Source organism: Pseudomonas sp. G5(2012), from assembly GCF_000408945.1.
GTDB classification, from domain to species: domain Bacteria; phylum Pseudomonadota; class Gammaproteobacteria; order Pseudomonadales; family Pseudomonadaceae; genus Aquipseudomonas; species Aquipseudomonas umsongensis.
Map to the genome: position 1 here is coordinate 171,281 of NZ_APIO01000044.1, position 55,346 is coordinate 226,626.

Genomic DNA, 55,346 nt, shown 5'->3' on the forward strand with positions numbered 1-55,346 from the left:
TATTCACGGTGGACGCAAGGAAGGCTACCGGGCCTGGACTCACAAGCAGAATTTTCCTGGCAATCCGGCAGGCAAATGGCAGGTGCGGGTGTTGACCGAAGACGGCCAATTGATCGGTGTGCTGCGCTTCAAGGTATTGGACAGCACACCGGTCAAAGAAAAGTGAGTGAGTTCGTGTTATTACATAGCTCTGCGTAATAGCCGAAAAAGCACGGAGCTTATGACAAGCAGCACAGTGGCCGGCAATGCCCAATTGGACACCTCGCACTCCCCGCCTCAGATTCGGGTGACGGGAGACTGGACGCTTGCCCATTACGCCGACCTCAAGCACCTGAGTGAAAAGCTCGAAGGCCAGTACGACGACAGCACCCATATCGACCTCAATGGCCTCGGGGCCCTTGATACGGCCGGCGCCTCGCTGCTGGTGGAACTGTTGGGTTCCGAGCGCCTGGGTCGATCCGCCGAACATCCCGATTGCACCCTCTCCACTGCCGACCGCGCGTTGTTGCAAACCGTCTATCAGTCGATGACGGATTTCTGCGTGCCGCTCAAGGAGCCGGAAATCAGCGTCGGCATTCAATTGCTGACCCGCATCGGCCGCGCGGTGGACGCGGTCTGGCAGGACACCCTGCAATTGTTGGGGTTCGTCGGCCTGATTCTGGAAACCATCGTGCGTGGTCTGTTTCGCCCCAGCCGCTGGCGCATCACGCCGATGGTGGCGCACATCGAACAGACCGGTCTCGACGCCGCGCCCATCGTTGCACTGCTGACTTTTCTGGTGGGCGCCGTGGTGGCCTTTCTCGGGGCGACGGTGCTGACCACGTTCGGCGCCAGTGTGTTCACGGTGGACCTGGTGGCGTTTGCCTTCTTGCGCGAATTCGGCGTGCTGCTGACCGCAATCCTGATGGCCGGGCGCACCGCCAGTGCGTTCACCGCGCAGATCGGCTCGATGAAGGCCAACGAGGAAATCGACGCCATTCGCACCCTGGGTCTCGACCCGATCGAGTTGCTGGTGGTGCCGAGGGTCCTGGCGTTGCTGGTCGCCTTGCCAATGCTGACCTTTCTGGCGATGGTCTCGGGGATTATCGGTGGCGGTGTCGTCTGCGCGGTAGCGCTGGATATTTCGCCGGCGATGTTTCTGTCGTTGCTGCAGTCGGACATCGGCGTCCAGCACTTTCTGGTGGGGATCGTCAAAGCGCCGATCTTCGCGTTTCTCATTGCAGCGATCGGTTGCCTGGAAGGCTTTAAAGTCAGCGGCAGTGCGGAGTCCGTCGGCGCTCACACCACGTCCAGCGTGGTGCAGTCGATTTTCGTGGTGATCGTGCTCGATGCCGTGGCCGCACTGTTTTTCATGGAGATGAGTTGGTGAGTCGTTTACCCCGAGCGCCCGCCGAGGCGGTGATCGAAGTCCGTGGGCTGTGCAATCGTTTCGGTAGCCAGAGCGTGCACGAAAACCTCGATCTGGATCTGTACAAGGGCGAGATCCTGGCCGTGGTCGGTGGTTCCGGCAGCGGTAAGTCCGTGCTGCTGCGCAGCATCGTCGGTTTGCGCCAGCCCAGCGAGGGCGTGGTGAAAGTCTTCGGTAAAAACCTGCCGACCCTGCCTGAGCACGAGCGCTCCCTGATCGAACGGCGCTTTGGAGTGCTGTTCCAGAAAGGCGCCCTGTTCTCTTCGTTGACGGTGACCGAGAACGTCGCCCTGCCCCTGATCGAACACGCGGGATTGAGCCGTGACGATGCCGAGCACTTGGCGGCGGTAAAACTGGCCCTGGCTGGCTTGCCGCTGTCGGCGGCGGACAAGTACCCCGCGTCCCTGTCCGGCGGCATGATCAAGCGTGCGGCACTGGCACGGGCCTTGGCGCTGGACCCGGACATCCTGTTTCTCGACGAGCCCACCGCCGGTCTCGATCCGATTGGTGCCGCCGCCTTCGATCAACTGATCCTGACCCTGCGCGATGCCTTGGGCCTTAGCGTGTTCCTGGTGACCCACGACCTCGACACGCTCTACACCATCACCGACCGCGTGGCGGTGCTGGCGCAGAAGAAAGTGCTGGTGGCCGATGCCATTGATGTCGTCTCGGAAACCGACGATGCATGGATTCACGAATACTTCCATGGCCCTCGCGGCCGCGCGGCGCTGACGGCCGCTCAACAGCTCAACGAGGTCTGACATGGAAACCCGAGCCCATCATGTATTGATCGGCCTGTTCACCGTGATTGTGGTGACAGGCGCCCTGCTCTTTGGCCTTTGGCTGGCCAAGTCCAGTGTCGACACCGAGTTCAAGGACTACGAGGTTGTGTTCAACGAGGCGGTCAGTGGTCTATCCAAGGGCAGCCCGGTGCAGTACAGCGGGATCAAGGTCGGCGATGTCGTGCTGCTGCGGCTGGACCCGAAAGACCCGCGTCGGGTGCTGGCCAGGATTCGTCTGGGTGGCGACACACCGATCAAGGAAGATACCCAGGCCAAGCTGGCGCTGACCGGGGTCACCGGAACATCGATCATCCAGCTCAGCGGCGGTACGCCCCAGAGCCCGCCACTCAAGGGCAAGGACGGCAAACTGCCGACCATTGTCGCTTCGCCCTCGCCCATCGCCCGATTGCTCAATGACAGCAACGACCTCATGGCCGGGGTGAACATGCTGATGCACAACGCCAACCTGATGTTTTCCACGGAAAACATCGAGCGTATCAGTAAGACCCTGGAACATCTTGAAGTCACCACCGGCACCATCGCCGACCAGCGTGGCGATATCCGCCAGGCCATGCAGCAACTGGCGGCGGTCGGCAAACAGGCCAGCACCATGATGGAACAGACGTCGACGCTGATGCGCAGCGCCAACGGCTTGCTCAATGATCAGGGCAAGCAGATGTTCGGCAGCGCCGAACAAGCCATGAAATCCCTGGAACAGAGCAGCGCGACGATCAACAAGCTGCTCAGCACCAATCAGGACTCGTTGAACAGCGGCATGCAGGGCCTCAATGGCCTGGCGCCGGCAATACGCGAGCTGCGGGAAACCCTGACCTCGTTGCGCTCCATCTCCCAGCGCCTTGAGGCCAACCCCAGCGGTTACCTGCTGGGCAGTGACAAGAACAAGGAGTTCACCCCATGAAGCTGTCTACCCTCGCCCTCCTCACCAGCTTCACGTTGATCAGCGCCTGCTCGATCCTGCCCAAGCCCGAACCCTTCGATCTCTATCGATTGCCTTCGGCGCAAAGCAGTGTGGCGCCTGCTCACGCCACGCCGCAGCGCTGGTCGTTGCGCCTGAACAAACCCCAGGCCAGTGAAGCGTTGAACAGCCCCAACATCGCCGTCATCCCCCAAGGCGACGTGATCAGCAGCTATAAGGGCGCACGTTGGAGCGACCCAGCGCCGGTGCTGATGCGCAATCGCCTGCTCGATGGTTTCCAGCGTGATGGCCGGGTGACGCTGCTGAGCACCGATGACAGCAACTTCCAGGCGGACCTGGAACTGGGTGGCAGCTTGCAGGCGTTTCAGACCGAATATCAGGGTACAAACGCCGGCGTGATCGTGCGCCTGGACGCCTTGCTGGTGCGTGGTTATGACCAGCGCATCCTCGCCAGCAAGCGTTTTGAAGTTCGCCAGCCTTTGAGTGATGTGAAGGTGCCGGCGGTGGTGGCCGGATTTGGCCAGGCCAGCGATCAACTGACGACGCAGGTGGTGGCGTGGGCGGTTGAGCAAGGGCAAAAAGTCGCACCGCCCCCAAGGCCATGAACCTGGCGCAAAACCCCTGTAGGAGCGAGCATGCTCGCGATGGACGCCAAAGCAACGCTGGTTAGCAGACACCCCGCGTTATCGTTGACGTTTTTCGCGAGCATGCTCGCTCCTACAGGGGATTGTGGTTAGCCGAAGAACCAGTAGCAGACCCCGATGGCGCCCAGTACACCGGCCAATTCCGCCAGTAACGCACACCCCACCGCATGCCGCGCTCGCTGGATGCCCACTGCGCCGAAGTACACCGCCAGCACATAGAACGTGGTTTCTGTACTGCCCTGAACCGTCGCCGCCACCAGTGCCGGGAAGCTGTCCACACCCGATGTTTTCATCGTTTCGATCAGCATCGCCCGGGCGGCGCTGCCGGAGAAGGGTTTGACCATCGCCGTTGGCAGCGCATCGACGAAGCGCGTGTCCCAGCCGGCCCATTCCACCAGGTGACGAATCCCGTCCAGGCCGAAATCCAGGGCGCCGGACGCCCGTAACACGCCTACGGCGCACAGCATCGCCACCAGATATGGCAGTAGGTTCTTCGCCACGTCAAAGCCTTCCTTGGCGCCTTCGACGAACGCTTCGTAGACCTTGACCTTGCGCAACGCGCCAATCACCAGAAACAGCATGATCAAGCCAAATAGCGTCAAGTTGCCGAGGATCGAAGACAAACCCGCCAGTGCGGTCGCTGACATCGTTCCCAGAAGCGCCATGAAACCGCCGAGGGCGAGGGCGCCGGGAATCAGGTACGCCAACACCACCGGGTCCCAGACGCGCAGGCGTTGCATGAAGGCTACGGCCAGGAAACCGACAATGGTCGAGCAACTGGTGGCGAGCAGGATCGGCAGGAACACCAGTGTCGGGTCGGGCGCACCTTGCTGCGCGCGGTACATGAAGATCGTCACCGGCAGCAGGGTCAGGGAGGAGGCGTTGAGCACCAGGAACAGGATCTGCGCGTTACTGGCAATCGTATCGCTGGGATTGAGCTCCTGCAGCGCCTTCATGGCCTTGAGGCCGATGGGCGTGGCGGCGTTGTCCAGGCCCAGGCCGTTGGCGGCGAAGTTCAGGGTGATGAGACCGATGGCGGGGTGGCCAGGCGGGACTTCCGGCATCAGGCGCAAGAACAGCGGCCCGAGGGCCTTGGCCAGCCATTCGACGATCCCGGCCTTCTCGGCGATCCGCAGAAAGCCCAACCACAGGGTGAGGGTACCGAACAGCAGGACCATGACTTCGACGGACAACTTGGCCATGGCGAAGATGCTTTCCACCATCGCCGCGAAGATCCCGGCGTTGCCGCCGATCAACCATTGCGCCAGCGCCGACACGGCAGCCACGATGAAGAAGCCAAGCCACAGGCCATTAAGCATCAGTCAAATCCCCCAAAAGATGCGCGAATGATAGCGGGGTGGCCAGAAACGACAAACCCCGGATTTCTCCGGGGTTTGTCTGGTATTACATTAGTTGCTGGAGGTTTCACCCGCTGGCAGCTTTTCCTTGCTGCGCCAGTGCGGCAGGGAGTTCCAGTAGCGCTGGCCCTTGGCGTCGTCGTACATGCCTTCCCAACGAGCGATGACCAGCACGGCCAGGGCATTGCCGATCACGTTCAGAGCGGTACGTGCCATGTCCATGACACGGTCGACACCGGCGATGAATGCCAGGCCTTCGAGCGGGATGCCGACGCTGCCCAGGGTAGCGAGCAGGACTACGAAGGACACGCCAGGTACACCGGCGATGCCCTTGGAGGTGACCATCAGGGTCAGCACCAGCAGCAATTGCTGGCTGATCGACAGATCGATGCCATAGAGCTGGGCAATGAAGATGGCCGCAATGCTCTGGTACAGGGTCGAACCGTCCAGGTTGAACGAGTAACCGGTTGGCACGACGAAGCTGCAAACGGCTTTGGGCGCGCCATAGGCTTCCATTTTTTCGATCACACGCGGCAGCACGGTTTCGGAGCTGGCGGTGGAGTAGGCCAGTACCAGCTCATCCTTGAAGATGCGCATCAGCTTGAGCACCGAGAAGCCGAACAGTCGAGCGATCAGGCCCAGCACCACGAAGGCGAAGAAGGCGATGGCGAAGTAAACCAGGATGACCAGTTTTGCCAGTGGCAGCAGGGAAGCGAAGCCGAAGTTGGCCACGGTCACCGCGATCAGTGCGAATACGCCGATCGGTGCGTAGTTCATGATCATGTGGGTGACCTTGAACATGCTTTCCGAAACGCCCTGGAACATCTTCACCAGCGGTTCGCGCAGGTCCGCCTGCAAGCTCGACAAACCGAGGCCGAACAGCACAGAGAAGAAAATGATCGGCAGCATTTCGCCGCGAGCCATGGCCGCGAAGATATTCGACGGGATCAGGTTGAGGATGGTTTCGATGAACGCATGTTCATGCTGAACCTCAGCAGCTGTTGCCTGGTACTTGGAAATGTCCACAGTGCCCAGGGTGCTCATGTCGATACCGGCACCTGGATGGAACAGGTTGGCCAGCAGCAGACCCACCACAATGGCGATGGTGGTGACGATCTCGAAGTAGATGATGGTCTTGAGGCCGATGCGCCCAAGTTTCTTGGCGTCACCGACGCCAGCAATGCCGACGATCAGGGAAGATATGACGATCGGAATTACGATCATCTTGATCAGACGGATAAAGATATCGCCTGCCGGTTGCAGGACGTTGCTGATCCACCAGGCTTTTTCGGCACTGAAATGGTTGAGCAGCGCACCGATTGCAATCCCCAATACCAGACCGATGAGGATCTGCCAGGCGAGGCTAAGCTTTGCCTTCTTCATATCTTTACCCTTACTTCAGTTTGACTCGGGCAGATGCATGAACGGCCTCGCTTGTGGCGAAAACGTCAGAGCACTTGCCCCCGTATAAGGAGCCCCGGAGCGCTTGTTAATGGCTCTCTGGCAGGCGAAAAAAGGCGCAACTATTCCGATGCAAGGAAGCGACGTCTAATGCCGTAAACGCCTACCCTATGCCGAATCGGCATGAGGTTTTTTGAGTGAAACGCGCGTCCCAACCGGTTCGAATACGACATATTGGCAGGCATAAGTGCCGTGAACCGGCCATCACAGAGCAGATTGTATGTTTTTTGAACAGCGGGGAAGGGTGTCAAAATGATTGGAATTCAGCAGATCTGCGCAGAGATATGAGCGCAAAAGAAAGGCGATTTTTCTCGATGTACGGTCGCTCATGACGCCCTTGGGGACTTTTCCCGCAGGTGCTGCAACCTTCAAGCACTACGCAAGCTCGTCGAACCCAACTCGGCCGGCGAACTTGCGTGGCAGCTTTACCTGACCCGGCCCTTGCGCAGGCACTCCCTGTACCCGTAGGTCACTCCGCCCCTGAAGCAGGCAGAACGTCCCGACCCCTTGGTCATGCGCCTTTCCTTCCTCAGGTGGCGCAGTGGGAAAGAAGCGATGTGCTTCTTTCGCGTCTTGAACTTTGTTCAGCCACGACCGCGACGGCTAAAGAAGAAAGATGCAATGAACATCACCAGGAACACGACAAAGAGAATCTTGGCGATACCCGTGGCGGTGCCCGCGATACCACCGAAGCCCAGGACGGCGGCGACAATGGCAATGATCAGGAACGTGATTGCCCAGCTCAACATGATGATTCTCCTTACGCTTCTATTAAGAGGTGTTGCTATCCCGGCGCGTCGAGCGCACCAAGTTGATGTGCTCAGAACACCCAGCGTTCCTGACGGGGCATCTCATTGGCCGGTTGCGCCTGGTCGACGTCCATCATTCTCATCGGGGTGTTATCTACCAAACCGCTGCCTGCCGCGCTGAAATGGGTTTGGGTCGGATGCTCAAACGAAATGCGCGGGGCTTCTGGCTGCTGACTCTGTTCCCATAGAAGAAACTGTTGACCGGCGATCAAGGTGATCACCAGTGCAAGTACCGCAAACAGGCCTTGCTGAACATGCAGTGGCGAGAAATGCAATTGGGCGGCAAGTTGGCAATTCATCCTGAAGCTCCTCCCACGCTGGGGAAATCAGACTGAGGGCATTTGTTTCTTGCCCTGCGTTAATCAGGTTATTGCAGCCTGCATGCCAGCTTTTTTTATTAAAAAAAACCTTTAAAAACAACAAGTTATGTTTGTCGTGTGAATGTGAGTCGACGCATCCTGCACGATGAGCCCTCGTCCGGTCGTGCGTAATGCACGACTCTTGGCAAACACATCGCAATCTTTTTGAATTGAGAGGAGGGCGCGGCTGTCAGAAATGGACGCAAGGCATCTCTGATAAAGGGGTTTTGCGTTCCAGTAAGCTAATTTCGGGCGTTGCAGCGAGGGGACAGGAGTTAGCTACCCTGCTAAGGCAGGAATGGATCAGAATAAACCATGCAACTTGCCCGATTTTTCCGGGACTAACCAAGATCATTCTTTAAGGAGCGTAGGAAAATGGAATCCGCCACTGAGCATCAAGGCCGCATTCTTCTGGTAGATGATGAGTCTGCCATCCTGCGAACCTTCCGCTATTGCCTTGAAGATGAAGGCTACAGCGTTGCGACCGCTAACAGCGCTGCGCAAGCTGAAGCCTTGCTGCAACGTCAAGTTTTCGACCTGTGCTTCCTCGATTTGCGCCTGGGGGAGGACAACGGTCTGGACGTTCTGGCACAGATGCGCATCCAGGCCCCATGGATGCGCGTGGTGATCGTCACCGCGCATTCGGCCGTAGACACCGCCGTTGATGCGATTCAGGCGGGTGCCGCGGATTATCTGGTCAAGCCGTGCAGCCCCGATCAATTGCGCTTGGCCACGGCCAAACAGCTGGAAGTGCGGCAATTGTCGGCTCGTCTGGAGGCTCTGGAAGGTGAGATGCGTAAACCCAAGGAAGGTCTGGACTCTCACAGCCCGGCCATGAAGGTCGTGCTCGAGACCGCCCGCCAGGTGGCCAATACCGATGCCAACATCCTGATCCTTGGGGAGTCCGGCACCGGTAAAGGCGAGTTGTCCCAGGCGATTCACGGCTGGAGCAAGCGCTCGAAAAAATCCTGTATCACCATCAACTGTCCGTCGCTGACGGCCGAGCTCATGGAAAGCGAGTTATTCGGCCACAGCCGGGGTGCATTTACCGGTGCCAGTGAAAGCACCTTGGGGCGCGTTAACCAAGCTGATGGCGGAACCTTGTTTCTCGACGAAATCGGTGATTTTCCCTTGGTTTTGCAACCAAAGTTGCTGCGCTTCATTCAAGACAAGGAATACGAGCGGGTGGGTGACCCCGTCACGCGCCGGGCCGATGTGCGCATTCTTGCGGCCACCAACCAGAACCTGGAAGACATGGTCCGCGACGGGCGCTTCCGCGAGGACCTGTTGTATCGGCTCAATGTCATTACGTTGCACCTGCCACCTCTGCGCGAACGCCGGGAAGACATTCTCAACCTCGCAGACCGGTTTCTGGCCCGTTTCGTCAAGGAATATGCACGTCCGGCACGGGGTTTCAGCGACGAAGCCCGTGAAGCGCTCCTGGGTTACCGCTGGCCGGGGAACATTCGCGAGCTGCGTAACGTAGTGGAGCGTGCGAGCATTATTTGCCCGCAGGAGCGGGTCGAGATCAGCCACTTGGGCATGGCCGAAGCGCCGATCAACAACGCACCGCGTATTGGTGCGCCGTTAAGCCTGGATGAGCTGGAAAAGGCCCATATCGGTGCCGTCCTTGCCACCGCAGGCACGCTGGATCAAGCCGCCAAGACCTTGGGAATCGATGCGTCGACGCTGTACCGCAAGCGCAAGCAGTACAACCTGTGAGTTCGCGGCGATGAAACCGGCGATGAAGTTGCAGACCCGGCTTTTCCTCAGCATTTCTGCACTGATCACTGTCGCACTGCTTGGGCTACTGCTCGGTCTTGTCAGTGTGCTGCAGATGGCTGGGAGCCAGGAAGCGTTGGTGCGCAACAACTTCGTCACTCTGGACCTGGGGCTCAAATTGCGACAGACGCTGGGTGATCAACTGCTCATCATGCTCAGTGAAAAAAGCGATCCCGCCGCCCTCGAGGCGTCCAAGCAGCGTTACCTTGAGTTGCTGGAGGAAGGCATTGCCCAGGAACCCTCAGATGAAACCCACGGCTTCAAAAAGGCCAAGGCCGATTATTTGAGCTTTATGGGTGCGTATGAAGTGTCCGCTGACCCGACGCGCGTACTCAGTGGCAACGATGAGCTGACCGAAAAATTCAATCTATTGCGCAATGGCTTGATCACGGAGCACAAGCGGGCGCTGGATGACATCAGCACTGTCGAACGCAAAGCCCGTGAGCGTGCACTGCTGATCGCCGGGCTGCTTGGCCTGGTTGGGCTGGCGGTGTTGATCATCGGCTTCATTACCGCACACGCCATCGCCCGGCGATTCGGTGAGCCCATCGAGGCTCTGGCGCAGGCAGCGGATCGTATTGGCCAGGGTGATTTCGACGTCACGCTGCCGGTGTCTTCGGCCGTGGAGCTGAATCAGCTGACCCGGCGCTTCGGGATCATGGCGGAGGCGTTGCGTGAACATCAGGCCACTAACGTCGATGAGTTGCTGGCGGGACAGCAGCGTTTGCAAGCGGTGCTCGACGGTATCGACGATGGCTTGCTGATGATTGATCGCCAGGGGCATCTGGAGCACCTTAACCCTGTAGCGCAGCGCCAGTTAGGCTGGGACTCCGATCGGCTCGGGCGAGGCTTGGGTGAGGCGCTTGAGCATCCCGAACTCGATGAGCAACTGCAGCTGGTACTGCGTGGCGGTACGCTGGAACGTATGCCGGATGACCTGAGCATCGAGGTCGATGGCGAGACGCGGTTGCTGACGTATAGCCTGACGCCAGTCATCCACACCCAAGGGCATATTCTCGGTGCAGTGATGGTGCTGCACGATGTGACTGAACAGCGTGCTTTCGAACGAGTGCGTAGCGAGTTCGTCTTGCGCGCCTCCCATGAACTGCGCACGCCCGTGACTGGCATGCACATGGCATTTGGGCTGTTTCGCGAGCGCTCGCATTTTCCACCGGAGTCCCGGGAGGCGGACCTGCTGGACACGGTAAACGAAGAAATGCAGCGGCTGATGCAACTGATCAATGACTTGCTGAATTTCTCCCGTTACCAGAACGGCTTGCAGAAACTCACCCTGGCGCCATGCTCCATCGAGGATTTGCTGGAGCAAGCGCAGATTCGCTTTACCGACGGGGCGCGAGAGAAGGGTGTCGAGCTGTTGGTAGAAGTCCAGGGGCCCTTGCCACGGTTGCAAGCCGATCAGGCGCAACTCGACCGGGTGCTCGACAATCTGATCGATAATGCACTGCGTCATACCGCCACCGGCGGGCGGATACGACTGCAAGCCAGGCGTCATGGGGAGCGGGTCATCATCAGCGTCGAAGATAACGGTGAAGGCATCGCCTATGGCCAACAGGGCCGGATCTTCGAGCCGTTTGTCCAGGTCGGCCGCAAGAAAGGCGGGGCCGGCCTCGGTTTGGCGTTGTGCAAGGAAATTGTGCAGCTGCATGGAGGACGAATGGGTGTTTACTCGAGACCGGGGCAGGGGACTCAGTTTTATATGACGTTGACGGTGTAAGCGCTTTTTACGCTTCGTCATCCAGGCGTCGACCGGCCAGTCGGCGGCCTCGGGTTATCAGCTCAATGAACTGCACCGCACTTAATGCATGGGCAAACAGCCAACCCTGGCCGAATCTCACCCCCTCACTGCTGAGGAGCGCCGCCTGGGCTTCATGTTCGATGCCTTCGGCAATCACCTTCAAATGCAGAGACTGGGCCATGTGAATAATATGCGGCGCAACACCGCTGCTCGCTGCGTCATGGCCCAGCGCATCGATGAACGCTTTGTCGATTTTCAGGCAATCCACCGGCAGGGTCTGCAGATACGCGAGACTGCAGTAGCCGGTGCCAAAGTCATCGATCAGTACCTGGTGCCCGACATCCCGCAAGGCTTGCAGGTTTTCCCGGGCCACCACCACATCGATCAATCCGCGTTCGGTGACTTCAAAGGCAATCTGCTTGGCCGCGACCCGGTGCAGGGTCAGCAAGCGAGCCATCACTTGGCCGATCCGCGGGATCATGACATCGCAGGCCGCCAGGTTGACCGAGATGTACAACTGCGGGTTGGCCCGCAGCAGTTGCCCCAGTTGCTCAAGCAGGCGTTGCAGGACAAAGTCGGTCATCTGGCGGATTTGCCCGGTGTTCTCTGCCATCGGGATAAACAGGTCGGGACTGGTCAGGGTGCCGTCCGGCCTTCGCCAGCGCAGCAAGGCTTCGGCCCCGACGCAGTTGCGGCTGTCGAGGTCAAAGATCGGCTGATAGAGCACCTGCAACTCACCTCGGCGGATGGCTCCCGTCAGCTCTGCGTCAAGTGACTGGCGCTGGCGCACCAGCAAAAACACCAGGAAACCTACGCAAAGAGCCAATAGCAGACAGGCAGGCAGCAACCACCACCACACGGGCGGTATATGGGTGCCACTGCGCGGGCTGATCAGCACCAGTTGGTATTCCGGGTTGTCGGTGGGCATGCGGTAAATCAAGCGTGTCTGGGTGACTTGCAGCGCATCGCGGGTTTTTGGCGGCCATTGGCTCGGTGGCCAGGCTTGCGAGACGCCCAGTACCGGAATTGCCCGGGTGCCATGGTCAAGTACCACCAGCAGGCTGCTTCCCGGCGAAAGGTCGACCATGTCGGTCAAATGGCCGCGAGATGTCGCAACCCGGAAATTGCCGCGTCCGAGCATCAGCGCGGCACGGTTTTCATCGGGTTCGGTGGTGGTATTCAACCAGTAACTGTAGGTGGGGCCCTTGATGTCCGGTGGGCGTATCAATGACAAACCTTCCTGGCGCGGACGGTTGGAACAGATTCGCGAGGCGTCCATGTAGGCTGCCTCATAGACGAAGCGATAGTTGAAGGTGACCTGCTGCAAAGTCGCGATCATGTCGTCATCGCAGCTACGCAACGGCTGGGCTTCCAGGTCGTCAAGGCTTTCACGCAACTGCCCGAACAGTTGCTCCAGACGAGCGAGAAAACGTTCACCCTGGGCGTTCATTTCCCAGCTTTCGTTTTGCTCAACCTGGTGAATGGCAACGAAGTAACTGCCGGCCATCATCAACGTAGCGCTCAAGACAGCAGCCAGCATCGCCAGAAACCAAGGGCGATAGAACCAGCTGCGAAGTGTCTCTCGAGCAACAGTCATTATGTAATATCCGACGAATTACCAATGAGTTATAGCTGCTATTTGAGAAACGCGCTGACCGTCGGGCGATCGTCATTATTTTGTCTGATTTAAAACCTGAAGCAGCGCGGCCGTTTGTGCATCCGGCGTACCGTCGAAGCGCGACGGTCGGAAATGCATCTGGAAGGCCGCCAGCACGTGGCGGGTGGCGACGTCCAGTTCGCCCGTTTGCGGTGTGTCATAACCGACGCGTGCCAGTTGTGCCTGGTACCAGCTGATGCTCGGCAGCTGTGTTTCGAACCGGGTCTGCTGACGGGCTACGGCTTGTTCGTTCGGCCAAATGCCCAACCCTTGCTCAGCCAGGCGCTTCCAGGGAAACAGGGGCCCCGGATCCAGCTTGCGCAAGGGGGCGATGTCGCTATGGCCGACAATGCTGCGAGGACTGATTGCGTAGCGCTGGCTGATATCCTTGAGCAAGACGATCAGGGACTGGACCTGCGCTTCGGAGTAGGGATACCACAGGCGCCCGGTTGGGGTGTCCTTGAAGCCGGGGTTGACGATTTCGATGCCGATGGAACTGGAGTTCATCCAGGTGCGGCCTTGCCATTGGCTTTCCCCGGCGTGCCAGGCCCGCACGCTTTCATCCATCAGCTTGTAGATGGTTGCCTTCTTGTCGTCGCCGATCAGGTAGTGACTGCTGACTTCGCCATGGGTCAGCAGTTGCAGCGAGCGCTCCTGTGATGCATTGGTGTAGTGGAGCACGACGAACTGAATACGGCTGTCGTGATTGGCCGAAGCATGGCTGGTGTCGTAGCGGGGACCGCTGGCGCAGCCGGCCAGCAGGATCAGCGACACGATGAGAGCAAGATATTTCATGGGGAAGCCAACACGCTAAAGACAGTAATGCAACAGTGTAACGTACTGTCTTGTGCGTGTTGGGCCATCGCAACGATTTGAACAACATGGAGCGATAAGCGCTCAGCCCAGCTCCACCCGGTTGCGCCCGGCATTTTTTGCACGGTACAGCGCCTGATCAGCTCTTTTGAGCACCGCATCGCCATGCTCGCCGGCCCTGAAAGCCGCCAGGCCTATGGAGAGGGTGATGGTCACCGGTTCACCCTTGAAGTGAAAAGGGCAGGCTTCGATAGAGGCGCGCAGGGTTTCCAGGAGTTTCATGCCGTTCGCCGGGACGGTGGATGGCATCAGCAGGACAAATTCCTCGCCGCCAAATCGCGCAATGAAGTCTGTCGGGCGCAGGCGCTTACGCAACACGCTGGCAATGATTTTCAGCACTTTGTCGCCCGCCAGGTGCCCGTAATTATCATTGATGCGCTTGAAGTGATCGAGGTCGAGCATGGCCAGCATCAGGGTGTTGCCGTGTTGCTGCCATTGGCCGATCTCATACTCAAGGCGCTCGCTCCAGGCCGCGCGGTTTGGCAGTCCGGTCAGCGGATCGATCAAGGCTTTCTGGCGTTGCTCTTCGAGGTGCTCGCGAAATCCCTGGGCTTCCTGTTCCATATGGGCAACCCGCTCGGCCAGGCTCTGCAGGCGGGCCGCCACTTCCTGCTCGCGCTCATCGCGCTGCTGGCGGTGCTGGTCCATGGTGCCGAGCAAGACTTCCAGATGGTTTTCCAGCACGTGCTTGAGATCATCCAGATCGGCCGCTTCCTGCACGCTGTTCTGCAAGCCGTCGACCTGTTCGCGAATCTGCGTGTCCATCGCATGTGCGGCGGATCGGCTGTCGGCATGGCCGGCGCTGGCGGCCTGCAAGTTGCTCTGGAACGATTCCAGGCGTTCGTTGAGCCGCTGCAGATAAGCTTCGAATTCGTGTTGGCCACCGTCGGAGATTGCCAGCATCAAAGTCGCCAGATCGTCGAGAATCGGCAGCAACTCGTACCAGTTAAGGCCATTTTTCAGCCGTTCACGCATTGATTCGGCTTGGGGGCGATGACGCTCCGGTACTGTCAGATCCTCGAGCAAGCCCAGCAAGGTATCTTCGATGTGTTTGGCCACCGAGCTATAGGACGGCTCGGGCGAGTCGGGCAGGGCGTAGAGCATGTCTTGCTCGGGCTGCTGCGGATCGATCGCAGCCAGTGCCTGGGCGATGGGCGAGGGCAGCGGCAGGGTATCGAGCAGTACCGCCGGGCTCAATTCGTCGGGATTGACTGCCGTTTCAGCTGGGAGGGTGGGAGTGCCGACAGTTTCGGACAGTCTCACGGGTTGTAGCGATTCGGCTTCGGCCATGACTTGCGCAGGCCGGGCCGGCGCTTGCTGTGGCTCCAGGGCTGGCGCAACAGCAATGGGCTGGGTCGTATCTGGCGTTACTTGCAGCACCTGCGGCACGGTGTCTGCAATGACCGGTCGGGTTGCGACCACGGACGCCGGAACGGTTTCGGCCGTCTGCACGATAAGAGCGTGTTCTGCGGGGACGGTCGCCTCTTCGGTGTCACGCTGACCGAACAGCCGCTGCAGCAGTCCCGGTCGTTCCGGTTCCGCCGGACTTTCCAACTGGCTCAGGGCCTTGCCCTGCAGTCCGCTCAGCTCGCCGAGCAGTAGCGGGATCTCGCGTGCCTGGCTGACGCGACTGTCCAGTTGTTTGGCGAAGTGCTTGAGGGGGCGGCTCACTTCCCGGGGTAGCGGTAATGTTTGCAGCTGCGTGACCAGGGCGGTGAGTGCGGCGCTGGTCTGGTTAACCCGGGTTTCCCGACGCTGCTCGGAGTCGAGTACGGCTTTTTCCAGGCGAGGCAGCAGGGCGGCGAGTCCGGCGTCCATGTCGTCGGTGCGCACGACTTCGCGCATCTCCTTCATGCATTGGTCAACGGCGCGGTCGGTGCCTTCCGCTGCCAGCGTGCTGCGCACCAGTCCCCGGCGCAACAGGTCTAGCCTGGCATCCCAGCGACGTTCGAGCTTTTCCTGTTGTTCGATGCTTTGCAGGTACTTCTCTTTCCAGCGTTGTGCTTCGTCGCTCATTCATGGGATCCGCGGGGGGCAGGACTCAACGCGGGCAATGCATCGGCCGTGAGCGAACCCGGCAGACGAATCTCTACCGCGACCGGCAGGTGATCGGAAATGGGTTGTGCCAGCACCTCGACCTTTTCAAGGGTCAGGCTCGGGCTCAGTAGAATATGGTCCAGGCAGCGCTGCGGGCGCCAGCTGGGGAACGTCGCTTCCATTTGCGGGGCCAGCAGCCCGAGGTCGCGCAATGGAGAGTGTTGCAGCAGGTCACTGGCGTGGGTGTTCATGTCGCCCATCAGCACCTGGTGCTTGTAACCGCCAATGACTTCGCGAATGTAAGCCAATTGCATGCTGCGGGCTCGTGCGCCCAGTGCCAGGTGCATCATGACCACCACCAGCGCTTCCGGACCTTCGCCGAAGCGCACCAGAATCGCTCCGCGACCCTTCGGCCCTGGCAGTGGATGATCCTCGATCGCCCAAGGCCGCAGGCGACTGAGCACACCGTTGCTGTGCTGGCCGAGGCGTCCGAGATTGCGATTGAGTTGTTGATACCAGTAGGGAAAGGCGCCGAGCTGGGCCAGGTGTTCGACCTGGTTGACGTAGCCTGAACGCAGGCTGCCACCATCGGCTTCTTGAAGGGCGACCAGGTCGAAGTCACCCAGCAGATTGCCGATCTTTTGCAGATTGTCGGCACGCCCGGTGTGCGGCAACAGATGTTGCCAGCCCCGGGTCAGGTAATGCCGATACCGCTCGGTGCTGATACCCACCTGGATATTGAAGCTGAGCAAGCGCAGACGGCTGTCGGCGGGCAGGCCTGTCGATTCCAGGTGATGTTCGTTGACCCGCGGATCATGCAGGCCAACGATGCGTTCGGTTCCCCAGCGGCGCATGGCGGGCGCCTCGCTCAGTTGGCGGCAGCCTTGTTAGCCGCTCGCTCTTGATCGACCAGTTTATCGGCCAGTTGCAGGGCTTGTTCAGCGCCGCCGGCGGAACCTACGTCAAAACGATATTTGCCGTTGACGATCATGGTCGGAACCCCGGTGATTTCATATTTTTTCGCCAGCTCTCGCGCCTTGTTGATCTGGCCCTTGATGGCGAAGGAGTCAAACGTGGCGAGGAACTTGTCCTTGTCGACGCCCTGGGTGGCCAGGAAGTCCGCCATATCGTTCTTGTCGGTCAGCTTCTTGTGTTCTTTCTGGATGGCTTCGAACACTGCAGCATGGACCTTGTGCTCGACGCCCATGGCTTCGAGGGTCAGGAACATCTGGCCGTGTGCATCCCATGGGCCGCCGAACATGGCCGGAATACGTACGAAATTCACGTCCGAAGGCAGTTTTTCAACCCATGGGTTGATCACGGGTTCAAAGGCGTAGCAGTGCGGGCAACCGTACCAGAACAGCTCCACCACTTCGATCTTGCCGGGCACGGCGACCGGCACCGGGTTGCTCAGCTCGACATAAGGTGCAGCGGGGGCTTCAGCGGCTTGGGCAGTCATGCCGAACAGGCTGGCAGCGGCAAAAACGGCGCTGATGATCAGATTACGCATGCTTTACTCCTGGACAATTTTTTCGCCTCGCGAGACCTGATTTCAGACAGGTCATGGCGGGCTTGAGTTCTGTAGTGTAACGGCAGCGGCCACAAAAAAGGGCGGCCAAAGCCACCCTTTTTATACTTGCTGTGACGGATTAATCGAGCGTTAACGCTGCAAGGGTTCTATGCCTTGCGCAACGCCCGATCCATCGGTCTTAGTGCAGGCCCTGGATATAGCTGGACACTGCGGCGATGTCTTCGTCGCTCAGCTTTTTGGCAATGCTCTGCATCGGTTTGGTATCGCCATCGTTATTGCGACCGCCTTCTTCCTTGCGGAAGTCAGTCAGTTGCTTGGCGACATATTGAGCGTGCTGGCCACCCAGGTGCGGGAAGCCGGCGGCCGCGTTGCCCGCGCCATTTGGCGAGTGGCAGCCGGTGCACGATGGCAGGCCCTTGGCCAGGTCGCCGCCACGGAACAGTGCTTCACCGCGAGCCACGACTTTCGGGTCGGCGGCACCGACGCTGCCCTTCTGGCTGGCGAAGTAGGCGGCGATGTCCGCCAGATCCTGGTCGCTCAGGTTGGTCAGCAGGCCGGTCATTTCCAGGACGGTGCGCTTGCCCGACTTGATGTCGTGCAGCTGCTTGGTCAGGTAGCGTTCACCCTGGCCTGCCAGTTTTGGAAAGTTAGGCGCCATGCTGTTGCCATCCGGGCCATGACAGGCACCACATACGGCGGCTTTTGCCTGGCCTGCGGCGGCGTCACCAGGTTTGACTGGCTCACCTGCAGCATGGGCAATGCCGGAGATCCCCACGGTCAACAGCAGACTCACGATCAATTTGTTCATCAGCTAATCCAACTACGGCTAAGGGTTAAGTTATGGACCGGGTTTACTCGCTCATCCAGCGGATGATGGCTTGGTAATCCTCGGCACTGCAGTCCATGCACAAACCACGCGGCGGCATCGCCTTGAAACCCTGGGTCACGTGTTGCACCAGCGTCTCCATACCTTTCGCCAACCTCGGCTTCCAAGCTTCCTGATCGCCCTTGCGGGGCGCCATGGGTAGTTGGCCGGAATGACAGGCACCACAAACACGGTTGTACACAGTTTCCGGATCCTGTGTAGCCTGAGCGCTGTAAAGCGGCATCAAGACTCCGGTAACTAGCAGCCATTTCGTCATAAAACGACCTTTTCAGGGTTGAGAGCGATCTGCGTTCTAGTGCGCAATCAAGGTCTGTCGCTCTCGTGAACTTCATCCTGCATCGGGACAAAGCGCACACAAAATCTGCGGCATTATATACTGGCGTCACTGAAACGGAAGCGACACTGCTTGCCGCGCCCATTCCTGGCGCCGCCCACATCGGAAATCCCATGCAACTCAAGAATCCCATCCTCGGTCTGTGCCAACAGTCCACCTTCATGCTCAGCGCCGCCAAAGTCGACCAATGTCCGGATGACGAGGGCTTTGAAGTCGCCTTCGCCGGGCGTTCCAACGCCGGCAAGTCCAGTGCCCTGAACACCCTGACGCATGCCAGCCTGGCGCGCACCTCGAAAACACCGGGGCGCACGCAACTGTTGAACTTCTTCAAGCTAGACGATGAACGCCGTCTGGTCGACCTGCCGGGCTACGGTTATGCAAAAGTACCGATCCCGCTCAAGCAACACTGGCAGCGTCACCTGGAAGCTTACCTGGGCGGTCGTGAGAGCTTGAAAGGTCTGATCCTGATGATGGACATCCGCCACCCGATGACCGACTTCGACCTGTTGATGCTCGATTGGGCCGTCGCAGCCGGCATGCCGATGCACATTTTGCTGACCAAGGCGGACAAGCTGACCTACGGCGCGGCCAAGAACACATTGCTCAAGGTGCAATCGGAAATTCGCAAGGGTTGGGGCGATGCTGTGACGATCCAGTTGTTTTCGGCCCCTAAGCGCATGGGCCTGGAAGACGCCTACACTGTATTGGCGAACTGGATGGAACTGCCGGACAAAGGCGCTGACGAAGTAACTGGATAAGCGTGAAAAAACTGTCTCAGGAGCGGTCAGGCCAGCGTGGCGTGACCGCATCAGGCAGTTTTCAGGCAAAAAAAACCCCGGACTTCTATGGGGAGGGGGAAGTTCCGGGGTTCAAGTTCTAGACCGCTAGGGCGGGGTCCAGATATCTGCCAACACTTAACACAACATAGGAGCATCGAAGGGCTTCACCAGCCATTCAGTAAATCTGAGTGGCCTTGGCGAGATTAGTTCAGTTTATTTTCAGAAGCTTTGGAATAAACCCAATCACTTTTTGGACTAAGCAGCGCAGGTTGGGGTCTGCCGCGGCATCATGCCGCAGCAGCGTTTTGCACTCAGTGCGCCTCATCCCAGTTATTGCCTACCCCGACTTCCACCAGCAATGGCACATCCAGTTTCGCCGCACCGCTCATGTGCAGGCGAATCTCGTTGCTGACTTGATCGACAAGGTCCTCGCGCACTTCCAGTACCAATTCATCGTGGACCTGCAGAATGACCTTGGCGTCCAGGCCGGAGGAGGTCAGCCATCCATCCACGGCCACCATGGCTTTCTTGATGATGTCGGCTGCCGTGCCTTGCATCGGCGCGTTGATGGCCGTGCGTTCGGCTGCGGCACGCTCCTGCGGCTTGTTGGAATTGATCTCCGGCAGGTAGAGCCGTCGCCCGAAGAACGTTTCCACGTAGCCTTGATCCGCGGCCTGCACGCGGGTGCGATCCATGTATTCGCGCACACCGGGATAACGGGCGAAGTAGGTGTCGATGTACGCCTTGGCGGTCTTGGTATCAACGCCGATGTCCTTGCCGAGTTTCTGCGCACCCATGCCATAGATCAGGCCGAAGTTGATCGCCTTGGCGCTGCGACGCTGGTCGGAGGTGACCTGGTCCAGTTCGACCTTGAACACTTCGGCAGCGGTGGCGGTGTGCACGTCCAGGTTATTGCGGAAGGCATTCATCAGGCCTTCATCGCGAGACAGGTGCGCCATGATCCGCAGTTCAATCTGCGAATAGTCGGCAGCCAGCAGCTTGTAGCCGGTCGGGGCGACAAAGGCCTGGCGGATACGCCGGCCTTCCGCGGTGCGCACCGGGATGTTCTGCAGATTCGGGTCGCTGGATGAGAGACGCCCGGTGGACGCCACGGCCTGGTGATAGGAGGTGTGGATGCGCCCGGTGCGCGGATTGATCTGTTCCGGCAGACGGTCGGTGTAGGTGCTTTTGAGCTTGCTCATGGAGCGGTATTCCATCAGCACCTTGGGCAGTCGATAGTCGTCCTCGGCCAGCTTGGCCAGCACTTCTTCGGCGGTCGATGGTTGGCCCTTGGCGGTCTTTTTCAGCACCGGCAACCCGAGTTTCTCGTAAAGGATGACGCCGAGCTGCTTGGGTGAGCCCAGGTTGAATTCCTCTCCGGCAATCTCGAAGGCTTCACGCTCCAGCGCCACCATCTTATCGCCCAGTTCGATGCTCTGCACGCCCAGCAGGGCGGCATCTACGAATGCGCCTTGGCGTTCGATACGTGCGAGCACAGGCACCAGGGGCATTTCGATGTTCGTAAGCACGCTGGCCAGGGTCGGGATGGCGGACAGCTTGTCGAACAAGGCCTGGTGCAGGCGCAGGGTGATGTCCGCGTCCTCGGCGGCGTAAGGCCCGGCCTGCTCCAGCGCAATTTGATCGAACGTCAGTTGCTTGACGCCTTTGCCGGCAATGTCCTGGAAACTCACGGTGGTGTGATCCAGGTATTTCAGCGCCAGGCTGTCCATGTCATGGCGGGTGGCTGTGGAATTGAGCACATAGGATTCGAGCATGGTGTCGAAAGCGACGCCGCGCACGGTGATGCCGTTGGCCTGATCGCCACCGATGGCGCAGTTGGCGAGAATGTTCATGTCGAACTTGGCGTGCTGGCCGACCTTGAGTTTGTTCGGGTCTTCCAGGATCGGCTTGAGGGCGCGCAGGACGGTGTCGCGATCCAGTTGCTCGGGTACGCCGATGTACGAGTGGGTCAACGGGATGTAGGCCGCTTCGTTGGCTTGCACCGCAAAAGACAGGCCCACCAGTTGTGCCTGCTGTGCGTCGATGCCGGTGGTTTCGGTGTCGAAGGCGAACAGCTTGGCGTTTTTCAGTTTATCCAGCCAAGCGTCGAATCGCGCTTGATCGAGGACGGTTTCATAGCGGGTTTCTGACGTTGTCGCCGGCACTTCAGCTTCAGCTCCGGCTTCGGCGGCACTGAACAGGTCGACTATCGGAGCAGGCTCAGAGGCAGCACCGCTCAATTCAAGACGCTTGGCGTCCCGATCAAGATCGTTCAGCCAGCTTTTGAATTCCAGCAGGGTGTAGAGCTCGTAGAGCTTGGCCGGATCTTCCGGGCCCATCTGCAAGTCGTCGAGGCCAATGTCCAGCGGCACATCGACCTTGATGGTCGCTAATTGGTAGGAGAGGAACGCCATCTCCCTGTGCTCTTCGAGTTTGGCCGGCAGGGTCTTGGCGCCGCGGATCGGCAAGGTTGGGACGATGTCGAGCTGCGCGTAGAGCTCGGTCAAGCCACCATTCACACCCACCAGCAGGCCGGAAGCGGTCTTTGGACCGATGCCCGGAACGCCTGGGATGTTGTCGGACGAATCGCCCATGAGTGCCAGATAATCGATGATCTGCTCGGGAGCGACGCCGAATTTCTCCTTCACGCCCTCTACGTCCATGCTGCTACCGGTCATGGTATTGACCAAGGTAATGTGGCCGTCGACCAACTGCGCCATGTCCTTGTCCCCGGTGGAGATGATCACCGGGCGATCGGCCGCCGCGCTGCTGCGGGCCAGCGTGCCGATCACGTCATCGGCCTCGACGCCTTCTACGCACAGCAGCGGGAAGCCCAGGGCGATCACGCTTTGATGCAGGGGCTCGATCTGCACGCGCATGTCGTCGGGCATGCTCGGCCGGTTGGCCTTGTATTCGGCGTACATGTCATCGCGAAATGTCCCGCCCTTGGCATCGAATACCACGGCGAAGGGACTGTCCGGGTACTGCTTGCGCAGACTCTTGAGCATGTTCAGCACGCCCTTGACCGCGCCGGTGGGCAGGCCTTTGGACGTGGTCAGCGGTGGCAACGCGTGAAAGGCGCGGTACAGGTAAGAAGAACCGTCCACCAGGACGAGGGGGGCTTGGCTCATGAGCAGGATCAACCTTTTCGGCGGGTCTGGCGCTAGAATAGCGGGACCGTTGACGACAAAGGGACAAGGTTATCATGCGCACACTAAATCGCCTGTTGCTGGCTGGCTTGTTTGCAATTACACCGTTGGCCGTCATGGCGGCGGACGATGCGCCATCGCCAGATCCGGAAGTGACCATTCGCACGGAAGGCGACAAGGTCATTCAGGAGTACCGCCAAAACGGTTTCCTGTATGCGATCAAGGTCACGCCGAAGGGCGCACCGCCGTATTTTTTGGTGCGCGCGGATGGGACCGATGCAAACTTCATCCGCTCGGATCAACCGGATATGCTGATACCGTCGTGGAAGATCTTTGAGTGGAAGTAGTTTCTTAATTTCAATCGGCGTTGGCTCAAGGGCAGCGCCTCGTACTGGCAGTTTAACCATGTCTGTGTTTACCCCCCTGGCTCGGCCCGAGCTGGAAGCTTTTCTCGCCCCTTATGGCCTAGGCCGCCTGCTTGATTTCCAGGGGATTGCCGCCGGTAGCGAAAACACCAATTTCTTTATTAGCCTGGAGCAGGGCGAATTCGTCCTGACCCTGGTCGAGCGCGGCCCGGTCCAGGAGATGCCGTTCTTCATCGAATTGCTCGACGTGCTGCACGAAGCTGACCTGCCGGTACCTTACGCGCTGCGCACTACCGACGGCGTCGCGTTGCGCGAGCTGGCCGGCAAGCCTGCGCTGCTGCAACCGCGCCTGGCCGGCAAGCACATCAAGCAAGCCAACGCACAGCATTGCGCGCAAGTAGGCGAGTTGCTTGCTCACCTGCACCTGGCGACCCAGGCCAAGATGATCAAGCGCAAGACCGATCGTGGCCTGGACTGGATGCTGGAAGAGGGCGCGCAATTTCTCTCGCACCTCAATGCCGGGCAGAAAGCTTTGCTGGAGCGGGCGCTGGAAGAAATCACACAGCAGAAAGAGAAAATTCTGGCGTTGCCACGCGCCAATATCCACGCCGACCTGTTTCGCGATAACGCGATGTTCGAAGGCACGCACCTGACCGGTCTGATCGATTTCTACAACGCCTGCTCGGGGCCGATGCTCTACGACGTGGCGATCGCCTTGAACGACTGGTGTTCGGACGATGACGGCTTGATCGACGGCCCACGGGCGCGGGCGTTGCTGGGGGCTTATGCCGCGTTGCGTCCGTTCACCGCGGCCGAGGCCGAGCTGTGGCCGACCATGTTGCGGGTGGCGTGTGTGCGCTTCTGGTTGTCGCGCTTGATCGCGGCGGAGTCGTTTGCCGGGCAGGACGTGTTGATTCACGATCCGATGGAGTTTGAGCTGCGGCTAGCCCAGCGGCAGACGGTCAATACCCCGCTGCCTTTCGCCCTGTAGGAGCGAGCATGTCGAATCGTCGCACCGTCGCGATGGTGGTTAACGATGACGCGGGGTGCCTGACACCCCGCGGTGCTGGGGATTTCTTCGCGAGCATGCTCGCTCCTACAGAGAGCTGGGTTGTTACAACGACTCCAGGCACCCCGCCAAATCATTCCCCAACTTCTCCAAAATCTGCTCATACCCCTGGGCGGTCGCCGGCGTATACCCGCCCAGCGCATCCAGCTCCGCCAGTTTCACCGGGAGCCCGGCCACCAGGGTTTCCGCCAGGCGCGGGCGTAGCGGTGGTTCGCTGAATACACAGGTCTTGCCGACTTCCTGCAGCCGCGCACGCATCGCCGCCACATGCTGGGCACCGGGCTGCACTTCGGCGGCGACACTGAACACACCGGCGTGCTTCAGGCCGTAGGCGTCTTCGAAGTAGTCGAACGCTTCGTGGAACACGAAGTAAGGTTTGCCTTCAATACCCCTCAGGCGTTTCTTCAGGCGTGCATCCAGCGCATCGAGGCGCTCGTCAAATGCCTTCAGGTTGCTCTGGTAGCGTGCCGCGTTGACCGAGTCGGCTGCACTCAGATCCGCCGCCATCTTCGCTGCGATAACCCGGGCGTTGGCCGGCGATAGCCACAAATGCGCATCCAGGCTGCCCGGGCGATGGTCATGGTCATGTTCGTCCGCTTCTTCAGCGTGGGAATGGTTGTCTTGGGCGAAATGTCGCAGTTTCAGGCCAGGAAGGTCCTGCACGGCAACGCTCGGCAGCGTACGACCATTGAGCACTCGCGGCATGAAACCTTCCATGTCCGGCCCGATCCAGTACAGCAGATCCACCGATTGCACCTTCCGTACGTCGGATGGGCGCAAGGCATAGTTATGCGGCGAGGCGCCGGGTGGCAACAAGACTTCCGGGATCGCCACGCCGTCCTGTACGGCAGCGGCGATCAGCTGTAGCGGCTTGATGCTGGTGAGGACCTTGACTTCGGCTTGCGCTGAGCCGATCAGCAGAAAACTTGTGAAAATTGCGACAAAGATGGAAAAAAGTCGGGACACGATGACCACTCGAAGAGGCGAGAACGGGTAACATAATAACGTCTCTCACAATACTCGTCGCCGCTCATGCCTAAAACACCGATAGCCAGCCGTCCTCACGACCACTCTCATTGCGTTCACAGCGCACTGTCTGAGGCCGACGCCCTGTGCGCGCGCCAGGGTTTGCGCCTGACCGCGTTGCGTCGGCGGGTGCTGGAACTGGTGTGGCAAAGCCATAAGCCACTGGGGGCCTATGATATTCTTGCGGTCCTCAGTGAGCAGGACGGGCGCCGGGCCGCACCCCCAACGGTTTACCGCGCTCTGGATTTCCTGCTGGAAAACGGCCTGGTACACCGTATCTCCTCGCTCAACGCCTTCATCGGCTGTAATCACCCGACGCACGCCCACCAGGGTCAGTTCCTGATCTGCCGTGAATGCCACGCCGCCATCGAACTCGAACAGAAGGCCATCAGCGACGCGATCATCGCCAGTGCCAGGGACGTCGGGTTTGTCGTCGAAGGCCAGACCGTTGAAGTGATCGGTCTCTGTTCGGGCTGCCAGGGGGCTTGATGAGCAACGCGCTGATCCGCCTCGAGCAGGTTGCCGTCACGTTTGCCGGGCAACCGGTGCTGGATAACATCGAACTGAGCGTCGAGCCGGGGCAGATTGTGACCCTGATCGGCCCCAATGGCGCTGGCAAGACCACACTGGTGCGCGCCGTGCTCGGTCTGCTGAAGCCCGACAGTGGCAGCGTCTGGCGCAAGCCGAAACTGCGGGTCGGTTACATGCCGCAAAAGCTGCATGTCGACCCGACCCTGCCGCTCTCGGTGCTGCGCTTCTTGCGCCTGGTGCCGGGTGTGGATCGCGCGATGGCGTTGGCCGCGCTCAAGGAAGTCGGCGCCGAGCAGGTGATCGACAGCCCGGTGCAAAGTGTTTCCGGCGGTGAGATGCAACGTGTCCTGTTGGCCCGGGCCTTGTTGCGTGAGCCTGAGCTGCTGGTGCTCGACGAACCGGTACAAGGCGTCGACGTGGCCGGCCAAGCTGAACTCTATAGCCTGATCACCCGCCTGCGAGACCGTCACGGCTGCGGTGTGTTGATGGTTTCCCACGATTTGCACCTGGTGATGAGCACCACCGACCAGGTTGTTTGCCTGAATCGCCATGTCTGCTGCTCCGGCCACCCCGAGCAGGTCAGCGGCGATCCGGCATTTGTCGAGCTTTTCGGAAAAAACGCACAAAGCCTGGCGATTTATCACCACCACCACGACCACGCCCACGATCTGCACGGCTCGGTGGTCAAGGCGCCCACATCGGGTCATACCCATGTTCACGGAGATAGCTGCAAGCATGGCTGATTTTCTGCTCTACGCCCTGCTTGCAGGATTGGCTCTGGCAGTTGTGGCGGGCCCGTTGGGCTCCTTCGTGGTCTGGCGGCGCATGGCTTATTTCGGCGATACCCTGTCCCACGCGGCATTGCTGGGCGTGGCGCTGGGCTTTTTGCTGGATGTCAGCCCGACAGTGGCCGTCACCGTCGGCTGCTTGCTGTTGGCGGTATTGCTGGTGACCTTGCAACAGCGTCAGCCACTGGCCTCCGACACGCTTTTGGGAATTCTCGCACCCAGCACCCTCTCTTTGGGCCTGGTGGTACTAAGCTTCATGCACGAAGTGCGGATCGACCTGATGGCCTATCTGTTCGGTGACTTGCTGGCGATCAGCCCGACCGATCTGGCATGGATCCTCGGGGGTAGCGCTGCGGTGCTGGCGTTGTTGGTGACATTGTGGCGGCCATTGCTGGCAATCACGGTGCACGAAGAGTTGGCGAGGGTCGAAGGGCTGCCGGTGGCGGGATTGCGCCTGGCGCTGATGCTGTTGATCGCCGTAGTGATTGCCGTGGCGATGAAAATCGTCGGTGTGTTGCTGATCACATCGTTGTTGATCATTCCGGCCGCCGCGGCACAACGTCACGCCCGCTCACCGGAGCAGATGGCACTGGGCGCCAGCCTGCTGGGCGTGCTCGCCGTGTGTGGCGGGTTGGCGTTGTCCTGGTTCAAGGACACCCCGGCGGGCCCGTCGATTGTAGTGGCGGCCGCCGCGCTGTTTCTGCTGAGTTTTGTTCTGCCCCGTCGAGGGGTGTAGACTTGCTCGTTTTTTGCGCAAATAGAGAGTCGCAGGAATGAAGTCGTTCGCCTCCCGTTATCTGCTCCTTGTCGCATTTTCTTTGCTGCTGGGCGCTTGCCAAAGCACGCCACCGGCAGCCACCGAGGCCCCGGATGCGCGGGCCACGGCCATTGCACAGCTGGAACAAAGCCTGGCCAGCAGCGAGCTGGCCACAGCCGAGAATCAATTGGCAGCGTTGCAGGCCGAGTCCCCCAACGATCAGTCCCTAGAGCAATACCAGCGTCAACTGGCCGAAGCCTATCTGCTGCGTAGTCAGATCGTCCTGCAAAAGGGCGATGTAAACGCTGCTGCCACCGCATTGGCCCGGGCTCGGGTCTTGATGCCTAAAGCGCCTGCGCTGACCGGTGGTGTCAACGGTGCCATCGCACAAGCCCGCAAGGCTGAGCTGGAAAAGGCCGAAGCAGACCTCAAGTCCGCCGAAGCCAAGCGCAAGGCCAAGGTCATTGACCCTGAGGCTGAAAGCACGACGGTGAAGCTGAAAATCACCGATATGGGGAAAATGCGTCGTCAATTGGATGCTATTGCCGCCGATGTGGTGAATTTTCAGTGCGATGTGAGCCTTCAGGTTCCGCGTACCGATGATTACCCTTGGCTGGCCAATCTGTTGATCAAGCGCGTGCAGAAGCTCGATCCGCAGTTTGATCTGAAGCTGGAGCGGCAGATTCTGCGCAGCGTTCCGGCGCAGATGGTATTGAGTCCCCGCAAAGCCCCTTGAAAGCATCGCGGGCAAGCCCGCGATGGCATCCTATCCGACGATAAAGCTTTCTAGGCCGGAATCGCCTTGGCCTTGGGCTCCCTCTCCCAAACCCGATGCTGACCAATCGCCGTAAAGAACGGCTTGGCCAACTTCGCATCCGTACCCACAATCAACCCCGCATCAACCTCCAGTTTCAACACATCCAGCAACTGCTTCGCCTCGCCGTGCAACGCAATCGCTTTCAAATGCTTGTAAGCCTCCAGTACGTAATGCAACGCCACACCGTCAGTGCTCAGCGCCTTGATCGATGCCGCGCCTCCAGGCACGAACACAGCGTCGAATGTTACTGAAGGCGAGCCTTCCATGGACGCATCTACCGGCAACGACTTGCCATCGGAGGTTTTCACCGGGGCCGAGGTCGGGCCGAGCAATTTGGCATGCGCCCCTTCAGCTTCCAGCGCTTTCTTCATGGCATCGATTGCTGCCCCGTCCACGCCGTCGGCCGCCAGGATCGCTACCTTCCGGGTTTTGATGTCGCCTGGCAGCAGGTTGGCCTGGCTCAGGGCCGGCGAGCGGTCCGGGGACGTTTTCGGTACATCGACGGTCCCCGCTTTCGGCGCCGCAAGCCCGAGGTTCTGTGCCACCCGTTTGGCCAGCTCCAGATCGATGTTGGCCAGGATTTCATTCACTTGCCTGGCCCGGATGAACTCACGCTCAACCTTGCCCAACTCAAAGCTGTATGCCGCGATGATGTGTTCTTGCTCATGCTTGCTCATGCTGTGGAAAAACAGCCGTGCCTGGGAGAAGTGGTCGCTGAACGACTCGCTGCGCTGCCGGATCTTGTTGGCGTCGATGCGCTCCGCATAACTTTCGAAACCGCCGTCCTGGGCGGCAGGAGGTGTTTCTTTCGGCCATCCGCCGTCGATGGAGTTGGGTTCGTAGGACGCACGCCCCTTGTCGATGGTGGTGCGGTGTAATGCATCACGCTGGCCGTTGTGGAGTGGTGTTACTGGACGGTTGATCGGGATTTCATGAAAATTCGGTCCACCAAGTCGGCTGATCTGCGTGTCGGTGTAGGAAAACAGCCGACCTTGCAGCAACGGATCATTGGAGAAGTCGATCCCGGGCACGATATGCCCCGGGCAGAATGCAACCTGCTCGGTTTCGGCGAAGAAATTGTCCGGGTTGCGGTTGAGCGTCATTTTCCCCAGTGGCGTAATGGGCACGAGCTCTTCAGGAATCAGCTTGGTGGGGTCGAGGATGTCGAAATCGAAGGCGTGTTCGTTTTCCTCCTCAATAATCTGCACGCCGAGTTCCCATTCCGGGTAGTCACCCATCTCGATGGCTTCCCAGAGATCGCGGCGGTGATAATCGGTGTCTTTACCCGCCAGTTTCTGCGCTTCATCCCACACCAGCGAGCAGGTCCCGGCGGCGGGGCGCCAGTGGAATTTGACGAAACGCGATTTACCTTCGGCGTTGATCAACCGGAAGGTGTGCACGCCGAAACCTTGCATGCTGCGCAGGCTTTTCGGAATTGCCCGGTCGGACATGGCCCAGATCACCATATGGGCTGATTCAGGTTGCAGTGAGACAAAGTCCCAAAACGTATCGTGGGCCGAGCCGCCAGTAGGGATTTCATTGTGAGGCTCGGGTTTTACTGCATGGACAAAGTCGGGAAATTTGATGGCGTCCTGGATGAAAAACACCGGCATGTTATTGCCCACCAGGTCGAAGTTGCCTTCATTGGTGAAAAACTTCACAGCGAAACCACGTACGTCCCGCACGGTATCGCCTGAACCACGGGGCCCCTGCACGGTGGAAAAACGCACGAACACCGGCGTTTTCTGCGCCGGGTCTTGCAGGAAACCGGCCTTGGTCAGTACTGAGTGGTTCTCGTAAGTCTGGAAGAAACCATGGGCACCCGTGCCTCGGGCATGCACGATACGCTCGGGGATGCGCTCATGGTCAAAGTGCGTGATTTTTTCACGCATGATGAAGTCTTCCAGCAACGATGGCCCTCGGGCGCCGGCTTTCAAGGTGTTCTGATTGTCCGCCACCTTCACGCCCTGATTGGTACGCAAGGCCTGACCGGTGGCGTCGGAACGGAATTTTTCCAGGCTATCGAGCTTGGTATTGGTGTTGCTGCGGTCCAGGGTATCGGTCCCGGCCAGTGCGCTCTTGGGGGCGGCAGGCTTCTTGGTGCTCATCAGGCATGACTCCTCGGGGATTGTTTCGAGTGGCCTAATTAGTGACTGATGACGTTTCGAGCCGTTCCTTTTATCTGACCTTTGATCGCGTTATTGCCAAATGACTGGTTGAATACGAAATAAATGCTAAGAACTGCTATACGGACAGGCTAAAATGCGCGCCCGGCTAACCGCTGATCCTTTTCCAACGCGCCCCACAAGGTTCGCTACGTGATCGAGTTTCAAAACGTCCATAAAACCTACCGCGTCGCCGGTAAGGATATCCCCGCCCTGCATCCGACCAGTCTGACGATAGAGAATGGTCAGGTCTTTGGTCTGATCGGCCATTCCGGTGCGGGAAAAAGTACCCTGCTGCGTCTGATCAATCGCCTGGAAAACTCTAGCGGCGGCAAGATCATCGTGGACGGCGAAGAAGTCACTGCGCTCGATGCCAACGGACTGCGCCGTTTCCGTCAGCAGGTCGGAATGATTTTCCAGCACTTCAACCTGCTGGCGTCCAAGACCGTTGCCGACAACGTTGCGCTGCCGCTGACGCTGGCCGGTGAATTGTCCCGCCGCGAGATCGATCTGCGCGTGGCCGAGTTGTTGGCCCGGGTCGGTTTGTCCGATCACGCCAACAAGTATCCAGCGCAGTTGTCCGGCGGCCAGAAGCAGCGTGTCGGCATTGCCCGCGCCTTGGCGACCAAGCCGAAAATCCTGCTGTGCGACGAAGCCACCAGTGCACTGGACCCGCAGACCACGGCGTCGGTCCTGCAGTTATTGGCTGAGATCAATCGTGAGCTGAAGTTGACCATCGTGTTGATCACCCATGAAATGGACGTGATCCGCCGAGTCTGCGACCAGGTCGGCGTTATGGACGCTGGCGTGATTGTCGAGCAAGGTTCGGTGGCCGAGGTGTTCCTGCATCCGAAACACCCGACGACCAAGCGTTTCGTGCAAGAAGACGAGCACGTCGACGAAAGCGAACAGCGTGACGACTTCGCACACGTGCCAGGCCGCATCGTGCGTCTGACCTTCCAGGGCGAAGCGACCTACGCGCCCCTACTGGGAACCGTCGCTCGGGAGACCGGTGTGGACTACAGCATCCTGGCCGGTCGGATCGATCGCATCAAGGACGTCCCTTACGGGCAACTGACCCTGGCCGTGACCGGTGGTGACATGGAAGCGGCTTTTGCCCGCTTCACCGCGGCCGACGTTCACATGGAGGTGCTGCGCTAATGGAAGCCCTGACTAGTTTCTTCGCCAACATCGACTGGTTCGAAATCTGGCTGGCCACCGGTGATACGCTGCTGATGCTCGGTGGTTCGCTGCTGTTCACCGTGTTGCTGGGCCTGCCGCTGGGTGTGCTGTTGTTCCTCTGCAGCCCGCGTCAGTTGCTGGAAGCCAAAGGCGTCTACGCGATGTTGTCTCTGGTGGTGAACATCCTGCGTTCGCTGCCCTTCATCATTCTGTTGATCGTGATGATTCCGTTCACCGTGTTGATCACTGGCACTTCCCTGGGGGTCGCCGGCGCGATCCCGCCGCTGGTGGTCGGTGCCACGCCGTTTTTCGCGCGGCTGGTGGAAACCGCTCTGCGCGAAGTGGATCGCGGCATCATCGAAGCGACCCAGGCCATGGGCGCGACGACGCGGCAGATCATCACCAATGCCTTGCTGCCCGAAGCCCGCCCGGGCATTTTCGCGGCGATTACGGTGACTGCCATTACACTGGTGTCCTACACGGCAATGGCCGGTGTGGTCGGTGCCGGTGGTCTGGGTGACCTGGCGATCCGGTTCGGCTACCAGCGTTTCCAGACTGACGTGATGGTGGTGACGGTGGTGCTGCTGCTGGTGCTGGTGCAGGTCCTGCAAACCGTTGGCGACAAGCTGGTTGTGCATTTCTCTCGGAAATAAAACGTTCTCGTACATGACAAATGAGCCGGCCATTCGCTTGAGGCGCCGAAGACTGGCGCCTCAAGCGGGTACCCAAAAGGAGTTAGCTGAATGAAAAAACTACTCGTCGCATTCGCTGCTGTTGCAGCCTTTTCCGCCCACGCCGCCGACACCCTGACAGTCGCCGCGACTCCGGTTCCGCACGCGGAAATCCTCGAGTTCGTTAAACCGGCCCTGGCCCAGCAAGGCGTGGACCTCAAGGTTAAAGTCTTCACCGATTACATCCAGCCGAACGTGCAGGTCGCGGAAAAACGCCTGGACGCCAACTTCTTCCAGCACCAGCCGTACCTGGATGAGTTCAACAAGGCCAAGGGCACCAACCTGGTCTCGGTGGCCGGCGTGCACCTGGAACCACTGGGTGCTTACTCCAGCAAGTACAAGACCCTGGAAGAGCTGCCAAGCACCGCCACCGTGGTGATCCCGAACGACGCCACCAATGGTGGCCGCGCGCTGCTGCTGCTCGCCAAGGCCGGTGTGATCAAGTTGCAGGATTCGAACAACATCCTGTCGACGGTCAAGGACATTACCGAGAACCCGAAGAACCTGAAATTCCGTGAGCTGGAAGCCGCGACCATCCCGCGCGTGCTGACCCAGGTCGACCTGGCGCTGATCAACACCAACTACGCGCTGGAAGCCAAGCTCGATCCGTCCAAGGACGCGCTGGTCATTGAAGGTAGCGACTCGCCTTATGTGAACATCCTGGTTGCCCGTCCGGACGACAAGGACAGTGAAGCGATGAAGAAGCTGGTTGCTGCCCTGCACAGCCCGGAAGTGAAGGCCTTCATTCTCGAAAAGTACAAAGGCGCGGTGGTGCCTGCGTTCTGATTGGCTGACGCAACGAAAAAGGGGACGCCATAAGCGTCCCCTTTTTTGTGCCTGAAATATCGTTCCCGTAGGAGCGGTATGGTGGTTATTTGCGGTTGAGCATCACCGGCAATTGCGCCACCAGCTTCACATTGTTCAACGGCGCCCGAATGAAGCCGCGCTGGGTTCCGTCCGGGCCAATGACCGCGAGGTTACCGCTGTGGTCGACCGTGTAGTTCGGCTTGCTTGTATCGGCCGGAATGAACGGGATACTCACGGCATTAGCGATCTTTTGCAGATCCTCGGTCGACGTCGCCGTTAGGCCGACAAACTGCGGATCGAAGTAGCCCAGGTACTGCTTTAGCTGCTTGGGCGTATCGCGGTGCGGATCGACACTGACCAGCACGATCTGCAACTTATCCACAGCCTCCGGCGGCAATTCACTCTTGATCTGGCGCAGTTGGGCGAGGGTGGTCGGGCAGATATCCGGGCAGAAGGTGTATCCGAAGAACAGCAGGCTCCACTTGCCTTTGAGCTCGTTGATGGCCACCGGCTTGCCGTCCTGATCGGTCATCTTCACATCCGGCAGGTTGCGGCTTTGCGGCAGGAGAATGATCCCCGCGTCGATTAGTGCCGTCGGGTCGCCCTGGCCTTTGCCGGAGAGCACTTTGTTGATGGTCAGGCCCAGGACCAGCGCGATCAGGGCGACAAGGATGAAGACGGTTTTCTGGGTTCGGGTCATAGGTTCAACAATAAGTAGTGGTCAACGAGCAGGGCGATGAACAGCAGGAACAAGTAGTAAATAGAGTACTTGAAGGTGTTGATCGCCGCGTGCGGCCGAGTGCCACGGTACAGCACCACGGCCCATTGCAGGAATCTGGCGCCAAGACCGATGGCGCAGACCAGGTAGAGCAAGCCGCTCATGTGGATCACGTAGGGCATCAGGCTGACGGCCAGCAGCGCGCAGGTGTAAAGCAGGATGTGGATCTTGGTGTAGTGCTCGCCGTGGGTCACCGGCAGCATTGGGATGTCAGCCTTGGCATATTCCTCCTTGCGATGGATCGCAAGGGCCCAGAAGTGTGGCGGGGTCCAGGCGAAGATGATCAGCACCAACAGCAGCGGTTCGGCGCTGACGTGGCCGGTGGCGGCGGTCCAGCCGAGCAGCGGCGGAGCGGCCCCGGCCAGGCCTCCGATGACGATATTCTGCGGCGTCGCACGCTTGAGGAAACCGGTGTAGACCACTGCGTAGCCGAGCAGGGAGGCAAGGGTCAGCCATGCTGTCAGGGGATTGGTGAAGGCCAGCAACAAGGCCTGGCCAAGCAGTGCCAGCACCAGGGCAAAAGTCAGCGCGGCGGCCGGAGACACCCGGCCTTCGGCCAGTGGCCGTTTGTGGGTGCGAGCCATGACCGCATCGATCCTGCGGTCCACCACGTGGTTGACCGCTGCCGCACCGCCCGCACACAAGGCAATGCCCAGGTTGCCGAACACCAGCACGGTCCACGGCACTCCGGCGCGCGTTGCGAGGAACATCCCTACCAGTGAAGTGATGAGCATCAGCACCACCACTTTTGGTTTGGTCAGCTCCAGGTAGTCACGCCAGATTGCCTGGCTGTGACGTTCGCCGATCAGAATCGCCATGGCGTCTCTCCTTTTATTGTTATGGGCCCGGCTGAATGTTTACGCGGGCTGAAACGCCAGCGTGTCGGCTGCTTGACCCGAACCAGGCTGGTCCGGGCGTGGTAATTGACCAACACCATCGTCAGCAACAGCGCTGCGCCCCCGGCGTTATGGGCGACGGCAATCGGTAGCGGCAGGTGCAACAGCACGTTGCTGATGCCCAGGGTGATTTGCGCCGCGAGGGCGATCAGCACCAACCCGGCGAGTCGCGTCATGCCAACGACTTTCAGTTGCCAGGCGAGGCCAAGTAACACCAGGGTCACCAACAACGCGCCGATCCGGTGTGTCAGGTGAATCGCGGTGCGGGCGTCGCTGTCCAGTTGCCCGCCGAGGTAGTTCGGGCCGATGTGCTGGGTCAGGTGAAAGCCATTGGCGAAGTCCGCAGGCGGCAGCCATTGCCCGTGGCACGTCGGAAAGTCGATGCAGGCCACAGCGGCGTAGTTGGAGCTGACCCAGCCACCCAAGGCGATTTGCCCGATGACCAGCAACAGCCCCGCCGTCGCCCAGTACTGCAGGCGTCGCGGCACCGTCAATGCGGGCAGTACGCCGGACAGGCGCAAGGTCAGCAGAAACAGCAGGCTCAGGGTCGCAAAGCCGCCAAGCAGATGTCCGGTGACGACTTGCGGCCAGAGCTTGAGTGTCACCGTCCACATGCCGAACGCGGCTTGGGCAAACACCACTGCCAGCAGGAACAACGGCAGCTTCACCGGTTGCCCTGGATGCCGGCGATGGACCCAGGCCCTACCGGCCAACACCGATATCAGCAGCCCCAGCGTGCCGGCGAAGTAGCGGTGGATCATCTCGTTCCAGCCTTTATGGGCTTCTACAGGCGTGTCCGGAAAATGCAATTCGGCATGGGCCAGTTGTGCTTCGCTTTTGGGCACGCTGATAAAACCGTAGCAGCCAGGCCAGTCCGGACAGCCCAAGCCTGCGTGGGTCAGGCGGGTATAGGCACCGAGCAACACCACAATCAGTGCCAGAAAGGTGGCAAACAGCGCGAGGCGAAATCCAGGCTTGGCCATGACGATGCCCTTATCCGATGTTCGACAGTTTCAGCAGGTGCCGCAGGTCATTGAGCAGATCCTTGCCCTTGACTGACGGGTCGTAGCGCAAGACCAGATTGCCGTGGGGATCGATGATCCACAGGTGTGGAGAGTCATTACTCTGAGCTCCTTTGGTGTAGGTCGGCAAATCCAGTGGATAGCGCTGCAACTGCGGGTACTCGCGTTGAAGTTTAGTCTCGTAATCACTGCTCAGCGGCTGTGTCGCCGCCAGTGCGTGACTGGCGCGACCGGCATCGCGACCCAGGCCGATCTGGATTTGGCGCGCCAGATAAACCAGTTGCTGGCAGTCCACCGAGCACTCTTTCGGTGCCGTCACCAGCAACTGCCAGCGGTTTTCCTGCGCCCGTACGCCAAGGTCGGCGCGGCTCTGTCCGTTGCCGATCAGTTCGCCGTGATAGCTGCGGCCTTCCGGCACCCAGAAATTCAGTTTGTACATGCCGGTGGCCAGGATCATCGGACCGACCACCCCGAGCACAATCAGCAGTAACTGCAACCGTCCCTTGCGCCGGTTCACCGGCGTTTTGGCCTCAGACATGCTGGGTGGATTCATGGCCGCTCCCATGGTGTTTCTCCTTTGCGTTGTGCCAGCCGAGGTAGAGGTAAAGACCGAACAGGGCGATCGACATGGCGAACCACTGCACGGCATAAGCGATGTGTTTTTCCGGCCCCATGGCCACTACCGGCCAATCGGCCTGGTACGTCGCGGGCCCGGTTTCTGCGCGTAATTCGTAGGCAAAGCCTTCACGGCCCAGGGCTGCCCAGAGTGCATTCGGGTCAATGGCCGTGAGTAGTTTTGGCCAAGTGCTGGTGCTTGGGTCGGCGTGGAGCTGGAAGGTCGCGCCGGGTGAAACGTAGACCCATGCATCGAGACTCAAGGCATCGGTCGGTGTAGTGAATCGCGGCGGCGTCCGGCGGTCGGGCCAAGGCAGCCAGCCGCGATTGACCAGCAGCCACAGCCCAGTTGCCTGATCCTGAAACGGTTGCAGCAGCTCGACCCCGACTTTTCCGCCACGCTGACGGTTATCCAGCAACAGGCTGTGCGCGGCATCGAACTGGCCATGCAGGTGAATCCGTCTGAAGGCCGGGTCTGCCGTGTGTTGCAGCTCGGTGCTGGCCATCGGTTCTGCAGCCCGGCGTTCAGTATAGGTTTGCAGTAGCGCGCTTTTCTCCGCACCCCGGCTCAATTGCCAGAACCCAAGCGACACCAGCAGGGGCAGCAACAGCGCAACCACCAATGTCGGAATGATGCCCGGCCGAAAGCGCTTCATGGCATCGCCAGAAAGTCGGTCGTCGCGATAGCTATACTCAGATGCATCGCTTGTCCCCCGGAGTCCCACCATGCTCAAAGCAGCCATCGTCCTGATGCTGATTGCCACGGTTGTCAGCCTGTTCAGCGGCCTGTTTTTTCTGGTCAAGGACGACAGCAGCTCGAACCGCCTCGTCATTGCCTTGAGTGTTCGTGTAGCACTGGCCGCCATTACCGTCGGCTTGATCGCCTGGGGCTTTTTCAGCGGCCAGCTTGTATCTCACGCACCCTGGTAACCGTAGGAGCGAGCATGCTCGCGAAAAACTCGAAAGCATCGCGGGGTATCAGGTTCCCCGCGTTATCGTTGGATACCATCGCGAGCATGCTCGCTCCTACAGCACATAGACGAAAACAAACAGCCCGATCCACACCACATCCACGAAGTGCCAGTACCAACTCGCTGCCTCGAAGCCGAACTGATGTTCGCTGTCGAAGTGCCCACGCATGACCCGCATCAGCATCACGAACAGGATGATGGTGCCGATCGTCACGTGGGCGCCGTGGAATCCGGTGAGCATGAAGAACGTGGCGCCGTAGATGCCCGAACCCAGGGTCAAGCCCAGTTCGTTATAGGCGTGCATGTACTCTTCGGCCTGAAAGCCGAGGAACGCAACGCCCAGCAGCACCGTGAGCGCCAGCCAGATTTTCAGCGCGCCGCGATGGCCCTTCTTCAAGGCATGGTGGGCGATGGTCACCGTGACGCTGGAGGTCACCAGTATCACGGTATTGAGCAGCGGCAATCCCCAGGGGCTGATGACCTCCTTCGGTGGTGGGAACAGCTTGGAATCGGGGTTGTTCAGCAGTGGCCAGGTCCACTCGAAGGCAGGCCACAGCATGTGGGCGAGGCCTTTGGTGCCTTCACCGCCGAGTGCCGGGCCGGAGACGTGGCGCACATAAAACAGCGCACCGAAAAAGGCGATGAAGAACATCACCTCCGAGAAAATGAACCAGCTCATTCCCCAGCGGAACGAGCGATCCATCTGCGCGCTGTACAAGCCGCCGCGACTTTCCTTGATCACCGTACCGAACCAGCCAAAGAGCATGTAGGCCAGCAACAGGCCACCGACGAAAAAGATCAGCGGGCCGTGGGATTCCGGCCGCGCCGCTTTCAGATCGTTGAACCAGATGGCCAGGCCGAGCACCGTGACGAACATCCCGACCGTAGCGATGATCGGCCATTTGCTCTGGGCCGGAACGTAATAATGTTCATGAGTTGCCATTTATTGTTCTCCTTATCGGGCACGCTCAACCGCCAGTATTTACTGCGACCGGTGGATGTCGGGCGGTGATATCGAACAGCGTGTAGGACAGCGTCAGGTGCTTCACATCCTTGGGCATGTCACGGTCAACGATGAAACGTACCGGCATCTCGATTCGTTGACCGGGCTGCAGCACTTGTTGGGTGAAGCAGAAGCATTCGGTCTTGTGGAAGTACGCCGCCGCCGCGCTGGGCGCGATGCTCGGCACCGCCTGAGCGCTCATCGGGCGATTGGTAGGGTTGTGCGCGATGAAGATCATCTCGTTCACTGCCCCGGGGTTGGCCGTCAATTCATCATGCTTGGGATAGAAATCCCAGGACATGTCGGCGGAGTTGGTCGACAGGAACTGCACGCGAACCTGTCGCGAGGTATCGACCGTTTGCTCACCCTCATACTGCCCGGCGGTCTTGCCGTTGATGCCGAATGCCTTGCACATCACGTCGTAGATCGGCACCAGGGCAAAACCGAAGACAAACATCGCTACCACCACCAGTAACAGGCGGGTGACCAGTTTCTTCATCGAAATCGAGTCAGCCATGATTTCTCACCTGCGCCGAGAGCCCTGTGGGAGCGAGCCTGCTCGCGAAGCAGACGCCACGGTTTGGCAGGTAGACCGCGTCATCGTTTTTCGCGAGCAGGCTCGCTCCCACAAAGGCCATGGCGCTCATTTCATTTCACTTCCGGCGGCGTGGTGAAGGTGTGATACGGCGCCGGTGAGGGAACGCTCCACTCCAGGCCTTCGGCCCCATCCCACGGTTTGGCCGGTGCTGGCGGGCCACCGCGAATGGTCTTGATCACGATGAACAGGAAGAAAATCTGCGTTGCACCGAACATGAAGGCGCCGATCGACGACACCATGTTGAAGTCGGCGAATTGCAGGTTGTAGTCCGGAATCCGTCGAGGCATGCCCGCAAGCCCGACGAAGTGCATTGGGAAGAAAGCCAAGTTCATGCCGATGAACGACAGCCAGAAATGCAGCTTGCCGAGGGTTTCGTCGTACATGTGGCCGGTCCACTTCGGCATCCAGTAATAGGCCGAGGCGAAGATCCCGAAGATTGCACCCGGCACCAGCACGTAGTGGAAGTGCGCGACCACAAAATACGTATCCTGGTACTGGAAATCCGCCGGGGCGATGGCCAGCATCAGTCCGGAGAAACCGCCGATGGAGAACAGGATCACGAACGCCACCGCGAATAGCATCGGCGTCTCGAAGGTCAGCGAGCCTTGCCACATGGTACTGGCCCAGTTGAACACCTTGACCCCGGTGGGTACCGCGATCAACAACGTGGCATACATGAAGAACAGCTCACCCACCAGCGGGATACCGACCACGAACATGTGGTGCGCCCAGACGATGAACGACAGGAACGCGATACTCGCCGTGGCGTAGACCATCGAGGTGTAGCCGAACAGCGGCTTGCGCGAGAAGGCCGGAATGATCGAGCTGACGGCACCAAAGGCCGGCAGGATCATGATGTACACCTCGGGGTGGCCAAAGAACCAGAACACATGCTGGAACAGCACCGGGTCACCGCCACCGGCGGCGCTGAAGAAGCTGGTACCGAAGTGGATGTCCATCAGCATCATCGTCACGCAACCGGCCAGTACCGGCATTACCGCGATCAGCAGGAACGCGGTGATCAGCCAGGTCCAGACGAACAGCGGCATTTTCATCAGAGTCATGCCGGGGGCGCGCAGGTTGAGGATGGTGGCGATCACGTTGATCGCACCCATGATCGAACTGATCCCCATCAAGTGGATGGCGAAGATGAAGAAGGTCACGCTTTCCGGCGCGTACGTCGTCGACAGCGGCGCGTAGAACGTCCAGCCGAAGTTGGGTCCGCCTCCTGGGGTGAACAGGGTCGAAACCAGCAGGATGAATGCCGCTGGCAACAGCCAGAAGCTGAAGTTGTTCATCCGCGGCAGCGCCATGTCGGGTGCGCCGATCATCAGCGGAACCATCCAGTTGGCGAGGCCGACGAAGGCCGGCATCACCGCACCGAAGACCATCACCAGGCCGTGCATGGTGGTCATCTGGTTGAAGAATTCCGGCTGGACGATCTGCAACCCCGGCTGGAACAGTTCGGCGCGAATCACCATCGCGAACGAGCCGCCGAGCAGGAACATGGAAAACGCAAACCACAGGTACAGCGTACCGATGTCCTTGTGGTTGGTCGTCAGCACCCAGCGCATCAGGCCTTTGGCAGGGCCGTGGGCATGTTCGTGTGCGGTGCCGGTCTGAACATGGTCATCGACTACAACAGTCATGTCCTGTCTCCTGCAAGCAGATGGGCTGGGCAGGTCGGGGCGTGCTGCCCCGACGGGTTCCTTGGGTGCGCAATAAACTGGGTCATTTGCTTTCCGCCTGTTTCAGCTCCAGCACTTCTTTGGGGGTGACCATGTCGCCCTTGTTGTTGCCCCAGGCGTTACGCTCGTAGGTCACGACCGCTGCGATATCGACTTCCGACAGTTGCTTGCCGAACGCCGCCATGGCGGTGCCAGGCTTGCCGTGGAAGACAATGCTCAGGTGATCCTTGATGGGGCCGGTGGCGATTTTCGAGCCCTTGAGAGCCGGGAACATGGGCGGCAGGCCCTGGCCTTCGGCCTGGTGACAGGCCACGCAGGCGGTGTGATAGACCTTGTCGCCGCGCTCTTTGAGCTCGTCGAGGGTCCATTCCTTACTGGTCAGCTCCTTGAGTTGTGCAGCCTCTGCCTTGCGTTCAGCCAGCCACTTTTCGTAATCGGGCTTGTCCTTGACCTCAACCACGATCGGCATGAACCCATGATCCTTGCCGCACAGCTCGGCGCATTGGCCGCGGTAGACACCGGGCTTTTCGACACGGGTCCAGGCTTCGTTGACGAACCCCGGGATCGCATCGCGCTTGACCGCGAAGGCCGGCACCCACCAGGAGTGAATCACGTCGGCAGAGGTCACCAGGAAGCGCACCTTGGCGCCGATCGGAAGCACCAGGGGCTTGTCGACCTCGAGCAGGTAATGCTCGCTCTTGGCTTCCTTGTTGTGGATCTGATCGGCGGGAGTGGCCAGGTTGCTGAAGAACTCAACGTCCTGGCCCAGGTACTTGTAATGCCATTTCCACTGATAGCCGGTGACCTGGATATCGATATCCGGCTCACTGGCGTCGTACATCTTGATCAGGGTGGCAGTCGCCGGAACCGCCATGGCCACCAGAATAATGAAGGGCACGATGGTCCAGAGAATTTCGACGGTGGTACTTTCGTGAAATTTTGCCGCCACCTGCCCGGTAGAGCGGCGGTGCAAGATCATCGACCAGAACATGGCGCCAAAGACGATGATGCCGATCACTACACAGATCCAGAAAATGGTCATGTGCAGGTCAAACACAGCGTGACTGATTTCAGTCGCTCCAGGCGCCATATTCACAGTCCAGGCCGCTTGTGCCTGACTGAAAATCGACCACAACAGGAGGCCCATCCAGACATGTGGATGTCGCATCATTGCGGGTTCCCCTTATCGTTCTTGTTATCCCGCCGGCTTTCACCTGCGGCAAGGGAGCGGCTGCATCAGACTACGAACTTGAATCGCCGGGCCTTGCTGCATTGCAGTCGGGCGTCATCAGCTAACTCCATTCCAACCCGAGTATAGACAGCGACTCCCACCTCGCAATGTGCTGGCGTAAATCATCTGAAACAGCATTAACTTGCTTTGCAGGGCACGAATGGAGAAGGATGCAGACGAGTGGTGGCAAACCGATATAACGGAGGCGTCTCAAGGATGAAATAATTATGACAAATGCGTCTTAGCATTTTTCGTATGCCAGCTAAGTTATGTCTTCCCTATTTCATTGCCTTGTTTCCTGGAGTTTTCATGAACACCGCCGCATTGCGCGAGCAGATCCAAAAAGCACAACAACACGAAGCCGAGAGCGGCCTGCTGACGCGTCAGCTGGAAAACCAACTGCCTCACCTACACCGCGCGATCCAATTACCGGAGGCGGATGCCAACGGCGTCCTGACACGTTTTGTCGCCGCCTACATTGAGGAAGTACCTGATCTGCTGGATGCAGCCAATGAAGTCGCCAGGGAAGCGGGTATCGAATCGCAGGTAAAACCGGTGCTGAAAATCGCCGAACAGTACTTCCTCCAGCCGCCGGCGATCATGGCCGGGCACGTCGGGCTCGACAGCCTGCTGGACGAAGCCTATCTGGCGCACCGGTTCGTCGAAGAGGTCAACGACCTGTACATCAAGCATCTTGGCCAGCCACTGATCCCCTTGGACATGACTGTCGCCAACCTGATTGCTCACCAGTTGATCGGTGAGGAGTTCGCCAACCAACTGGACGAGGCGGTGCATCACGCTGTGGACGAGATGCTCAACGACGAAAGCTTTGCGCTGGAGTCGGTCGAAGCCTACCGCGAGAAACTCAGCAGCCCGGACACCGGCGCCGCATGGAAGCGCTGGCCGTGCATGTCCCGCCGCCTGGGTGTGGGCCTGGAGCTGGAACAGCCGGTGGCGTAGGTTCGCATTACCCTTGTAGGAGCGAGCATGCTCGCGATGGTCGACAACGATTCCGCGGGTATTCTGACACCCCGCGGTGTTCTTTGGTCCATCGCGAGCAGGCTCGCTCCTACAGGTGGGTTATTCAGCCAGCCGCACCAATTCCGATATTGGTCCGCACCCGGCCCTCCAGCCTTCGCTTCAACCCGCGCGACTCGATCAACAATTTCGAGCCCTTGGTCGCATTCGCCCGTCCCCATTCCTCCAGCAATTCCAGGCACGAATGGTCGATGTAGCTCAGGTTATTGAGTGGCACATGCACCGTCGCACCTGCCGGAATGCTACCCAGTACCCGGGTCAACGCCGGCACCTTGAGAAAGGTCGCCGCCCCCACCAGACGCAGCTCCATTTCGCCGTCCTGCGGAAGGTCGATCAGGCTTATTTTCAGTCGTGAGGCTTTCAGCGCCAGCTTCACCAAGGTCAAGCCGAAGCCGACCAGCACGCCCGTCAGCAAGTCGGTGAAGATGATCGCCAGCGCTGTCGTGGCGTAGGTGAACATCGGCATTCGACCGTATCGACCCAAACCGCGAAAAGCCTTGAGATCCACCAGTTTGAAACCGGTGTAAACCAACACACCGGCCAGGCTCGCCACGGGAATGCTTTGCAGCACGCTCGACAACAACATTACGAACGCCAGCAGCCATAATCCATGGAAAATCGTCGAGTAACGCGTGCTGGCACCGGCCTGGACATTGGCCGAGCTGCGTACGATCACTCCGGTCATCGGCAACGCGCCGAGCATTCCGCAAAGCATGTTGCCAACGCCTTGGGCGGACAGCTCGCGGTCGAAGTCCGAGCGTTGACCACTGTGCATGCGGTCGACTGCGGCAGCGGATAGCAAGGTTTCGGCGCTGGCAATGAATGCGACCGCGAATGCGGCAATCAGCAACGCAGGGTCAGCCAGGTTCAGCAAGTCGGCAGGTTTAAGCCAATCGATGGCTTCGGACAGGTTTGCGGGTACTTCCACCCGTTTGACTTGCAGCGCCAAGGCCAGGCTGACGACGGTGGCGATCCCAACCCCCAGTAGCGCGCCGGGAACGAAGCGCAGGGAATGGGGACGCAGCTTTTCCCACAACCACATGACTGCGATCGTTCCCAACCCAAGCAAACCGGCCTGCCAGCCAAAGGATGGCAAAGCCTGAGCCACGGCGGCCGGGAAGGCTGCCAGGTTATCCAGCCCCGAGGGCTTGGGCGTGGCGTCCAGCATCACGTGCAGCTGTGACAGGACGATCAGCACCCCGATCCCGGCGAGCATGCCGTAGACAACGGCAGGTGCTGTCACGCGAAACCAGCAGCCGAGTTTCAAGCGACCAGCGACCAACTGTAAAAAGCCCGCCAACAGCAGGATCGGCCCGAGCATGACCACGCCATGCTGGCGTACCAGTTCGAACACCAGCACCGCCAGACCTGCCGCAGGACCACTGACTTGCAATGGCGAGCCGGCCAGCCAACCGACTACCAGTCCACCGATGATCCCCGTGATCAGGCCTTTGGCTGGTGGCAGTCCCGAAGCAATGGCAATGCCCATGCACAATGGCAGGGCGACCAGAAACACCACCACCGAAGCCAAAAGCTCCCGTGGCAGCACTGTTTTAAGTTGCGCAGCACGCATGATGATTCTCCCGAAGTTTTCTTCAGGCATGGCAAGGCCGGACCGCTGCAACAGCGGCCGGCATCAAACCACACAGATGGTTAGGAGGATTTAGAAGCGCGCTTTGGGCGTCGCCACCGGAATCGGATGGCTGCCGTCGAGCGGCAGGAAACGACCCTGATCCGCGTCGTAAGCTTTGATTTCGCTGGTTTCGATGTCATAGACCCAGCCATGGATGAACAGTTGACCGTTCGCCATGCGCGAGGCGACCGAGGGATGGGTCCGCAAGTGTTGCAACTGGGCGATGACATTTTCATCGGTGAGGACGTGCATGCGTTCGTTTTCGTCGGCGCAGTTGCAGTTGTCGTGCACCATGGTTTTCGCGACTTCCGCATGCCGCAGCCAGGCTTTGACCGTAGGCATTTTTTCCAGGCTGTCGGGATTGAGTACCGCACGCATCGCTCCGCAATCGGAGTGGCCGCAGATGATGATGTGCTGCACGCCCAGTGCCAGCACTGCGTACTCGATGGCGGTGGACACACCACCGTTCATCTGGCCGTACGGTGGTACGACGTTGCCGACATTGCGAGTGACGAACAGGTCGCCCGGCGAGCTGTGGGTGATGAGCTCGGGGACGATGCGCGAGTCAGCGCAGGTAATGAACATCGCCCGTGGCTGCTGGGCCGTGGCGAGTTTTTTGAAGAGTTCTTCCTGTTGTGGAAAGATCTCATGATGAAAATGCAAAAAGCCGTCAACGATATGCTTCAGCGCTGCATCGGCGCTTTCCGCCCCGGGTTGGGCAGAAGCCGACGCAGCCAACGGCTGTTTATCCTTGTCACTCATGATTCATCCTCTTTGGCGGAGTCAGGGATATTCCCGTTTTGTCCGGTGTGAAGCCAGTGGCTGTCTAAAAAAACATCCAGGTCGTCGATCGACCCGTCAGTCACTCGATGAACAAGGTAGCCGTCGAATCTTAACTCAAACTGAAAAGACCGCTCTAGAACCTGTGTTCCAGGTCACAAAAAACGTGACTGGCGAAAAAGTTGAGGGCGATCCTCGTACTCAACCATAGGCTAATTGTCCTCAAATCAACGACATTTGGCGACCCGGGGGACAGAAGGCATCGCAGTCCAGGTTGAAACCTTCCCGATGGTTGAGCCCCAGGCGTTTAATGGCTTTGGCAAAACGTTGTGCCAACAAATCGGCAAAGGGGCCTTCACCACGCATGCGTGCGCCAAAGCGACTGTCGTACAACTCGCCGCCACGGCTCTGGCGAATCAGGCTGAGGACATGGGCCGCACGTTGCGGATAGTGGGCCGCCAGCCACTCTTCGAACAGGGGCGCGACTTCCAGGGGCAACCGCAGCATCATGTAAGCCGCGCTTTGTGCTCCAGCGGCATGGGCTTCTGTGAGCAGGTTTTCGATTTCGCTGTCGTTGATCATCGGAATCATGGGTGAGCACAGAACGCCCACAGGAACTCCCGCTTCGCGCAACACCCTGATCGCCCGCAGCCGGGCCTTGGGGGCCGCCGCGCGGGGCTCGAGGATGCGCTTGAGCTCGTCGTCCAACGTGGTCAGGCTGATCATCACCGCCACCAGCCGTTGACGGGCGAGTTCGGCCAGCAGGTCCAGATCGCGCAGAATCAACGAGCCTTTAGTCACGATGGTTACCGGATGACGATAGCGCAGCAGCACTTCGAGGGTTTGGCGGGTGATCTTGCAGTCGCGCTCGATGGGCTGGTAAGGATCGGTGTTGGAACCCAGGTTAATCGGTGCGCATTGATAGCCACGTTTGGAGAGCTGTTCTTCCAATATGTCCGCTGCATTGGTCTTGGCGATCAGCTTCGTCTCGAAATCCAGACCTGGCGACATGTCCCAATAGGCGTGACTGGGCCGTGCATAACAGTAGATGCAACCGTGCTCGCAGCCACGATAAGGGTTGATCGAGCGATCGAAGGGCAGGTCCGGTGAATTATTGCGGGTGATGATGGTTTTCGCGGTCTCGATGGACACCTCGGTGCCTTGGGTCATCGGCGCTTCCTGGTACCAACCGTCGTCCTCGGCCACCGAGCGATGGGGGGCGAAGCGGTTATGCGGGTTGGTGGCGGTGCCGCGACCGCGTGGAGGCAATGGCGCGTTCATGGGAATGGCTCGCATGCTGTATGCCCATACAGTATACGTGAAAGATTCGAGTGACCAGTGCCGTTGGGCAGCTCTTGGTTTCGAAAGTCACTGAACGATACACATCGCGTCTGGTTGAAACGCTCCAGCGACCGGTATTGTTATGGTCGCTCCATGCATTGATTGGAGTATTAATTAAAAGGATTTAATTATGTCGATGTTTAATCGCCGCGGTATTTTTTTGCAGAAACTTGGTCCGACTGTCGTCGATCCAAATGAAGTGCTTGTATCGATGCAGTTCGCATTGAAAGAAGAGACTTGGGATACGAAAAATTTCGCGACGAGCACCGCTTTGCTGGACGCCACCACCCTCATCGCCTCCTCAAATGATGGGGGGCAATCATTCAAGATCCGTAACCTCAAAAAAGATGTCGATGGTGACGGCGATATTGATGCCGAGGACATGATGAAACTGCTGGCGCTGGCCAAAGCCTACGTCAGCATTTCCATGCCTTGACGGAATCTCAATACCTCTCACGGCGTTGCGCCGTGAGAGGTGTCGCTTTCCTCTCAGTGTTGCTCGTCAGGCTTTTTCTTCAGCTTCGGATTCGGAAAAAACTGCACGGCCTGAACCTTGGTGTCCGCAGGCTTGAGTGCGGAAGTGTTGACCCGGGTACCCAGTTCCTTGGGAACGGACAGGCCTTGTTCATTCAGCGTATCGGAGTAACCGCAAGCCACGCATTCGCGATGCGGTACGTCGTCTTCGCTCCACATCATCAACTTGTCCGGCTCGCTGCAGGCTGGACAAACCGCGCCGGCGATAAAGCGTCGTTTGGTAATCACGGGACTCTCACTCATGCTGCCGCGCCCTCACTCAGGCCGCTGTGGCGCAAGAGTGCGTCAATCGACGGCTCACGACCACGAAAATCGACGAACAGCACCATCGGCTCTTGAGAACCGCCGCGCGCGAGGATCGCTTCGCGGAACGCCCGGCCGGTGTCGGCATTGAGCACGCCCTCTTCCTCGAATTTGGAGAAAGCATCGGCCGAGAGCACTTCAGCCCATTTGTAGCTGTAGTAACCCGCCGCGTAACCACCGGCGAAGATGTGCGCGAAGCTGTTAGGGAAGCGGTTGTAGGCCGGAGGACGCATCACCGACACTTCGTCGCGCACGCCTTCAAGCACTTGCAATACGCTGCGACCGTCACCATGGGTGGCGTGCAGTTCGAAGTCGAACAGCGAGAACTCCAGTTGGCGAACCATCATCAGGCCGGACTGGAAGTTTTTCGCCGCCAGCATTTTCTGTAGCAGGTCCTGGGGCAGTGGTTCGCCGGTTTCATAGTGACCGGAGATCAGCGCAAGCCCCTCGGGCTCCCAGCACCAGTTTTCCATGAATTGGCTTGGCAGCTCGACCGCGTCCCAGGCCACACCGTTGATGCCGGACACCCCGGCGTGTTCGACGCGGGTCAGCAGGTGATGCAGGCCATGACCGAACTCGTGGAACAGAGTGGTGACTTCATCGTGGGTCAGCAGCGCAGGCTTGCCGCTGTCGGCCGGAGTGAAGTTGCACACCAGGTTGGCCACCGGGCTTTGCAGCACCCCTTCGGCGGTGCGGCGACGATCGCGGGCACCGTCCATCCAGGCACCACCGCGTTTGTTGGCGCGGGCGTAGAGGTCGAAGAAGAAGCGGCCGACGTGCTGGCCGTTTTCCTTGATTTCGAACAGGCGCACATCCGGGTGCCAGGTGTCGAAGCCTTGCTGCTCGGCGATTTCGATGCCGTACAGGCGTTGCACGATGGCAAACAGGCCGCCCAGTACTTTATCGATCGGGAAGTAGGCACGCAGGGCTTCCTGGGCAACGCTGTAACGTTGTTCGCGAAGTTTTTCGCCATAGAAGCCGCTGTCCCAGCTTTGCAGGTCCGGGCAGCCCTGTTCGGCTGCATAGGCCTTGAGCTGTTCCAGGTCCTGGGCGGCGAACGGCTTGCTGCGCTTGGCCAGGTCGCGCAGGAAGCTCAGCACCTGATCGCTGGATTCTGCCATTTTGGTGGCCAGGCTCAGTTCCGAGAAACTGGCGAACCCCAGGAGCTTGGCCAGCTCCTGACGCAGGTCGAGGATTTCCTGCATGACCGGGCCGTTGTCGTTCTGGCCGGCATTCGGGCCCTGATCCGAGGCGCGGGTGCAGTACGCAGCGTAGACTTCTTCACGCAGGGCGCGATCGTGGGCGTAGGTCATTACCGCGTAGTAGCTCGGGAATTCCAGGGTGATCAGCCAGCCATCGAGGTCCTTGGCTTGCGCGGCGGCGGCCATTTGCGCCTTGGCCGAATCGGTCAGGCCGGCGAGGGCAGCTTCGTCGGTGATGTGCTTGGTCCAGGCCTGGGTGGCATCCAGCAATTGATTGGAGAAGCGGCTACCCAGCTCCGACAGTTTGCTCTGCACTTGGGCGTAGCGCTTCTGCTCGGCTTCCGGCAGGTCGATACCCGACAGACGAAAATCGCGCAGGGCGTGTTCCAGGATAGTTTTCTGCGCTACGTCGAAACCGGCGGCTTCCGGACTGTTGGCCAAGGCCTCATACGCCTGGAACAGTTCACGGTTCTGGCCCATTTCCGTGGAGTAGGCGCTCAATGCAGGCAGGCAAGCCTCATAGGCTTCACGCAGTTCGGCACTGTTGCACACGGCATTCAAATGGCTGACCGGACTCCACGCCGCACCCAGGCGGTCATTGAGCTCGTCCATGGCCAGCACCAGGCCGGCCCAGGTCGGTTGTTTGCCCTGGGTCTTGAGGATCTCGATAATGGCGGCGCGGTTGTCAGCCAGGATCTGTTCAATGGCCGGTTGCACATGCTCGGCACGGATCGCGGAGAACGGCGGCAGGTCGTAGGACTGCAAAAGAGGGTTGTTCACGCTCACGGTTGGCACCTTGGCTGGAAGAAACATGCAGCCATCTTAATTACAATCGACACTCACCGCAGCTATCAGCGACAGAGAGAGAACCTATCGTGTCCCTTCGCAAGTACCAGAACCACACGCCGTTGCTCGGCAAAGGCGCTTTTGTCGACAGTTCGGCGGTGGTGATCGGCGATGTTGAAATCGGCGAAGACAGCTCGGTATGGCCATTGACGGTGATCCGTGGCGACATGCACCGCATCCGCATTGGCGCGCGTACCAGCGTGCAGGATGGCTGTGTGCTGCACATCACCCATGCCGGGCCGTTCAATCCGGATGGTTTCCCGTTACTTATTGGCGACGACGTGACCATCGCCCACAAAGTCATGCTGCATGGCTGCACTGTGGGCAGCCGGGTCCTGATCGGCATGGGCAGCATCGTCATGGACGGCGCGGTGGTCGCCGACGACGTTATTATTGGTGCCGGAAGCCTGGTACCTCCGGGTAAACGCCTGGAAAGCGGTTTCCTGTATGTGGGCAGCCCGGTGAAACAGATCCGGCCACTGACTGACAAGGAACAAGCCTTTTTCACCTACAGCGCGGCGAACTACGTGAAGCTCAAGGATTTGCATCTGGCCGAAGGCTACGACCAGATCTGAAATGTCTCGCTATCGCCCAGGAATCTTCATGCATTACCAAACCGTTCTGTTTGACCTTGATGGCACCCTGACCGACCCGCGCGAAGGCATCACCCGTTCGATCCAGTTTGCCCTGGGTAAGCTGGGCATCGATGAACCCGACCTGACCAAACTCGAACACTTCATCGGTCCGCCCTTGTTACAGGCTTTCATGCAGTTTTATAGCTTTGACGAGCCCAGGGCCTGGGAGGCGGTGAACTTCTATCGGGAACGCTTCAAGGTTACCGGGCTTTATGAAAACCGCGTATTCGACGGTGTTACACCGCTGCTCGAAACCCTGGGTGGGCAAGGACGACAGCTGTACATCGCGACCTCTAAACCCTGGGTTTTCGCCCGGGAAATCGCTCGCCATTTCGACTTCGCCAAACACTTCAAGGTGATCTATGGCAGCGAACTGGACGGCACCCGGACCAACAAGGTCGAACTGATCGCCCACCTGATGGCCGAAGAAGGCCTCGACCCGGCCAGTACCCTGATGATCGGCGACCGTAAGCACGACCTGATCGGCGCGCGCAGTAACGGGCTGGATGCGGCAGCGGTGGGTTATGGGTTTGGTAGCCGGGAGGAGTTGAGTGCCGAAGCGCCAACTTATCATTTTGAAACGTTGGACGAGATGCATCAGGCGTTTTTGCGCGAGTAGGAGCGAGCGGACGGCGATCCGACTTGCCGGCGAAAAACGATGACGCGGGGCAACAGACACACCGCGGCGCCCAATTCGCCTATAGGAGCGAGGCTTGCCCGCGAAGAACGATAACGCGGTTCAACAGGTACAACCGCGGCGCCTGGTTCGCCGGCAAGCCTGGCTCCTACAATGCCTTCAATGCCGCTTTACGCTGTTCAACCGGCAACGCACCCAACTTTTCGACCTGTGCATAAAACTTCACCCAATCCCCACCTACTTGCCTGAACAACGCCGCAAACGCCGGCACCCATTGGTCATACAGACCGAACGGCAGCAATCGTGCATTGTTCATCGGCGCATTAATCCAAGCGTCGTAGCGTTTGTCCCCGGCCCATTGTTCATCACGCATCTGGCGGTATTCGGCGCGCAACTGTTCGAACGCCTCAGCTTTACGCTGGCGCATTTGTTCGGGCGGCAGCGGCAGGGTGTATAGCTTTTCAAGCCGGGTGCGGGTGTCCAGAATCAGCTGAATGAATTGGCCCCGTTGTTTCTCCTGTGTTCTGTTTACGGGTGGAAGGCTACGGTAAGCCCGCCATTGGCGGGTGCCTTCCTGCTCGACAAAGGTGGCGAATGACTCGTTGAACTCAGTGTCATCCTTCACATAAACACGCTGATGCGCGAGTTCATGAAAGATCAGCGTGGCCAGTCGTTCATCACCCCAGCCCATCATTGAGTTCATGATCGGATCGTTGAACCACCCCAGGGTCGAATAGGCCTCTACTCCACCGATGGACACGTCCATGCCTTGCATGCGCTGCAGCGCCGCCTCACCGCGAGCCGCACTCTGGCTGTAATAGCCGCGATAAGCCACGCAACCGGCGACGGGGAAGCAGTGGTTTTGTGGCTTCAGGGAAAATTCCGGTGTGACAAACACGTTCCAGACCACGTAGGGACGGCCAATGTCGGCATACAGGCGGTAACTCTGATTATCCGGCAGGTGCAGTTGCTGGCTGGCAAAGGTCCTGGCTTTTTGTGATTGGACCAGGTGCGCGCGCAATTTCTGATCGCGCTGTGGGTCGGCAATGACGCGGGCAACGGGTTCCCGGGCCCGCAGCAGTTGCAGTTGACCACTGGCCAACTGGCTGTAGTAGCTGACGCTGGAACAACCGTTGAGTAACAAAAACAGCACACCCGGAAACAAAATGCGTAAAACGCGATCAAGTAACCCAAGGCTTCGATGCGGCCTGATCAAAATAAAAAAATCCCTGGAAAGTCTGCTCGCAAGACTATCCCGCTTGACTGGAGCTCCGCTATGCGCAAGTTGATGCTGACGGGAGGCCTGCTGATGCTGGCCGGATGTGCTGGATTCGGATTACCTCGCCATGATCCGACGCAAGCCTGGATCGATCTGGAGTCACATCAGGAAGACACGGCCCTGCTGGCGCTTGAAGTGGACAACAAAGCGGCAACCGACAAGCGCTATTTCGAGGTTCAACCCGGCAGCCATGAGTTGACCGTTCGCTACCAGTTCCCCGTCCAGCCCACCAATATCGGTCCCGATGCGCAACCGCTGTGGCGAGACTGTCAGATGAATGTGAAATTCAACGACTTCAATGCAGGCGAGCGCTATCAATTGCAGGCGGGGAATATTGGTTTCCGGCCATGGGCCAAGCTGTATGATCAACAGCGAAAAGTGATTGGCCAGGGCACACCAGCGGGCTGTCAACGATCCTGATCGGCGCTATCCTGAATATCCTGACATAGGGATATTTATCATGCGCAGGTTGATGCTGTTACTGGCTGCAAGTGCCGTGGCCGGCTGTTCGACGCCTATGCCGGCGGCCAATCGGCACATGGCGTGGGTAGACTTCTCTACGCCATTTCCTAACGATAAATTGCTGATGGCGGAGCGACTGGATAACCAGCGCTTGCGTGACGGGCGTTTTTTCCAGGTCACTCCCGGTAGCCACGAGCTGACCGTGCGCTTCGATTTTGAAGTGCCAGGCGGGAGCTCGGACTTGTTCGGCGGTACTACGGAGCGGCTATGCTACATAATCGTTAAATACGATCATTTCGAAGCCGGTCAGCGTTATCTGTTACAAGCCCGTTCCATGGCGTTCACCCCTGAAGCGCGCCTGTATAACGCCAGGCGCGAGATCGTCGCCGAAGCGAGCCAGATCAACTGTGTGCCTTGATTCAGGTCAGCGGTCATTCTTCTGGTAAATGATTTTCTTGGTGCCGCCGTCGCAGGAGCCAACGACCATGTTCTGATCGTGCACTTCGTCGTTGGTAACGATTTCCAAGGTGTAGGACGTCACGCCTCGGGCCTGGATCTTGGCTTCGATTTCGGCCTTGAGCTCTTCACAAGGTTTGGGTGCCGCCAGGGCCGAAGTGGCCAGGGCGCAGCAGATAATCGCCAAGGTAAAACGTTTCATGGTTGAAGCTCCTTGAGGCAGCGCGCATAGGTCATGCGTTTGTGCTGCTGTCATTTATTCGACCACAGTTTTACCGGGCAAATCTGTTTCAAATCAAAAAAGATCGCAGCCTGCGGCAACTCCTACAGGATCAAGAGTTGCCGAAGGCTGCGATCATGCGAACTTAGTTGACCAGCGTCGCATCCAGGCTGATTTTCGCATTCAGCACCTTGGAGACCGGACAACCCTCTTTGGCCTTGTTGCTCAACTCATCGAACTGCGCCTGGCTCGCGCCGGGGATTTTTGCCTTGAGGATCAATTTCACGGCCGTGATCGCGAAACCACCTTCTACCTGGTCCAGGGTCACTTCGGCGTTGGTATCGATGCTGTCGGCCTTGAGGCCGGCCTCACCGAGAATCATCGAAAACGCCATGGAGAAACAGCCCGCATGGGCCGCACCGATCAACTCCTCCGGGTTTGTGCCCTTTCCGCCCTCAAAGCGGGCCTTGAAGCCATAGGGCGCGTCCCTGAGCACACCGGTTTCGGTGGAAATCGAACCGATGCCGGTTTTCAGATCACCTTCCCAATGGGCCGATGCTTTCTTGGTGATAGCCATGCCTGTCTCCTCAAGATCCGGCGCGAAGCGTCGCGCCGTTGTGGTTTCGGTCGTTAGGGTTCTGAGGGTAGACCGGGGAGCAAAGTTCAGCGCATCTGATCGTTCGGTTTTTTGTCGCTAAATTTCGCCTTGCTATTGAAACTCGGGTATATGCCCTCATTGCATGAAACACGCTTATGGATTCGGCAGGTTTTCGTTTGTAAAAAAACCTGCGCCCTCAATTGGAGAAGCAGGTTTATGAAACGACTGTCCGATATCAAATTCTCGACCCTCGACCTGGTGCCCGTGCGCGAAAACGGCAGCGCCGCCCAGTCGTTGCGCAACTCGCTGGACCTGGCGCAGCACGTCGAGAAGTTCGGCTATAACCGCTTTTGGGTGGCTGAACATCACAACATGGACGGTATTGCCAGTTCTGCAACCTCCGTGCTGCTTGGCTATCTGGCCGGTGGTACGTCGACCATCCGTGTCGGGTCCGGTGGGGTAATGCTGCCAAACCATGCACCGCTGGTCATCGCCGAACAATTCGGCACGCTGGAAAGTCTGTATCCAGGGCGCATCGACCTGGGGCTTGGCCGTGCGCCCGGTTCCGACCAGATGACGGCCCGTGCGCTGCGTCGCGAACGTTCCGGCAGTGCCGACGACTTCCCGGAAGATGTGGCCGAACTGGTGCGTTATCTCGGCCCGCGCACCCCGGACCAGCGCGTCATCGCAATGCCGGGTACCGGCACGAATGTGCCGATCTGGTTGCTGGGCTCAAGCCTTTTCAGTGCGCAGCTGGCAGGGGAGCGCGGTTTACCTTATGCGTTCGCGTCACATTTCGCTCCGCGCTTCATGCATGAGGCCATTCGCGTCTACCGCAATCACTTCAAGCCTTCCGCCGTGCTGGACAAGCCGTACGTGATGCTTGGCGTGCCTCTGGTCGCCGCCGACACGGATGAACAAGCCGACTATCTGGCGACCTCGGTATTCCAGCGTATTCTTGCGCTGATGCGTGGTCAGAGCCTGGTGCAGCGCCCGCCGGTGAAGACGATGGACGGGCTGTGGTTGCCTCATGAGAAAGAGGCGGTCAGCGATTTCCTGGGATTGGCGATGATCGGCAGCCCGCAAAAAATCCGCGCCAAGCTGGACGTGCTGATCGAGCAGACCCAAGCCGACGAGCTGATTTTTACCTGCGACCTGTACGAACATGCGGATCGGCTGCATTCCTATGAGCTGCTGGCGCAAGTCATGAAGGGCTGAACACGTTGACCGCAAAAAAGCTGACGCGATGGCGTCGGCTTTTTGCTGGCAATCGGTTGGGGCTACCGTTTTCTGGTGCTACCGCTTATAGACTATTTCCTTGCTGCCCTTCTCGCAGGTGCCGACGATTTTCCCGCCAGACGCATTGCCTTTGTCGACAATTTCCAGCGAATAGCCGGAAATGCCCTTGGCGTCGAGCTTTGCTGCGATTTCGGCTTTCAATTCTTCGCAATTTTTGCCGTTATCAGCAAAGGCAGTACCCACCAGGCTCAACAAGCCTACCGCCAAAATAAATTTCTTCATCAGTCGCATTTCTCTGGTCGGATCAAAAAAAGGCATCCAGCCATTGGCCGGAAACGCATCTAGCGCACTGCCATTCCTTATGGCATTCGGCCAGCGCTCAAGTTCAACAGACTAGAACCAACGTCAGCTACTGGCAATCCGGAACCCGACCTTGAGTGTCACCTGGAAGTGCGCAGCCTTGCCATCCTTGATATGGCCACGGGTCTCAGTGACTTCGAACCATTCCATGTACTTGAGACTTTTGTTGGCCTCGGCCAGTGCGTTGTTGATCGCGTCTTC

58 protein-coding genes (2 of these 58 running past the window's edge) are annotated in these 55,346 nt (G+C 59.2%); 25 read left to right on the plus strand and 33 right to left on the minus strand.

All coding sequences use genetic code 11. The features are described from left to right. The 5 genes in view from PG5_RS15330 to PG5_RS15350 are tightly spaced (at most 54 nt apart) and all read left to right on the plus strand, a layout consistent with a single transcriptional unit that may run on beyond the window. Positions 1-166: the end of a DUF5924 family protein gene (locus PG5_RS15330; protein ID WP_020798020.1), read on the plus strand. The gene continues 863 nt to the left of window position 1, outside the view; only the last 166 of its 1,029 coding nucleotides appear in the window; its start codon lies beyond the left edge, outside the window; it ends in the stop codon at positions 164-166. 54 nt (positions 167-220) lie between these two features. Beyond that, on the plus strand, positions 221-1,369 hold the full coding sequence (locus PG5_RS15335) for an ABC transporter permease (RefSeq protein ID WP_020798021.1): 1,149 nt from the start codon (positions 221-223) through the stop codon (positions 1,367-1,369). Further along, a complete protein-coding gene (locus PG5_RS15340) occupies positions 1,366-2,169 on the plus strand; it encodes an ABC transporter ATP-binding protein (protein WP_020798022.1) in 804 nt (267 codons plus the stop codon). The genes PG5_RS15335 and PG5_RS15340 overlap by 4 nt, the downstream gene beginning before the upstream one ends. A gap of 1 nt (position 2,170) precedes the next feature. Next, entirely contained in the window at positions 2,171-3,109 is a 939-nt protein-coding gene (locus PG5_RS15345; protein ID WP_020798023.1) for an MlaD family protein, read from the plus strand. After that, positions 3,106-3,732, plus strand: coding sequence for an ABC-type transport auxiliary lipoprotein family protein (locus tag PG5_RS15350; protein WP_020798024.1), 627 nt, complete (start codon positions 3,106-3,108; stop codon positions 3,730-3,732). Before PG5_RS15345 ends, PG5_RS15350 begins: the two co-directional genes overlap by 4 nt. A 128-nt stretch (positions 3,733-3,860) precedes the next feature. Here the strand turns inward: PG5_RS15350 and PG5_RS15355 are convergent, their stop codons facing one another. The 4 genes from PG5_RS15355 to PG5_RS15370 form a co-directional block, all read right to left on the minus strand. Next, positions 3,861-5,090, minus strand: a complete 1,230-nt coding sequence (locus tag PG5_RS15355; protein WP_020798025.1) for a nucleoside recognition domain-containing protein — start codon at positions 5,088-5,090, stop codon at positions 3,861-3,863. 90 nt (positions 5,091-5,180) lie between these two features. Continuing rightward, on the minus strand, positions 5,181-6,512 hold the full coding sequence (gene gltP / locus PG5_RS15360) for a glutamate/aspartate:proton symporter GltP (RefSeq protein ID WP_020798026.1): 1,332 nt from the start codon (positions 6,510-6,512) through the stop codon (positions 5,181-5,183). Between the two features lie 662 nt (positions 6,513-7,174). Then, positions 7,175-7,339: a DUF1328 domain-containing protein gene (locus PG5_RS33540; RefSeq protein WP_020798027.1), complete on the minus strand. Its 165-nt coding sequence runs from the start codon at positions 7,337-7,339 to the stop codon at positions 7,175-7,177. A 71-nt stretch (positions 7,340-7,410) separates the two neighbouring features. Further along, entirely contained in the window at positions 7,411-7,698 is a 288-nt protein-coding gene (locus PG5_RS15370; protein WP_020798028.1) for a hypothetical protein, read from the minus strand. Positions 7,699-8,133: 435 nt separating this feature from the next. Between PG5_RS15370 and algB the strand changes: the two genes are divergently transcribed. Then, a complete protein-coding gene (gene algB / locus PG5_RS15375; RefSeq protein WP_020798029.1) occupies positions 8,134-9,480 on the plus strand; it encodes a sigma-54-dependent response regulator transcription factor AlgB in 1,347 nt (448 codons plus the stop codon). A 10-nt stretch (positions 9,481-9,490) separates the two neighbouring features. Beyond that, complete coding sequence (locus PG5_RS15380; protein WP_033038841.1) at positions 9,491-11,275, plus strand: KinB sensor domain-containing domain; 1,785 nt, start codon at positions 9,491-9,493, stop codon at positions 11,273-11,275. 7 nt (positions 11,276-11,282) lie between these two features. Here PG5_RS15380 and PG5_RS15385 read toward each other — a convergent pair whose 3' ends face one another. The 7 genes from PG5_RS15385 to PG5_RS15415 form a co-directional block, all read right to left on the minus strand. After that, entirely contained in the window at positions 11,283-12,893 is a 1,611-nt protein-coding gene (locus PG5_RS15385) for an EAL domain-containing protein (RefSeq protein WP_020798031.1), read from the minus strand. A gap of 75 nt (positions 12,894-12,968) precedes the next feature. Continuing rightward, positions 12,969-13,748, minus strand: a complete 780-nt coding sequence (locus tag PG5_RS15390; RefSeq protein WP_020798032.1) for an N-acetylmuramoyl-L-alanine amidase — start codon at positions 13,746-13,748, stop codon at positions 12,969-12,971. A 102-nt stretch (positions 13,749-13,850) separates the two neighbouring features. Beyond that, a complete protein-coding gene (locus tag PG5_RS15395) occupies positions 13,851-15,842 on the minus strand; it encodes a GGDEF domain-containing protein (protein WP_020798033.1) in 1,992 nt (663 codons plus the stop codon). Then, a complete protein-coding gene (locus PG5_RS15400) occupies positions 15,839-16,717 on the minus strand; it encodes an endonuclease/exonuclease/phosphatase family protein (protein WP_020798034.1) in 879 nt (292 codons plus the stop codon). Before PG5_RS15400 ends, PG5_RS15395 begins: the two co-directional genes overlap by 4 nt. Positions 16,718-16,731: 14 nt before the next feature. After that, complete coding sequence (locus PG5_RS15405; RefSeq protein ID WP_020798035.1) at positions 16,732-17,373, minus strand: thiol:disulfide interchange protein DsbA/DsbL; 642 nt, start codon at positions 17,371-17,373, stop codon at positions 16,732-16,734. 199 nt (positions 17,374-17,572) lie between these two features. Further along, positions 17,573-18,202, minus strand: a complete 630-nt coding sequence (locus PG5_RS15410) for a cytochrome c (protein ID WP_020798036.1) — start codon at positions 18,200-18,202, stop codon at positions 17,573-17,575. Between the two features lie 43 nt (positions 18,203-18,245). After that, the gene (locus PG5_RS15415) at positions 18,246-18,536 is read right to left on the minus strand and encodes a cytochrome c5 family protein (RefSeq protein ID WP_033038856.1); all 291 of its coding nucleotides are present in this window, start codon (positions 18,534-18,536) and stop codon (positions 18,246-18,248) included. Between the two features lie 191 nt (positions 18,537-18,727). On the opposite strand from PG5_RS15415, the gene yihA reads away from it, so the two are divergent. Then, positions 18,728-19,372: a ribosome biogenesis GTP-binding protein YihA/YsxC gene (gene yihA / locus PG5_RS15420; RefSeq protein WP_020798038.1), complete on the plus strand. Its 645-nt coding sequence runs from the start codon at positions 18,728-18,730 to the stop codon at positions 19,370-19,372. 332 nt (positions 19,373-19,704) lie between these two features. Here yihA and polA read toward each other — a convergent pair whose 3' ends face one another. Then, positions 19,705-22,524 carry a DNA polymerase I gene (gene polA / locus PG5_RS15425; RefSeq protein ID WP_020798041.1) on the minus strand — a complete coding sequence of 940 codons (2,820 nt, stop codon included), beginning with the start codon at positions 22,522-22,524 and terminating at the stop codon, positions 19,705-19,707. A 74-nt stretch (positions 22,525-22,598) separates the two neighbouring features. Here polA and PG5_RS15430 point away from each other — a divergent pair, with 74 nt between their 5' ends. Next, positions 22,599-22,889 carry a DUF2782 domain-containing protein gene (locus PG5_RS15430; protein ID WP_020798042.1) on the plus strand — a complete coding sequence of 97 codons (291 nt, stop codon included), beginning with the start codon at positions 22,599-22,601 and terminating at the stop codon, positions 22,887-22,889. A 58-nt stretch (positions 22,890-22,947) separates the two neighbouring features. After that, on the plus strand, positions 22,948-23,898 hold the full coding sequence (locus PG5_RS15435) for a homoserine kinase (RefSeq protein WP_020798043.1): 951 nt from the start codon (positions 22,948-22,950) through the stop codon (positions 23,896-23,898). Between the two features lie 123 nt (positions 23,899-24,021). On the opposite strand, the gene PG5_RS15440 is transcribed toward PG5_RS15435, so the two are convergent. Beyond that, positions 24,022-24,942, minus strand: a complete 921-nt coding sequence (locus PG5_RS15440) for a zinc ABC transporter substrate-binding protein (RefSeq protein ID WP_042955429.1) — start codon at positions 24,940-24,942, stop codon at positions 24,022-24,024. 66 nt (positions 24,943-25,008) lie between these two features. Between PG5_RS15440 and zur the strand changes: the two genes are divergently transcribed. From zur to PG5_RS15460, 4 genes are read left to right on the plus strand one after another with little or no spacing between them, the layout of a single operon-like run. Next, complete coding sequence (gene zur / locus PG5_RS15445) at positions 25,009-25,491, plus strand: zinc uptake transcriptional repressor Zur (RefSeq protein WP_020798045.1); 483 nt, start codon at positions 25,009-25,011, stop codon at positions 25,489-25,491. Next, positions 25,491-26,276 (plus strand): zinc ABC transporter ATP-binding protein ZnuC, encoded by a 786-nt coding sequence (gene znuC / locus PG5_RS15450; RefSeq protein WP_020798046.1) that lies wholly within the window; start codon positions 25,491-25,493, stop codon positions 26,274-26,276. Before zur ends, znuC begins: the two co-directional genes overlap by 1 nt. Then, complete coding sequence (znuB, locus tag PG5_RS15455) at positions 26,269-27,057, plus strand: zinc ABC transporter permease subunit ZnuB (protein ID WP_020798047.1); 789 nt, start codon at positions 26,269-26,271, stop codon at positions 27,055-27,057. Before znuC ends, znuB begins: the two co-directional genes overlap by 8 nt. Positions 27,058-27,094: 37 nt before the next feature. Further along, a complete protein-coding gene (locus tag PG5_RS15460; RefSeq protein WP_020798048.1) occupies positions 27,095-27,814 on the plus strand; it encodes a PA5502 family lipoprotein in 720 nt (239 codons plus the stop codon). A gap of 50 nt (positions 27,815-27,864) precedes the next feature. Here the strand turns inward: PG5_RS15460 and katE are convergent, their stop codons facing one another. Then, positions 27,865-30,024 carry a catalase HPII gene (katE, locus tag PG5_RS15465; RefSeq protein ID WP_256228300.1) on the minus strand — a complete coding sequence of 720 codons (2,160 nt, stop codon included), beginning with the start codon at positions 30,022-30,024 and terminating at the stop codon, positions 27,865-27,867. Between the two features lie 189 nt (positions 30,025-30,213). On the opposite strand from katE, the gene PG5_RS15470 reads away from it, so the two are divergent. The 3 genes from PG5_RS15470 (at position 30,214) to PG5_RS15480 (ending at position 32,759) form a co-directional block, all read left to right on the plus strand. Then, complete coding sequence (locus PG5_RS15470; protein ID WP_020798050.1) at positions 30,214-31,221, plus strand: methionine ABC transporter ATP-binding protein; 1,008 nt, start codon at positions 30,214-30,216, stop codon at positions 31,219-31,221. After that, positions 31,221-31,895 (plus strand): methionine ABC transporter permease, encoded by a 675-nt coding sequence (locus tag PG5_RS15475; RefSeq protein WP_008002212.1) that lies wholly within the window; start codon positions 31,221-31,223, stop codon positions 31,893-31,895. Before PG5_RS15470 ends, PG5_RS15475 begins: the two co-directional genes overlap by 1 nt. 90 nt (positions 31,896-31,985) lie before the next feature. Beyond that, positions 31,986-32,759, plus strand: a complete 774-nt coding sequence (locus PG5_RS15480) for a MetQ/NlpA family ABC transporter substrate-binding protein (protein ID WP_020798051.1) — start codon at positions 31,986-31,988, stop codon at positions 32,757-32,759. A gap of 85 nt (positions 32,760-32,844) precedes the next feature. Here the strand turns inward: PG5_RS15480 and PG5_RS15485 are convergent, their stop codons facing one another. From PG5_RS15485 to PG5_RS15505, 5 genes are read right to left on the minus strand one after another with little or no spacing between them, the layout of a single operon-like run. Continuing rightward, complete coding sequence (locus PG5_RS15485; RefSeq protein WP_020798052.1) at positions 32,845-33,480, minus strand: SCO family protein; 636 nt, start codon at positions 33,478-33,480, stop codon at positions 32,845-32,847. After that, complete coding sequence (gene cyoE / locus PG5_RS15490) at positions 33,477-34,376, minus strand: heme o synthase (RefSeq protein ID WP_020798053.1); 900 nt, start codon at positions 34,374-34,376, stop codon at positions 33,477-33,479. Before cyoE ends, PG5_RS15485 begins: the two co-directional genes overlap by 4 nt. After that, entirely contained in the window at positions 34,364-35,437 is a 1,074-nt protein-coding gene (locus PG5_RS15495) for a heme A synthase (RefSeq protein ID WP_020798054.1), read from the minus strand. Before PG5_RS15495 ends, cyoE begins: the two co-directional genes overlap by 13 nt. Before the next feature lie 10 nt (positions 35,438-35,447). Continuing rightward, complete coding sequence (locus PG5_RS15500; RefSeq protein WP_020798055.1) at positions 35,448-36,041, minus strand: hypothetical protein; 594 nt, start codon at positions 36,039-36,041, stop codon at positions 35,448-35,450. Continuing rightward, a complete protein-coding gene (locus PG5_RS15505; protein WP_020798056.1) occupies positions 36,007-36,747 on the minus strand; it encodes an SURF1 family protein in 741 nt (246 codons plus the stop codon). The genes PG5_RS15500 and PG5_RS15505 overlap by 35 nt, the downstream gene beginning before the upstream one ends. A 70-nt stretch (positions 36,748-36,817) precedes the next feature. Between PG5_RS15505 and PG5_RS15510 the strand changes: the two genes are divergently transcribed. After that, positions 36,818-37,021 (plus strand): twin transmembrane helix small protein, encoded by a 204-nt coding sequence (locus PG5_RS15510; RefSeq protein ID WP_008064738.1) that lies wholly within the window; start codon positions 36,818-36,820, stop codon positions 37,019-37,021. Between the two features lie 96 nt (positions 37,022-37,117). Here the strand turns inward: PG5_RS15510 and PG5_RS15515 are convergent, their stop codons facing one another. The 4 genes from PG5_RS15515 to coxB all read right to left on the minus strand — a co-directional run bounded on the left by PG5_RS15515 (position 37,118) and on the right by coxB (position 41,522). Next, positions 37,118-38,005: a cytochrome c oxidase subunit 3 gene (locus tag PG5_RS15515; protein WP_020798057.1), complete on the minus strand. Its 888-nt coding sequence runs from the start codon at positions 38,003-38,005 to the stop codon at positions 37,118-37,120. A 25-nt stretch (positions 38,006-38,030) separates the two neighbouring features. Beyond that, complete coding sequence (locus PG5_RS15520) at positions 38,031-38,582, minus strand: cytochrome c oxidase assembly protein (protein WP_020798058.1); 552 nt, start codon at positions 38,580-38,582, stop codon at positions 38,031-38,033. Positions 38,583-38,713: 131 nt separating this feature from the next. Then, positions 38,714-40,312: a cytochrome c oxidase subunit I gene (gene ctaD / locus PG5_RS15525; RefSeq protein ID WP_020798060.1), complete on the minus strand. Its 1,599-nt coding sequence runs from the start codon at positions 40,310-40,312 to the stop codon at positions 38,714-38,716. A gap of 82 nt (positions 40,313-40,394) precedes the next feature. Continuing rightward, complete coding sequence (gene coxB / locus PG5_RS15530) at positions 40,395-41,522, minus strand: cytochrome c oxidase subunit II (RefSeq protein ID WP_020798062.1); 1,128 nt, start codon at positions 41,520-41,522, stop codon at positions 40,395-40,397. 369 nt (positions 41,523-41,891) lie between these two features. Here coxB and PG5_RS15535 point away from each other — a divergent pair, with 369 nt between their 5' ends. Next, complete coding sequence (locus PG5_RS15535) at positions 41,892-42,542, plus strand: hypothetical protein (RefSeq protein ID WP_020798063.1); 651 nt, start codon at positions 41,892-41,894, stop codon at positions 42,540-42,542. Between the two features lie 124 nt (positions 42,543-42,666). On the opposite strand, the gene PG5_RS15540 is transcribed toward PG5_RS15535, so the two are convergent. The 3 genes from PG5_RS15540 to PG5_RS15550 all read right to left on the minus strand — a co-directional run bounded on the left by PG5_RS15540 (position 42,667) and on the right by PG5_RS15550 (position 46,314). Beyond that, on the minus strand, positions 42,667-44,193 hold the full coding sequence (locus PG5_RS15540; protein WP_042955430.1) for a SulP family inorganic anion transporter: 1,527 nt from the start codon (positions 44,191-44,193) through the stop codon (positions 42,667-42,669). 90 nt (positions 44,194-44,283) lie between these two features. After that, positions 44,284-45,015 carry a carbonic anhydrase gene (locus PG5_RS15545; protein ID WP_020798065.1) on the minus strand — a complete coding sequence of 244 codons (732 nt, stop codon included), beginning with the start codon at positions 45,013-45,015 and terminating at the stop codon, positions 44,284-44,286. Between the two features lie 240 nt (positions 45,016-45,255). Next, complete coding sequence (locus PG5_RS15550) at positions 45,256-46,314, minus strand: PA0069 family radical SAM protein (protein ID WP_020798066.1); 1,059 nt, start codon at positions 46,312-46,314, stop codon at positions 45,256-45,258. A gap of 190 nt (positions 46,315-46,504) precedes the next feature. Here PG5_RS15550 and PG5_RS15555 point away from each other — a divergent pair, with 190 nt between their 5' ends. Beyond that, positions 46,505-46,810, plus strand: coding sequence for a hypothetical protein (locus PG5_RS15555; RefSeq protein ID WP_020798067.1), 306 nt, complete (start codon positions 46,505-46,507; stop codon positions 46,808-46,810). Positions 46,811-46,863: 53 nt separating this feature from the next. Here the strand turns inward: PG5_RS15555 and PG5_RS15560 are convergent, their stop codons facing one another. Together PG5_RS15560 and prlC are read right to left on the minus strand one after the other, a co-directional pair. Then, positions 46,864-47,151, minus strand: a complete 288-nt coding sequence (locus PG5_RS15560; protein ID WP_008064765.1) for a YheV family putative zinc ribbon protein — start codon at positions 47,149-47,151, stop codon at positions 46,864-46,866. Next, complete coding sequence (gene prlC / locus PG5_RS15565; protein WP_020798069.1) at positions 47,148-49,199, minus strand: oligopeptidase A; 2,052 nt, start codon at positions 49,197-49,199, stop codon at positions 47,148-47,150. The genes PG5_RS15560 and prlC overlap by 4 nt, the downstream gene beginning before the upstream one ends. A gap of 89 nt (positions 49,200-49,288) precedes the next feature. Here prlC and PG5_RS15570 point away from each other — a divergent pair, with 89 nt between their 5' ends. Then, a complete protein-coding gene (locus PG5_RS15570; protein WP_008064772.1) occupies positions 49,289-49,834 on the plus strand; it encodes a gamma carbonic anhydrase family protein in 546 nt (181 codons plus the stop codon). Positions 49,835-49,862: 28 nt separating this feature from the next. After that, positions 49,863-50,513 carry an HAD family hydrolase gene (locus PG5_RS15575; RefSeq protein WP_020798070.1) on the plus strand — a complete coding sequence of 217 codons (651 nt, stop codon included), beginning with the start codon at positions 49,863-49,865 and terminating at the stop codon, positions 50,511-50,513. A 166-nt stretch (positions 50,514-50,679) separates the two neighbouring features. Here the strand turns inward: PG5_RS15575 and PG5_RS15580 are convergent, their stop codons facing one another. Then, entirely contained in the window at positions 50,680-51,747 is a 1,068-nt protein-coding gene (locus tag PG5_RS15580) for an aminopeptidase (RefSeq protein WP_020798071.1), read from the minus strand. 60 nt (positions 51,748-51,807) lie between these two features. Here PG5_RS15580 and PG5_RS15585 point away from each other — a divergent pair, with 60 nt between their 5' ends. Continuing rightward, positions 51,808-52,230, plus strand: a complete 423-nt coding sequence (locus tag PG5_RS15585; RefSeq protein WP_020798072.1) for a hypothetical protein — start codon at positions 51,808-51,810, stop codon at positions 52,228-52,230. A gap of 40 nt (positions 52,231-52,270) precedes the next feature. Further along, the gene (locus PG5_RS15590; RefSeq protein ID WP_020798073.1) at positions 52,271-52,690 is read left to right on the plus strand and encodes a hypothetical protein; all 420 of its coding nucleotides are present in this window, start codon (positions 52,271-52,273) and stop codon (positions 52,688-52,690) included. Between the two features lie 6 nt (positions 52,691-52,696). On the opposite strand, the gene PG5_RS15595 is transcribed toward PG5_RS15590, so the two are convergent. Beyond that, positions 52,697-52,930: a DUF1161 domain-containing protein gene (locus PG5_RS15595; protein ID WP_020798074.1), complete on the minus strand. Its 234-nt coding sequence runs from the start codon at positions 52,928-52,930 to the stop codon at positions 52,697-52,699. A 163-nt stretch (positions 52,931-53,093) separates the two neighbouring features. Then, the gene (locus PG5_RS15600; protein ID WP_020798076.1) at positions 53,094-53,525 is read right to left on the minus strand and encodes an OsmC family protein; all 432 of its coding nucleotides are present in this window, start codon (positions 53,523-53,525) and stop codon (positions 53,094-53,096) included. A 237-nt stretch (positions 53,526-53,762) separates the two neighbouring features. Here PG5_RS15600 and PG5_RS15605 point away from each other — a divergent pair, with 237 nt between their 5' ends. After that, a complete protein-coding gene (locus tag PG5_RS15605) occupies positions 53,763-54,764 on the plus strand; it encodes an LLM class flavin-dependent oxidoreductase (RefSeq protein WP_020798077.1) in 1,002 nt (333 codons plus the stop codon). A 78-nt stretch (positions 54,765-54,842) separates the two neighbouring features. Here the strand turns inward: PG5_RS15605 and PG5_RS15610 are convergent, their stop codons facing one another. After that, positions 54,843-55,067 carry a DUF1161 domain-containing protein gene (locus PG5_RS15610; protein WP_020798078.1) on the minus strand — a complete coding sequence of 75 codons (225 nt, stop codon included), beginning with the start codon at positions 55,065-55,067 and terminating at the stop codon, positions 54,843-54,845. Between the two features lie 123 nt (positions 55,068-55,190). Beyond that, positions 55,191-55,346, minus strand: the 3' portion of a protein-coding gene (locus tag PG5_RS15615) for a dodecin (protein WP_007940746.1). Its footprint extends 60 nt past the window's final position; the window shows 156 of its 216 coding nt (coding positions 61-216); its start codon lies beyond the right edge, outside the window; its stop codon occupies positions 55,191-55,193.

Coding starts and splice junctions, on each gene's coding strand:
- gltP (WP_020798026.1), bottom strand. CDS start 6,512: ATGAAGAAGGCAAAGCTTAGCCTCGCCTGGCAGATCCTCATCGGTCTG.
- PG5_RS15535 (WP_020798063.1), top strand. CDS start 41,892: ATGAACACCGCCGCATTGCGCGAGCAGATCCAAAAAGCACAACAACAC.
- PG5_RS15370 (WP_020798028.1), bottom strand. CDS start 7,698: ATGAATTGCCAACTTGCCGCCCAATTGCATTTCTCGCCACTGCATGTT.
- PG5_RS33540 (WP_020798027.1), bottom strand. CDS start 7,339: ATGTTGAGCTGGGCAATCACGTTCCTGATCATTGCCATTGTCGCCGCC.
- PG5_RS15475 (WP_008002212.1), top strand. CDS start 31,221: ATGGAAGCCCTGACTAGTTTCTTCGCCAACATCGACTGGTTCGAAATC.
- PG5_RS15350 (WP_020798024.1), top strand. CDS start 3,106: ATGAAGCTGTCTACCCTCGCCCTCCTCACCAGCTTCACGTTGATCAGC.
- PG5_RS15505 (WP_020798056.1), bottom strand. CDS start 36,747: ATGAAGCGCTTTCGGCCGGGCATCATTCCGACATTGGTGGTTGCGCTG.
- PG5_RS15355 (WP_020798025.1), bottom strand. CDS start 5,090: ATGCTTAATGGCCTGTGGCTTGGCTTCTTCATCGTGGCTGCCGTGTCG.
- PG5_RS15560 (WP_008064765.1), bottom strand. CDS start 47,151: ATGAGTGAGAGTCCCGTGATTACCAAACGACGCTTTATCGCCGGCGCG.
- PG5_RS15590 (WP_020798073.1), top strand. CDS start 52,271: ATGCGCAGGTTGATGCTGTTACTGGCTGCAAGTGCCGTGGCCGGCTGT.
- PG5_RS15480 (WP_020798051.1), top strand. CDS start 31,986: ATGAAAAAACTACTCGTCGCATTCGCTGCTGTTGCAGCCTTTTCCGCC.
- PG5_RS15400 (WP_020798034.1), bottom strand. CDS start 16,717: ATGCGCCGCTGGGGAACCGAACGCATCGTTGGCCTGCATGATCCGCGG.
- ctaD (WP_020798060.1), bottom strand. CDS start 40,312: ATGACTGTTGTAGTCGATGACCATGTTCAGACCGGCACCGCACACGAA.
- PG5_RS15520 (WP_020798058.1), bottom strand. CDS start 38,582: ATGGCTGACTCGATTTCGATGAAGAAACTGGTCACCCGCCTGTTACTG.
- PG5_RS15605 (WP_020798077.1), top strand. CDS start 53,763: ATGAAACGACTGTCCGATATCAAATTCTCGACCCTCGACCTGGTGCCC.
- PG5_RS15385 (WP_020798031.1), bottom strand. CDS start 12,893: ATGACTGTTGCTCGAGAGACACTTCGCAGCTGGTTCTATCGCCCTTGG.
- coxB (WP_020798062.1), bottom strand. CDS start 41,522: ATGATGCGACATCCACATGTCTGGATGGGCCTCCTGTTGTGGTCGATT.
- PG5_RS15540 (WP_042955430.1), bottom strand. CDS start 44,193: ATGCGTGCTGCGCAACTTAAAACAGTGCTGCCACGGGAGCTTTTGGCT.
- PG5_RS15410 (WP_020798036.1), bottom strand. CDS start 18,202: ATGAACAAATTGATCGTGAGTCTGCTGTTGACCGTGGGGATCTCCGGC.
- PG5_RS15585 (WP_020798072.1), top strand. CDS start 51,808: ATGCGCAAGTTGATGCTGACGGGAGGCCTGCTGATGCTGGCCGGATGT.
- PG5_RS15555 (WP_020798067.1), top strand. CDS start 46,505: ATGTCGATGTTTAATCGCCGCGGTATTTTTTTGCAGAAACTTGGTCCG.
- znuB (WP_020798047.1), top strand. CDS start 26,269: ATGGCTGATTTTCTGCTCTACGCCCTGCTTGCAGGATTGGCTCTGGCA.
- PG5_RS15595 (WP_020798074.1), bottom strand. CDS start 52,930: ATGAAACGTTTTACCTTGGCGATTATCTGCTGCGCCCTGGCCACTTCG.
- znuC (WP_020798046.1), top strand. CDS start 25,491: ATGAGCAACGCGCTGATCCGCCTCGAGCAGGTTGCCGTCACGTTTGCC.
- zur (WP_020798045.1), top strand. CDS start 25,009: ATGCCTAAAACACCGATAGCCAGCCGTCCTCACGACCACTCTCATTGC.
- algB (WP_020798029.1), top strand. CDS start 8,134: ATGGAATCCGCCACTGAGCATCAAGGCCGCATTCTTCTGGTAGATGAT.
- PG5_RS15415 (WP_033038856.1), bottom strand. CDS start 18,536: ATGACGAAATGGCTGCTAGTTACCGGAGTCTTGATGCCGCTTTACAGC.
- PG5_RS15515 (WP_020798057.1), bottom strand. CDS start 38,005: ATGGCAACTCATGAACATTATTACGTTCCGGCCCAGAGCAAATGGCCG.
- PG5_RS15600 (WP_020798076.1), bottom strand. CDS start 53,525: ATGGCTATCACCAAGAAAGCATCGGCCCATTGGGAAGGTGATCTGAAA.
- PG5_RS15390 (WP_020798032.1), bottom strand. CDS start 13,748: ATGAAATATCTTGCTCTCATCGTGTCGCTGATCCTGCTGGCCGGCTGC.
- PG5_RS15495 (WP_020798054.1), bottom strand. CDS start 35,437: ATGGCCAAGCCTGGATTTCGCCTCGCGCTGTTTGCCACCTTTCTGGCA.
- yihA (WP_020798038.1), top strand. CDS start 18,728: ATGCAACTCAAGAATCCCATCCTCGGTCTGTGCCAACAGTCCACCTTC.
- PG5_RS15510 (WP_008064738.1), top strand. CDS start 36,818: ATGCTCAAAGCAGCCATCGTCCTGATGCTGATTGCCACGGTTGTCAGC.
- PG5_RS15405 (WP_020798035.1), bottom strand. CDS start 17,373: ATGCGTAATCTGATCATCAGCGCCGTTTTTGCCGCTGCCAGCCTGTTC.
- polA (WP_020798041.1), bottom strand. CDS start 22,524: ATGAGCCAAGCCCCCCTCGTCCTGGTGGACGGTTCTTCTTACCTGTAC.
- PG5_RS15430 (WP_020798042.1), top strand. CDS start 22,599: ATGCGCACACTAAATCGCCTGTTGCTGGCTGGCTTGTTTGCAATTACA.
- PG5_RS15485 (WP_020798052.1), bottom strand. CDS start 33,480: ATGACCCGAACCCAGAAAACCGTCTTCATCCTTGTCGCCCTGATCGCG.
- PG5_RS15335 (WP_020798021.1), top strand. CDS start 221: ATGACAAGCAGCACAGTGGCCGGCAATGCCCAATTGGACACCTCGCAC.
- cyoE (WP_020798053.1), bottom strand. CDS start 34,376: ATGGCGATTCTGATCGGCGAACGTCACAGCCAGGCAATCTGGCGTGAC.
- PG5_RS15435 (WP_020798043.1), top strand. CDS start 22,948: ATGTCTGTGTTTACCCCCCTGGCTCGGCCCGAGCTGGAAGCTTTTCTC.
- PG5_RS15545 (WP_020798065.1), bottom strand. CDS start 45,015: ATGAGTGACAAGGATAAACAGCCGTTGGCTGCGTCGGCTTCTGCCCAA.
- PG5_RS15345 (WP_020798023.1), top strand. CDS start 2,171: ATGGAAACCCGAGCCCATCATGTATTGATCGGCCTGTTCACCGTGATT.
- PG5_RS15610 (WP_020798078.1), bottom strand. CDS start 55,067: ATGAAGAAATTTATTTTGGCGGTAGGCTTGTTGAGCCTGGTGGGTACT.
- PG5_RS15460 (WP_020798048.1), top strand. CDS start 27,095: ATGAAGTCGTTCGCCTCCCGTTATCTGCTCCTTGTCGCATTTTCTTTG.
- PG5_RS15550 (WP_020798066.1), bottom strand. CDS start 46,314: ATGAACGCGCCATTGCCTCCACGCGGTCGCGGCACCGCCACCAACCCG.
- PG5_RS15380 (WP_033038841.1), top strand. CDS start 9,491: ATGAAACCGGCGATGAAGTTGCAGACCCGGCTTTTCCTCAGCATTTCT.
- PG5_RS15575 (WP_020798070.1), top strand. CDS start 49,863: ATGCATTACCAAACCGTTCTGTTTGACCTTGATGGCACCCTGACCGAC.
- PG5_RS15500 (WP_020798055.1), bottom strand. CDS start 36,041: ATGGGAGCGGCCATGAATCCACCCAGCATGTCTGAGGCCAAAACGCCG.
- PG5_RS15395 (WP_020798033.1), bottom strand. CDS start 15,842: ATGAGCGACGAAGCACAACGCTGGAAAGAGAAGTACCTGCAAAGCATC.